This window comes from Fibrobacter sp. UWB1, from assembly GCF_002210325.1.
Taxonomy (GTDB): domain Bacteria; phylum Fibrobacterota; class Fibrobacteria; order Fibrobacterales; family Fibrobacteraceae; genus Fibrobacter.
In genome coordinates this window covers 1-57,245 of sequence record NZ_MWQL01000008.1, presented here as the reverse complement: position 1 = coordinate 57,245, position 57,245 = coordinate 1, and the positions used below count along the sequence as shown (strand labels likewise).

Genomic DNA, 57,245 nt, shown 5'->3' with positions numbered 1-57,245 from the left:
CGTCGTCGATGATGTTTGCTCCGAGTGCCATGGCTTGCTTATGGCCTACTTCCAGGAGCTGTTCGCCTGTCAATGGTTGTTCAAGACCATAGTAATTCTGGATCATGTGGGCCTTGGCGAGCGCCCCACCGTCTTTACCGATCAATTGGACAGAAAGCCCGGCTCTCAAACCATAGAGCGCGGCTGAAATACCTGCGGGGCCGTAGCCCAAAATCAGCATATCTGTCATAAATGACTCCATATCTCTGTAATTCTTATACAGCTAAAATACAAATTATTTATCTTATGGAATAGGTGGTTTGTGGTAAAAAAACTTAAAGGATTATGATGGAACGACTGACACCGCGAGATATGTTTGTTGAAGCTGGTTACGGACCGAACTTTGCAAACCAGCTTATACAAAATGCCTATAGCAAGTTATTCGAAGGGGACCCGATTGATGAACGAGTCTGCTTTGATGCCTCCGACGACATGAGCTATATCATCGATATCGGTCATGACGATATCCGCTCCGAAGGCATGAGCTATGGCATGTACATTACAGCGCTCACGGGCCATGAACATCAGTTTGACAAACTTTGGAATTTTACCAAGCGTTACCTGAGAAACGATGACGGCCCGCATGTGGGCTACTTTGCCTGGCAGGTTTCTACAACAGATTTTAGCAAGATGGATCCGGGGGCGGCCCCCGATGGTGAAGAATACTTTGCCATGGCGCTTTTGATTGCAGCCGAAAGGTTTAACCGTCCTGACCTCAAGGACGAAGCAGTGGGTTTGATTAACTGGATGCGCAACAAGCCGAATAACGGAATTGTGGGCCCGATTATTGATCCGGAACGCAACCTGGTGAAGTTCTCGCCGGTGCTGGGTAACGATTTTACCGACCCGAGCTACAACACCATTGCGTTCTACCGCGCCTTTGCCGAAGCCACTGGCGACGAGACTTGGTTTACGATTGCAAATAACAGCTTGGAATACATTCAAAAGGCCGCTCACCCGGTGACAGGACTTTGCAGTGAATATTCCGAATACGACGGAACGCCGAGGGCGACTCCTTGGTACCCTGAAAGCGACTGCTTTAGCGGTGATGCTTGGCGCGTGGCTATGAATTTGAGCCTTGACTATGCGCTGTTCCGTGGGCACGAATGCGAAAAGCAAATTTGCGAAAAAATTCTCAACTTCTTTAACGGCAAGCGCCCTTACTTGGCGGACTACGCCATTGATGGCGGCGATTTCCCGCGTCCGGGCCGTAATGCGACGCCGGGCGTGATTGCGATGAATGCTGCGGCCACCCAGGTATTGCCGGCGGACGATCCGCGCATCAAACCGTTCGTGAAAGATTTGGCGGCACTTTCGGTGCCTTACCGCTTTTGGCGCTATTACGATGGCATGCTTTATATGCTGGGACTCCTTGCAACCGCAGGAAAAATCCGAATTTAAATGCGGTCTTGGGGTATGGATAGGTTACAAATAAAGGAATGGAATATGAACAAATTAAATTATATGGTGCGTCCGGTGGTTCTTGCGGGCGTATTCGCTTCTGCCATGATTTTTAGCGCGTGCGAAGATGTTCGCGTTGAAAATTACCCTAGCGGGAAAATCCGTATCGAGACGACCTATGTCAAAGATAAGAAAGAAGGCCCCGAAAAGGAATACTACGAAAACGGTAACGTGAAGCGTGAAGCCAATTACGTGAATGATCGTCGCGAAGGGGTGGTGAAGGAATATTATGAAGACGGTATTCCTGAAGCGGAATACAATTATGTCGACGGCTATATCGAAGGCACGGTGATTCGCTACCACAAGAATGGCAAGGTGGCGTCTAAGGCTGAATACAAGCAGAACAAGCAGATTGCTTTCGGTGAATACTTCGACGAAAATGGCGAACCGGCAACAAGCGGTTCTTATAAGGACCCGCGCGATGGTTACTCTTACGAATGGATTCGCATTGGTTCGCAGCTTTGGACCGCAGAAAATATGAATTATGCGACAGCTTCGGGTTCCCTTTGCGCCCAATGCAATCACTGGGGCCGTCTGTACAATTTTGAAAATGCAAAGAAGGCCTGCCTTGAAGGCTTCCATATGCCGACTAAGGCCGAATGGAATGAGTTGCTTGCTTTTGCGGGCAAGGAAAAACAGGTTGGAACCGTGCTGAAGTCGGGCTACGGCTGGGATCCGATCAAGGGCACGAACAATTACGGCAATGGCAAGGATGAACTTGGATTCGGAGCCAAGGCCGGTGGCGCACACTTTGCCAAGAGTGATGTCCCGCTGAAGGAACGCAAGTTCGAAGCCGCTGGCCAGAAGGCTTTCTTCTGGACGGCTGAAGGTGAAGTGCTCGTATTCTTCCATGACAAGGATATTGCCAAGTTCGAAAAGTTCAATCCGGAATACGGCGCCAGTTTGCGTTGCATTAAGGACTAGTTTGATTTAAGAATAAAAAAGAGAAAGGCGCTCTGATGAGCGCCTGTTTTAATGGTTTGAAATGAGTCGCGATTAAGCAATGTTAAGCGATTGCTCGCGGATGCACTCGACTTCGTTCTTCAGTTCAATGGCGAGCGCGGCGATGTCGGCACTCTGGCACTTGGTGCCGAGGGTGTTGGCTTCGCGGCCCATTTCTTGCAGAATAAATCCGAGGTTCTTACCCTGGGCGCCGCCTTCCTTGAGAGCGTTCAGGAACAACTTATTGTGGCTGCGGAAGCGGGTGATTTCTTCGTGAATGTCGAGTTTGTCGGCCATGATGCAGGCTTCCTGCAGCAGGCGCACATCGTCGATTTCGCTATCCTTCAGGAGCACGTTGATGCGTTCCTTGAACTTGTCTTTCCAGACTTCGATGCGCTGGGGGTCGAGGACTTCAATCTTGTCGAGAACATTGTTCAGGTGATTCACTCGGCCTTCGAGATCGCGAGCGAGATTGGCACCTTCCTTAGCGCGCATTTCGTTCACTTGGTCAAGAGCCTTGTCGAGTTCTGCGGCCAAGTGCTTTTCGAGAGCGTCGGAATCGGCGTCGGCATCGGTAAACTGCAGCACTTCGGGGAGTGCCAGCACATGTTCCAGCTTGATTTCGCCCGTAATGCCGAACTTCTTTTGCATGGTGCGCGTGATGTCGACGAACTTGGCGATGGCAGCTTCGTTATAGGAAACCGGAATGTTTCCGCCGGTGCCTGCACCGAGCGTCACGCTAAAGATAACCGAACCGCGAACCAGTTTGTCCTTGATTTGGTTCTTGAAGCTGTTTTCGAGGTAGGCAAGGTTCTTGGGCAACTTGCAGGAGATGTCCAAGAAGCGGTTGTTTACGCTGCGGACTTCAATCACGCAGCTTGCGCCCTGGTACATGGACTCGCTTTTTCCAAACCCCGTCATCGATAAAATAGCCATATTCGATCCTTTTGCATTCATTAATAGATTGCTTCGTCACTGCGTTCCTCGCAATGACGTTGCAACTATTTCTTGGTCACCATTGCAATTACATGTTCTGCGCCGAAGTTTGCGAAACCGATCGCGGTCAGGAACTTACTGAGCTTGTGTTCGTTCTGGTAGCTGATGGTCTCAATCTTCAAACCTTCCTTGTCGCAAAGGGTGTGGAAATCCTTCACCGTCAAGAGGCGGATATTCGGCGTGTCATACCATTCGTACGGTAATTCCTTGGATTTCGGCATGCGTCCGTGCAGCATCAGACTTCCGCGGGTTGTCCAGTGACCGAAATTCGGGAAGGTCACGATGGCGCGCTTGGCTACACGCAGAAGTTCGTTCAAGAGAGCCACCGGGTCGCGGATTTCTTGAATGGTGCGGTTGATGATGGCGTAATCGAAGCTGCCGTCCTTGAAATCGCGAATGCCGCTTTCGTCAAGGTCGCGCTGGATCACGGGCACATCGTTTTCGAGGCAATCCATGATGCTCTTGAAGTTGCGCTCGATACCGAGAACTTCAACATGCTTTTTCTTGTTCAAGAAATCGAGAAGTTCGCCGTTACCGCAGCCGAGGTCGAGCACCTTGCTGTTTTCCTTGATCAGGCTTCCGATGTAGTCGAAATCTTCGGTGTCGTGGAAAACAGGCATGACCTGCGTTTCGGTTTTGGTCGGAATAATCTTACTGTCGAGGAAACGGCCAACAGCCTTGCCGAGGTCGCCGACTTCGATAAGGAAACCGTCGTGGCCGAATTGAGTGTCGAGCTCAAGGCTTGTAACCGTTTTACCTGCATTCAAGAGAGCGCTTGTAATACGGCGCGATTCGTGCGGCGGGAAAAGCCAGTCGGTACTCAGATTCACGTTCAGGAATTCCGCCTTCACGCCTTTGAATGCGGACTCTAATGAGCCGTATTCCGTTTCGAGATCAAAACTGTCGGTGGCGTGAGCGATGTGCAAGTAACTATTGGCATCAAAACGATCCACGAACTTCGCACCCTGATAACGCAGGTAGCTTTCGAGCGGAAGGTTCAAATCGAAAGGTGTGCTGTAGGTGACGGCGTGGTTACGGCTTTCTTGGTCTTGGGCGCGTTTGAATTTTTGTTCCATGCCCACGGCGCTGAGGTAGGTAATGTGGGCGAGCTTGCGGGCGTTCGAAAGGCCGACATCGGGGTGAGTCGATTCGTAGTAGTCGCCGCCGTTAAAATTCGGGTCTTGGGTAATCACGTCGCGGGCGACGATTTCAAAACCGAGCGCCTGGCTGCTGAATCGCGGAGAGCTTGCAATCACAATGCAACGGCGAACAAGGTCCGGGTAGTAAATGGCCCATTTCATGGCCTGGAAACCACCCATGGAACCGCCGATCACGCAGCAGAGCTGATCGATGCCGAGTCCCTTGGCGAGCTCTCGCTGGGCGTTCACCATGTCGCCGATGGTAATCATGGGGAAGGTGCTGCCGTAAGGCTTGCCGGTGCGCGGGTTGATGCTTGCCGGGCCTGTGGTGCCTTTACAACCACCTAAAATGTTGCTGCACACGACAAAGAACTTGTCTGTATCGACCGGTTTTCCGGGGCCAATCAGGGCATCCCACCAACCGGGCTTCTTGTCGTTTTCGGTATAGTAGCCGGCAACGTGTGCGTCAGCTGTAAGTGGAGAACACACCCAGACAACATTGCTCTTGTCGGCGTTTAGCGTTCCGTACGTTTCGTAACGGATGGTCAGCGCCGGAAGGGTCTTGCCACTTTCGAGCTTAAAACCCTCGTCCCCGTAATCCTTCGTAAAGGTCTGGGGCACCACTGGGCCGACGCTATATTTATGCAAAAATTCACTCATATGCATAAATATAGCTTATTCCAACATAATCGTAAACGGTCCGTCGTTGGTTAAACTCACTTGCATATCGGCGCCGAAGCGCCCTGTTTGCACGTTTGGAATCTCCTTTTTGCATTCCGCTATAATATAATCATATAGCTCGCTTGCTAAGGTGGGGTTTCCGGCTCCGTTGAAGGTGGGGCGGTTTCCTTTGTTGCAATTTGCGTATAAAGTAAATTGTGAAACGAGCAGGAGTTCGCCACCGACATCTTTGATTGAAAGATTTGTCTTGCCGTTTTCGTCGGCGAAGATGCGGAGCGCAAGCATTTTGCGGATGTAGCGGTCGGCGACCTCTTTGGAGTCACCTTCGCCCACTCCGATAAGGATCATGTAGCCCTTGCCGATTTTTCCGACGGTCTCGCCGTCGATATCGACTTGGGCGTTCAAAACGCGTTGAATCAGGAATTTCATAGGTCTGTAAAATAATAAAATTTTTCTATAGCGGCCTTTTCGATTGTTGAATCTGTCAAAAAGCTTACAAAAATATCTTTTCCTTGCGAAAAATAAGGGAAGGGCTCCAAAAGGGTACAAAAAAATCCATTCTTTTCTAGATTTGGCCGCGAAAAATGTAAACAAAAGGAAATGTTTATGGTGATTGAGCCGATGATCCGCAGCAATATGTGCGTGAATGCCCACCCCCAAGGCTGCGCCATGGATGTGAAGCGCCAGATTGAATACGTACAAAAGAAGCGCGCTGAACGCGGAACTCCGAAAGAAGCTCCGAAGACGGTTCTGGTATTGGGATGCTCGACCGGTTATGGACTTGCTAGTCGCATTTCTGCAGCCTTTGAATTCGGTGCTGCAACGATTGGCGTGTCTTTTGAAAAAGAAGGTTCCGACGAACGTCAAAAATCGGGAACTCCCGGCTGGTACAACAACATGGCCTTTGACAAGTTCGCTCATGAAGCGGGGCTTGAATCGGTGACTTTTAATGGCGATGCATTCTCGCATGAAATGCGAAGGAACGTGATTGATACGCTCAACAAGATGGGCCGCAAGGTAGACTTGTTGGTGTACAGCGTGGCATCGAGCGTGCGTGTGGATCCGGATAACGGAACCCTTTACCGCAGCGTTTTGAAGCCGATTGGCGAAACTTTCTCGGGTGCAACGATTGACTGCATGACGGGCAAAATTAGCACGATTAGCGCAGAACCCGCCAACGAAGAAGAAATGGCGAACACCGTGAAGGTGATGGGCGGCGAAGATTGGGCGCTTTGGGTGAATCAGCTCAAGGATGCCGGCGTGCTTGCCGAAGGTGTGAAGACGGTGGCATATTCCTACATCGGTCCGAAACTTTCTCATGCGATTTACCGCGACGGTACCATTGGCGGTGCCAAGAAGCACTTGGAAGCAACCGCGCGCGAATTGAACGCAGAACTTGAACGCGACTTGAAGGGCGAAGCTTATGTGTCTGTGAACAAGGGCTTGGTCACGCGCTCCAGTGCCGTGATTCCCATTATCCCGCTGTACCTTTCGGTGCTTTTCAAGGTGATGAAGGAACAGGGAACTCATGAAGGCTGCATTGAACAGATGGAACGCTTGATGAATGAGCGCCTTTATACGGGTAGTGCTGTTCCGACCGACGAAAATCACCTGATTCGCATTGACGATTGGGAACTCGACCCGAAGGTGCAAGAAGAAGTGAACAAACGCATGGCGACCATCACGCAAGAAAACTTGGCGCAGGTGAGTGACCTCGAAGGCTATCGTCACGATTTCTTGGCGACGAATGGTTTTGACATCGAAGGCGTGGATTACAGTGCCGACGTGAAGAGTGTCGAGACGATTTAATTAGAGTCTTATGTTGTGAAGCTAAAAAAGGCGCGGGTAAAACCGCGTCTTTTTTTTATATTTGGGGCATGTACATTATAGTCGGTCTCGGAAATCCTGGTACTCAGTACTCTAACACTCACCACAACGCGGGCTTTATGGCTGTCGAAAAATTGGCCGACCCGAACAAGGACTGGAAAAGCGAACACAAGGCGCTTACCATGAAGGTGAACATTGCGGGCGAGGAATGCCTGCTCGCTAAGCCGCAGACGTATATGAACCTCTCGGGCGAAGCGGTACAGGCCTTGATGACATGGTACAAGGTGAAGGTGGATCACCTGCTGGTCTTCAGCGACGACATTAATTTGGATGTAGGCCGTATCCGTTGCCGCAAGGACGGCAGTCACGGTGGCCAGAACGGACTCCGTAACATTATTGAGCACGTAGGCGACAAGTTCCCGCGCATCCGCTTCGGCGTGGGCAAGTGTCCGCCGAAATTTGACCTTAGCAACTGGGTCTTGGCGAAGTTCTCGCCTGAAGACCGTCCCATATTCGAAGAGGCCATCGCAAAAGTCCCTGCCCTTGTAGAATGCTACTTCAAGCTAGGCATCGAAAAGTGCATGGAACGCTATAACGGGAAGTAGGGCGACTTCTACGCTGCTCATCGCTAAAACGCTCTTTTTTACATATTTCTAGCGCTTTTGAACTAGGATTTGCGCGTGAAAATTACTATATTCTATGCGCAAAAGAGGTACTTTATGAAACTTTTGCCTGAAGCCTTGACGTTTGATGACGTCCTGCTCGTTCCCGCTGAATCCTCCGTTTTGCCGGCACAGACCGATGTGAGCACTCAGCTCGCCCCGAATATCAAGCTGAACATACCTATTATCAGTGCCGCTATGGATACCGTGACGACGGCTCCGCTCGCTATTTCCCTTGCTTTGCAGGGTGGTCTCGGCATTATCCACAAGAACATGTCCATTGAAGACCAGGCCGAAGAAGTTCGCAAGGTCAAGCGTTGGCAGTCCGGTATTGTTACGAATCCGGTGACGCTCGATGCCGATGAACCGGTGTCCGCCGCTTTTGAACTCCGCGCCCGCAACAAGGTGAGCGGTTTCCCGATTCTTTCGAAGGGTAAGCTTGTGGGTATGCTCACGAGCCGCGACCTGCGCACCGTGAGCGACATGAACGCAAAGATTCGCACCGTGATGACGAAGAATCCGGTGACGGCAAGCCCGAAGGTGAGCCTCGCCAAGGCGAAGGAAATTCTCGCCGAAAAGCGCATTGAAAAGCTCCCGCTGGTGGATGCTTCTGGCGCCTTGAAGGGCCTCATTACCATGACTGACATCTTGAAGCGCGAAAACAACCCGAACGCTAGCCTCGACAAGAACGGCCAGCTGTTGGTGGGTGCCGCTGTCAGCACTTCTGCAAATACTCTTGAACGCGTCGCTGCTCTCGTGGATGCCGGCGTTGACCTGTTGATTATCGATACGGCTCACGGCCACCACATCGGTGTGCGTAACATGGTGAAGACCGTTCGCAAAAAGTATCCGAAGCTCACGATTTGCGCCGGTAACGTTTGCACGCCGGAAGCTGTCGAAGAACTCGCCAAGTGCGGTGCGAACATCGTCAAGGTGGGTATCGGTCCGGGTTCTATTTGCACCACACGTATCGTGGCTGGTGTCGGTTACCCGCAGTTCTCCGCTGTCGTGGAATGCGGCAAGATGGCCCGCAAGGTCGGCGTGAAGATTATCGCCGACGGTGGCCTCAAGTTCTCTGGCGACATCGTGAAGGCCTTGGCCGCCGGCGGTCACGCTGTGATGGTGGGCTCCCTGTTTGCCGGTACCGAAGAAGCTCCGGGCGAAGTGATTCTCGCCGATGGCCGTAGCTACAAGAGCTACCGCGGCATGGGTTCCCTCGGTGCGATGAAGGCCGGTTCTGCCGACCGTTATTTCCAGGGTGGCGTTCAGGAACCGCGCAAGTTTGTTCCCGAAGGCATCGAAGGCCGCGTTCCGTACAAGGGACCGCTCCGTGACACCGTTTACCAGCTGATTGGCGGTATCCATTCTGCTATGGGTTATGCCGGTGCAGCAAACCTCGAAGAACTCTACAAGAAGGCAACGTTCGTCCGTATTACGGGCGCAGGCCTCCGCGAATCTCATCCGCACGATGTGACGATCACGAAGGAAGCCCCGAACTACCGTACGGGAGACTAGTTCCGCTTTCGATGAGCGTTTAGAAAATGCCTCCGGAGAAAATCCGGGGGCATTTTTTGTACATACATTGTCGAAAATAATATATAATTGTGATATGATGAAATTTTGTACTAAATCATTGCTTTTGATTTGTTCTACGCTTGGACTTTTATGTGCATGCTCCGAAAAATCAACTACGGAACCTAATTTTCAAAAGTGTAGCGACACTTCAAAAATCAAGGGATATCAGGCAGATTTTGGTGGCTATAAAGAAGGAAAGACCATCCCGTTTAAGCATTCGGACGGTTATCTGTTTTCGTTCGCGGTTACCGATAGGGACAACTTTATTGACGATGCGTGCCAAAAGCATTTGAATACAACTTTGGAATCGGCGTATCCCATCTATTCCATTTCGCTTTCAGCGGAAACGGCGACCTTCTACTACAATGAAGATGATAAATTGAATCAAACCATAACGGTTAAGTTCGGCCAGTATATCTTTTCGCTCAGGAATCCCGAGAGACTAGAAAAAGAGTTGGCATTGATCATTGCTGATGGCAAGGATTCTCTGGCCTATGTGCGTGATTCGTCGTATATCGAAAAGATGGAGATAAATGGAGTCGCGTATGCCGATGTCGCTGTTGCCAAGGGGCGCAAATACGAACAGCCGTATAAGAACGATTATCAGACAAATACGGTTGAATCAAGTGCCAAGTTGTATTACCAGACGAAAAAGGGCATTTTGAAAATAGAGATGGAAGACGGTAGCTACATTGCAATCAATGAGGAGGACGACTAATGAAAAAGGTTCTTTTCCTTGCTTTTGTGCTGCTCCTTTGGGCCTGTGGCGATGATGAAAGTTCTTCGATGTCCAAAGATGTGCAGATGTTGCTGGATTCCAAGAAGGGCTTCAGCGAAGATTCTGTCATCTATTTGGCAGATACGGTCAACTTTGTCGACAAGATAAATCAGCTTGTCGATTTCGGCACAAAAGACCAACCTGAGATGTACTATGCTGCCAAGGCGCTTACGTCTGGCATTGATGTGCAGCTCTATGTGGATCAGCAATTGAATGATGGTTCCATCGTTGTCCGTTGCAATCCGGCCCTGAATGAAAAAATCATTTTCGACGATCCCGTTTTCCCGGCGACAACAAAGAATGGCAATAAGCTGAGTTTCAAGGATTCCCTCAAAGTGGCTGATTCCACGTATTACGACATTATAGTGTTCAATGCAACAGACAGTTCGTATAACGTGTGCAACATCTCGGCGTTCTATTATGGCGTCCACGACGGCCTTGTCAGAGTCGTGAGTAAGAACGGTGTCACGTTGAATCGCGTTCCGGCGAAAGTCTATGAAGCGGCCGAAGACCGCAGAGCCAAAGAAAAGGCTATCGCTGATTCAATCGCCCAAGCTATTGCGGATTCTGTTGCTCAAGCTGTAGCTGATTCTATTGTCAAGGCGAATACTGTTGATAGCAGCGGTAGCGATGGAGACTCCATTGCTATCCCGCAGGAAGTTATTGATCTTGCAGAATCCGTTGCCGAATGTATCAAGAAGGCGTATTCGGCGGGTTCGCTTTCTGCAATTAAAGATTGCGAAATTTAAGATCGTTTTTTTAGCAGACGAAAAAGACCTGTTCCGAAGAACAGGTCTTTAAATTTTATTACGTCGCAATTACTTGTTCAAGCGCTCCGTTGCGGCGGCGACGCTGAGCAGGTCGGCTTCCATAAACGGCTTGCCGATCCACTGGAGACCCACGGGGAGTCCGCCGGCCATGCCGCACGGCACGCTTACGCCCGGGAGACCGGAAAGGTTCAGGCTCACGGTGTAGATGTCGCTGAGGTAAACGGCCATCGGGTCGGATTCGTTCATGCCGCACTTGAGCGGGAGACCCGGCATGGTGGGGCTTGCGATTACGTCGCAGCTTTCGAATGCCTTGTTGAAGTCGTCGGTAATCAGGCGACGGACCTTCTGGGCCTGCACGTAGTAGGCGTCGTAGAAGCCTGCAGAAAGAACGTAGCTTCCGAGGAGAATGCGACGCTGGACTTCCTTGCCGAAACCTTCGCTGCGGGACTTGGCGTACAGGTCAAAGAGCTTGCGGGCTTCTTTGCTGCGGTAGCCGTAGCGAACGCCGTCGTAGCGGCTAAGGTTCGAGCTTGCTTCGGCGGTTGCGATGATGTAGTAGCTGGACACGGCGTAGCTGATGTGCGGAAGGCTGATTTCCTTGAGGGTAGCGCCTTCGGCTTCGAGTTTCTTCAGCATGCCTTCGATAGCGGCCTTGCATTCGGCATCGAGACCTTCGCCGAAGTATTCCTTCGGGACGCCGATCACCTTGCCCTTGACGCCGGCGTCGAGCTTAGCGGTAAAGTCTTCGGTCGGGCGAGTGCTGGTGGTGTTGTCGTGCGGGTCGATACCGCAGATAGCGCCGAGGAGGGTGGCGGTATCCTTAACGGTTGCACCGAAGGGGCCAATCTGGTCCAGAGAGCTTGCGTAAGCCAAGAGGCCGTAACGGGAAACACGGCCGTAGGTGGGCTTTAAGCCCACAACGCCTGTGCAGGCGGCGGGCTGACGAATGGAACCACCGGTGTCGGAGCCGAGCGCACAGGCGACCGTGCCACTGGCCACGGCTACGGCCGAACCGCCACTGGAGCCACCCGGAACGCGGGACTCGTCGAGGGGGTTCACGACCTTGCCGAAATAAGAAGTTTCGTTGCTGGAACCCATGGCGAATTCGTCCATGTTCGTCTTGCCGACGATCACGGCGCCGGCGGCTTCGAGCTTTTCGATAGCGGTAGCGGTGTAGGGGGCAACAAAGTTTTCAAGAATCTTGGAGGCTGCCGTAGTGCGCGTACCTTCGATGCACATATTGTCCTTCACGGCGACGGGGATACCGTCGAGGGCGCCCAAAGTTTTGCCTTCTGCACGACGCTTGTCGGATTCAGCAGCCTTTTGAAGGGCGCGTTCGTTCAATACGCTAATGTATGCATTTAAATTCTTGGTAGATTCAATCTTTGCGAGGGATTCTTCAGCGAGGGCCACGGCAGTCTTGCTGCCGTTTGCGAGCTTGTCGCTCAATTCTTGGATGGTCTCCATTACTTTCCTCCGGACCATTTCATGATGTAGATGCCGAGGATCATGCCGATAACGCTTACCACGTTCAGCTTGATGCCAACACCAAAGGCAAACCTGACGAGATACAGGTCAAGGATCACCGGTTCGGGCCTGTCGGCAAAACCGATGTTGAGGTTAAAGGACGAAACAAAGAAGTTGTGGACGACGTTGTTGTATCCACCAGCATTCATCAGTTCGCCAAGCTGACCGAACAGCACACCGAGGCATTCGCCAAGGATACCGCCGATGATCAGGCCAAGTACGATAAAAACCAATAAACGGCCAAAAGTATTATTTCGATTCATGGCTGGTAATATAGAAAAATAGAAGACAGCGGGATGCGTATAATGTGTGATGTGTAATGTGTGATGTAGAATGAAAAATTTAATTTTACATTTCTGTATGCTTAATTACTCATCTCGCATTACTCATTCCACATCTACTTGATGCTCCAGTCGATGGGTTCAAGTCCTTTGCTTTTTAAATATTCGTTTGCCTTGCTGAAATGCTTGCAACCGAAGAACCCGCGGTAAGCCGAAAGAGGGCTCGGGTGCGGGGCGGTTAAAATCAGATGGCCGCGGTTCTTGGCGACGAGTTCCTGCTTTTTGATGGCGAAGCTACCCCAAAGTAAAAATACCAGGTTCTCGCGAGTTTCGGACAGGCGCTTGATGATCGTGTCGGTGAATTGCTGCCAGCCGATTCCGGCATGGCTTGCTGCCATGTGGGCGCGAACCGTGAGCGAAGCGTTCAGTAGAAGGATTCCCTGGTGAGCCCAGCTTTCGAGGTTCCCGTGCGGGGGCGGATTGATCCCCAGGTCGTCGTGCAGTTCCTGGAAAATGTTGATGAGCGAGGGCGGCGGTTGGATTCCCATAGGTACAGAGAAGCAAAGTCCGTGAGCTTGGCCTGGGTTGTGGTAGGGGTCTTGGCCGATGATGACCGCCTTGACCTTGTCGACCGGGCAAAAATCGAGTGCTGCAAAAATTTGGGATCCCGGCGGGTAAACCACGTGGTGTTCTGCCTTTTCTTGCATGAGTTTTTCTTTAATTTGTTTGAAATAGGGCTGCTCAAATTGGTCTGCGAGCAGGTTCAGCCAGGATTCTTCGAGTTTGACGGACATAATGAAGTAGACAGTAGGAAGTAGACGGTTAGAAGTGGTTTAAAAATTTGGAGCGAGTGTATACGAGTGTGCTCATGGCTCGGTTCTCCTTGCAAGTATAGCAACCTTCTCACCATAAGCGCGGGTGTAGAATAATATAGCGGATTCCTTGCCCTTGGGCTTTAAACGCTTGATTTCGGCATCGGGGTCGAGTTTTACGCCGCGGAGCTTGAGCGTGATTTTACCGATGTTGTGCTCTTTAAGCATGGCGCGGACGACACCCGTTGCAATTTCTGTGTGGGCGAGTACTTCGTAGCAGGCAAACCCGGGGACCGGTAGCGACGCGGCGCTTGCAACGTAGGCGATTCCTTCTGAAATCAGGTGCGCGCTTGGGTCGCAGGTGAGAACTGCCTGGTTAAAGAGATGGCTTCGAATGAGAACCGGCGCCGGCTCCGAAATGTACTGGCTGATGTCGCCGAGGGGCAAATCGCTTTTGCTTGTGGCGGTGCGGTAAGTACGGTCTTTGCCTTCGAGGGAATCATTTTTGTCAAGTTTTTCTTGAAGGTCGTCGTCCAGCGTTTCGTCGGCGCGGTTGCGGGGCCGGCTCCATTCAGCAAGGAGTTTGCCCGATTTGTCCACGATAACGGCGCGTACGGCGTCTGGATTCTTGGCGAGAGCGCCGAACAGCACTAGGCATTCGCGGCAGTCGCTGTGGCCGCCTATATATATAATCTCGGTGCCGTCGGGGATTTCGGCCGGCGGGTATCCGGGCGGGAGCTTGGCCATGCCGCCCTTGTAATGTTTGCTGATTTCAACGACTTCTTCGAGCGTGGGGGTCAGATTGCGCAAGTCACGCTGGTTTTCGCCTTCGATGGCGCGACGGGCTGGGTCGATGGTGAAGTAGTCGGCCCCGTTTTCGACCGAGCGTACGTCGCAGCACTGGGTGCCTACGGTCTTGCCGAGTGCCTGCATGTTGTAGCGGTACATGGAAAGGCGGTCTTCGTCGAGGTCGAAGCCGGTAACCTTAAGGGTTTCGGGCAAGAAGAGGCTATCGCCGCCCATGCCGCAGCAGAGGTCGTTAACGGAGCCTTCGCTTGGCCAAAGGTTTGCCTTCCAGCGGCCGATATCTTTCGCGGTACTTTGTTCCAGGGCAAGCTTGTCACATAGCAAGAATGCGTTTTTTTGTTTGGCGTCGCCGAAAAATTTTTCGCGGAACTTGGGAACAAGTGCCATGTAGTCCATAATGGCGGCTCGCTCTTCGTTGCTGAAACCATCTTTATTCAGGTAGGTGGAAACTTGCAACGCATCTAGCCGCTTGGAAAAGGCTTCTTCGATAAAGCCTTGGATCTTGGTAGAGGTGAGCAGGTCCCAGAAATTCATGTTTGCAAAGATACCTTTTTTGAATTTAATTATATTACAAGGCATGAATAATTCCCTTGATTTTATCGGCGATGTTCACGGGCACTGCGATGAACTCCGCGCCTTGCTGCAAAAGCTGGGCTATGTGGAGTCCGAAGGTGCGTTCCGGTATCCGGGCGGTGAACGGTCGGTAGTATTCTTGGGCGATTACGTAGACCGCGGCCCCAAGGTACGCGAAACGTTGAACTTGGTGCGTGCCATGCGCGATGCCGGGTCGGCGATTGCGTTAATGGGCAACCACGAATTCAATATGCTTTCGTTCTGGCAAAAGAATGGCGCTGGTGGTGGGCATTTTCTGCACCGCTTTAAAGACGGCTTTTTACGCGAACACAGCTTTAACAAGATTGCAATCCATTCGCGGACGGTGACCTCTTTTGTGGGGCGTAAGCAGGAATTCTTGGATGCGCTTGATTTCGTGAAAACGCTGCCGATTTATTTGGAAACAGAATCTTTCAGGGCGCAACATGCCTGTTTTGACGTCAATGCCGTTGCGGCGTTAAGGCGCGAAGGCATTACCTGCTTTGCCGACTGCAATTTTGATGAACTCATTGCCCGCGCCAATGACGAAGATTTTGAATATGAAGACAGCCTTTTTGTGCCCATGAGTACGCTTTTGAAGGGCCCCGAAATGCCCTTGCCCGTAGGCGAATACTTTACCGATGCCGAAGGGGTACGCCGGGTCAAGACTCGTATTGCCTGGTGGGTGAACCCGGCAAAGGCAAGCTTCGGCGAGCTGAGTTTCCAGCCCGGAGTTTCGATGGATGTGCAGGCGGAAGTCTTGCCGCAAGTACGTCAGCGGAATTTTTACGGCGAAAGCGAACGCCCCGTATTCTTCGGACATTATTGGTTGACGGGATTCCCGAAATTGATTCGTGACAATGTGTGCTGTCTCGATTTTAGTGTAGCCGGATACCGCGGAAATGGTCGATTGGTGGCCTATCGCTTTGACGGCGAACAGAAACTGGATGAAAGTAAGTTCGTATGGGTAGAAGCCTCGTCGTTATAAAGAAATTGGCATCCTTGAAGTTTACGGCCGTGCTGTTGGTGGCGTTTTTGCTGCTGACTTTTTGGGGCGTATTGGCGCAGGCCCATGCCGAGTCTGCCGGACTTCCGGCATCTTTCGCGGTGGATCGCTTTTTTGGTAGCTATTTCATTTGGATTTTAGGTGTCATTCCGCTGCCGGCATTTAAAGGCCTTGTGGTATTGTCTGCCGTGAATGTCCTCGCGTCGCTCTTGTTCCGCATGCCTCGCGGACTGAAGAATGTGGGACTGTGGATAATGCATGTCGCGCTGCTGGTTTTGCTTGTTGGCGGAATTGCCGAAAGTGAAATCAAGCGGGAATACAACGGGTATCGAGATGTGTCTATTTCCAACGCGACGGTTTCTTTTTTCGCCGTCGATGACAGCTTGAGAGTGACTCCGGTCGAGGTAAATGAAAAAAAATATGCTTACTCGGTTCATTATCATGGCAGGGTAGACGATGTAATGGGAACGTCGGTGGATTTGTACAAGGCAACCTACGACCCCTTGCGTTTTGTGCCTTATGCGTTTATGGCGTTGTTCCTTTTAGGGGCGCTTGTTCATTATGCGATAAAGGTCCGTTGTAAGCAGACGTCAAAAAAGCAAGAAGTGCTTAAGGCTTTGTCCTTTGTGGCCATTCTTGCGGCTTTCCCCATGGACGCTCATGCTTCAGAGCGCCCGGTCCCGATTTGGGAGGCTCTGCATTCGGATACTCCGATTTTGGTTGAAAACGCGGTGCGTCCCTTTGATTCTTTTGCGCGAGGCTTTCTTGACGACTTGAGCGGCCGTGTGACCTATAAGAAACATACGGCGGCAAATGTGGTTCGCCATATTCTTGTCACACCCGGAACGGCCAGAAATTATGATTTGTTCAAGGTACTCCGTAGCGATGTGTCCGTGATTCTTCGCTTGCCGCATCAAAAGCGTTACGTGAGCTATGCGGAGCTGGCCTCGTTGAAAGATATCCTCAAACTTTATGCGACGCGCAACGATGACTTGCCGGCGACTGCTGAAATGCGGCGTCTTTATTCAAATGTACTTCTGTATGAATCGGTTGCGGATCGTACAGCGTTTTCGATTATCGCTAAGCATTCCCTGACGCATTCCAATGTATACCCTCGCCGGTTAAAGGCTGAAGTTTTGTACCACTGGCTGAATCTTGCCTTATTTGCCTTTGTGGGCGCTTTGCTGGCATGTATTCTTTCTTCGCTGAATGTGGTATTCCGTTCTTTAAAGCTAGATGCTGTAGCCAATATAGTGTGTATCGTTACAGCAGTCGTTTTGACGGCGTTGTTTACGATGCGCGCTTATGTTGCTGCCCGTCCTCCAATGTCTAGTTTGTACGAAATTGTGATGCTGGTGGCGTTGATGCTGATGGTTTTTGAATCGGGAGCGTTTATTTTCTGTAAGCGTCGCACTTATACCTTGATGATTCCCGTGACGTTTATGGCTGCAGCTCTTTTGTTCTTTGCCAAGTTCGTGCTGGAGCCGGGCGATACATTCCAACCGATTCCGAATGTGTTGAACTCTTCGGTGTTCCTGACGGTTCATGTGTTTGCGATTGCGCTTGGCTTTGCATCGATGATTTTGTCGGGGGTGGTTGCCCATTTGGTGCTTTACCGAAAAGCAAAGCAGACCCCTATTTTTTCGCTGATGTATGGAACGCTCATTTTCGGCATGGTGTTTACGGTTCTTGGAACGCTTCTCGGTGGCGTGTGGGCCGATTTTGCGTGGGGCCGTTTCTGGGGTTTTGACCCGAAGGAATGCGGTGCGCTATTTGTGATTCTCTGGGCGCTACTTTCAATCCATTTGTGGGCGGGTAAGATTATTTCGCCGCGGGTGTTTGCATTGTTGAATGCGCTCAACGTGATTGTCACGTTCCTCTGTTGGTTCGGGGTGAATTTGCTTGGTGTGGGCTTGCATAGTTATGGATTCCAGAATGGGTCGGCGATTTGGCTCGCTGTGTTTGTGGTGGTTGATTCGATGGTAATTGCGTATCTCGGCTTACGAAAATCCTAATCGCTCATCATTCTGCCTACTGCCCACAGTCTACTGTCTACTTCCTACTTCCTACTTCCTACTGTCTACTTCTTTTTTCTATCTTTTACCCATGCTTCAATGGGATACTCTGCTTTCTGCGACGCGTTACGGGCACCCTGCCGATTTGGACCCGAACCGTTCTGACTTTCACCGCGATTACGACCGCATTGTTTTTTCGACGGCTTTTAGGCGTCTTGGCCGCAAGACCCAGGTGCACCCGTTCTCGGTGAATGACCATGTGCATAGCCGTTTGACTCACAGCATCGAAGTATCGAGCGTGGGCAGAAGCCTTGCCATTACGGTGTATCACCTGATTAAAAAGTATCTGCCCAAGTACATCAACGAATACCACTTCGGAACGATTGTTCAGTCGGCATGCTTGGCCCACGATATTGGCAACCCGCCTTTTGGCCACGCCGGTGAAGCCGCCATTCGCGAATGGTTCCGCAAAAACCGCAATTCTGCCCCAATGCGCGACCTGAATGATACCGAAATGGCTGATTTCGAAAACTTTGATGGCAATGCTCAAGGCCATCGCATTTTGAGCAAGTTGGAATATCACTTTTTGGATGGTGGTATGCGCTTGACTTATGCAACACTCGGTGCCATGATCAAGTATCCGCAGCTTGCCAAGTTCGGTTCGCCTACAAGTTTGTTCGCGACAGAGGCTGACCTTTACCGCGTTACCGCTTACACGCTTGGCATTCCCGAAGTGGAAACGGGCAAGTGGGTGCGCCATCCGCTGGTATACCTGATGGAAGCCGCCGACGATATTTGCTACAGCATTTTGGATGTGGAAGATGCCATTGAACTTGGCATTTTGAGCTACGGCGATGTACGCGGCATGTTCAGCTACTTGTGCGGACCAGATGTAGACATTGACCGCGAATACCGCGAAAATGGTCAGAACTTCCGCGATTTTCTGAGCAGCGTGCGCGGGCTTGCCATTCAGAATCTGATTGACGATGTGGCCGTGACTTTCGTGAATAACTACGAAGCGATCATGAGCGGCGAACGCGTCAAGCACTTGACGAATTTGTCCCGTTCCGACGTAATGGAAGGTATCCGCATTGCAAAGCGCTTGGGCGTGGAACGCATTTACCCGGACCGCCGCAAGACGGAGCTTGAAGTGGGTAGCTATACGACGCTTGCAACGGTGCTCGATGCCTTTATTAACGGCGTTTACGATTTTCGCTTGAACGGCAACAATTCCTACCGCGCCGACCGCATTGTACGACTCATCGGTCAAGCGAAAATTGGCCAGAGTGTGACCGTTGCCGAAGCGTACCACCAGGTGCTCGACTTCGTGAGCGGCATGACAGATAACTACGCAACGTATCTGGCGCGTCAGATTGGCGGCCTTGCCATGGGTTACTAGTTCCCTATGGTTTGGCTGTTCGACTACGACTTGACCTTATACGGAGCCGAAGAACGGTGCGTGCTGAATTCCCTGGACCACCGCATTTCACTGTTTGTGCAGAAAACGGTCGGCTGCGATTTTGAAATGGCCCATAAGGTGCGTACCGATTACCTGGAACGGTTCGGAACGACGCTTGCTGGGCTGATGGCGATGCACGGTACCGATCCCGACGAATTTTTCGACTTCATCCATGAGCCGGAATACTTGATTTACCCCAAGAAGGCTCCTGAAAAACTGGCCCTGTTGAAAAGCCTGGAGGGTCCGCATTTTGTATTTACCAATGGCCGCCACGACTGGAGTGAGGCGGGCATGTCGCACATGGGGATTGATTCGGCGATTGACGGCGTGTTTGACTTGAAGTTACTCGGCTGGGAAGGAAAACCCCACGAAAGTGCTTACGACAAAATGGAAAGGTGGCTTGCGCAAAAGCTCCCTACCATGGGGTTAGAAATGCCCGAGAACAAACGCGACATTGTGTTGCTGGATGATGGTCTTCGCAACCTGGAACCTGCGCACCGCCGCGGCTGGACTACGGTTTTCGTGAATCCGACCACCGATAGCGCTCCCTATGTGGATTACCATATTCCGCATCTAATGAATCTACGCGATATTGTTCCCACTTTAATAAAAATGTGAAATGTGTAATGTGAAATGATAAATCCCACATTTCTCATCTCACATTTCTCATTCCACACTATTATCTACGAACTCATTTTTGTATTTTATTTCCCGTATGAAAAAGATTTCTCTGTTTGCCTTGATTTGCCTTTTGGCGGTATCCTTTGCGCTGGCTATGCCTGAGCCGGCAAAGCGTAACGGTTTTACCAATATGAACGTTACGACGGAGTATTCTGAGCTTTTGAAAGAAAAGAATGCCCGCAACGATTCTTTGTTGCCGGCCCTCGATGGCGACAAGGCCTTTGCCGAAGTGTTGCGCTTGAATCCGAATTTCTGGAGCTTGGGTGGAGCCTTGGACAAAGAAGAATCGGTGGTGACCAAGCTCAATGCGAAAGTGATATTTATTGACGGTATTCGCGAAGATCCCTTCTGCGAAATCGACAAGAACGCGGGCAGCACCGCGGGCGAATGGAATGTGCGGATTGGCGTGGACTTCGTGTCTGGCGGTTCCAATACGGTGCACATTCACGTGCAGCAGTGCCTGGACTACGTGCGCGATCAGTTGGGTTACGCCATCAAGAAGGGCGACAAGGTTGTCTTTGTTCCGCCCAAGAAGGTACTCGATAAAATCAAGGAAAGTGAAATTCCCGATGCTATTGATATTGACATGCAGCAGACGCTCTTGAAGGCGCACGAAGACGTGAACCTGACGGGTAAATGCCCCAACAATATTGAAGCGTACATCATTTTGATGGATGTCTACAAGCAGGTCAAGAATCAGAAAATGGATTTTGTGGTCATTAACGACCAGCTGAATAAAAAGCGCAATGGTGCTGGCCGCGTACAGAGCTGCGCCTTTAGCCGCGAATGGAACAAACGTTACCACGAAAGTGCAAGCTTTGAATGTGACATCGATAACGACCGTTGCACCTACCGCCAAGAAAACGACGGCAATTCCGAATGGTCCATCAACTACGACCAGGACCGCTTCGAATATATCAATAAAAAGTTCCTGTTCTTCAACAGGAATCCGAAAAGCATTCACAAGGGCGGCACCATGCTCGACCTTCGCCTGCTGCGCCTTTCGACGAATTTGTGGCTGGAAGCCTACCTGAACATGAAGGGTGACCCGGTGACGCTAGGCCTGATTATTGTGCCTGGCAACGGCAAATCGATCGAAGATTACGACGATGGCGCCGCAGACGAAGAAGACGGCACCATGTTCGAATAGGGGCTTTTTCTGCGTTTTTTTTCGACATTTGGCTCCAATGAGGCTGATTTTTGAATAATCTAGTCAATTGGAGTTGCCGAAACGATTAATAATTATATATTTAGAACGTATAGAATTTATAAGGAGTTCCTATGAACAAGTTTATCAAGGCTTCTCTTGTTGCAGCTATGCTTGCAGCCCCGATTATGGCCGACGAAGAATTCGGCGGTATCGGTGTGACGATTTACCAGATTCGTGATGGCGTGAAGGTGGCCGAAGTGATTCCGGGTACCCCCGCTGCCGAAACCAAGCTCCAGGCGGGCGACGTGATTACCGCTGTTGACGGTGTGAGCCTCAAGGGTAACGATATCGAAGCTTCTAAGTCGATGCTCCGCGGTACGGTGAATAAACCGCTCGAAATTACCTACGTGAGCGAAGGCGAAACTTATACCGCAACCATCCGTCGTGCCCAGATTACCGTGAAGGATCTGGAAAGCGCCAAGGTGGAATCCTGGTACAACAAGGCTGAATTCAACGCTCAGGAACTTGAAACCTACGCGAGTGCAACCGAAAGCAACAACAAGCAGCTGGTTGCTGTGCTCCAACAGGGCTCGCTGGTTGCTTCTGACGCCAAGGTGCGCGCAACGAACCTGAACGGCATTTATGTGGAACGCGTAAATGAATTTGCTCCGGCTCCCAAGGTGAATGGCAACGTGAAGCCAGCTTCCGCCTTGCTCAAGGGCTTTAGCCGCAAGGCCATTAGCTTTGACCTCAAGTCAGCCGGTACTGCAATCGTCACGATTTTGAATTCTGACGGTGCCGAAGTGGCAACCCTCCGTGCCGACAACGCTCAGCCGGGCTTTAACACGCTTCGCTGGAATGGCGAAAACGTTCCGAGCGGCCGTTATCTTGTTCGTATTGACCACAACGGTTCTGTGTCCGGCAAGAACGCCGTGCTGAAGTAATCGCGATTCTTTCGACGAAACTCTTTGAAAATCCTCCGTTTTCTGACGGGGGATTTTTCTAAATTATCGCCAACGTGATTTTATCTAGAACCCATCGTATTCTGTGGGCTTTTTTGGCATTATGGATTTTTGCCATCGCCACTCCGGCCGCCTTCGGCCAGGAGATGACTCGCTTTGAACTCGAAGAGCGTGTTCAGGAAGAAGAGGATACGACAGAGGTCGACTGGATGAACGACACGACCGGTGTAGATACCATTGAATACCGCGCCGTGGACTTGGTTTACGATGTCGATAAATCGACCTTTAACCTGAATAACAGTGCCCAGCTCAAGTATCGTTCGGCAACTCTGGATGCCGATACGATTTTGTTTGATCAGGAAAACAGCATCCTGGCGGCGACGGGCGATCCGGTGCTGCGCGAAACCAAGAATCCATCGCTTTCGGGTATGCGGCTCAAGTACAACATGAAAAGTCGTATCGGTGAAATCTATTACGCAACGACATATCAAGATAACCAGCAACTGAACGGCATGGAAGTCCGAAGGCTCCCTGACCAACGAATTCAGATTGCGCGTGGCGACTTCAGTACTTGTAACGATTCCACTCACCAGCACTTCTATTTCTACGGACGGCGCATGGTGGTAAAGCCCAAGGAGACGATTACCGCGCGCCCCGTGGTACTGAACATTGCCGATGTGCCGGTGGCAGTGCTCCCGATGATTGTTGCCCCCTTGAAGAGTGGACGTAAGTCGGGCCTTTTGACTCCGAAGTTCGGCGGTGACCAGAAACAGGGTTACTACATGAGTAATCTCGGTTTCTATTACGCGGCAAACGATTATTGGGATGCAACGGTCAAGGGCGACATTATCGAAGGTGACGAGGCTAGGTTCGAACGCTCGACTCTGACGGGCGAAGTGCGATACAAGAAACGTTACGTGCTCGACGGAAACGTGTCTTATACGTCGTACCTCGAAGAATTCGATATGGCGAACAGCGGCTACGATATTCGCTTTACGCACAACCAGAACTTGACTCCCGACGGCAAGCAGACTTTGAGCGGTTCGGGCTCGTTCGTCAGTAGCCAGAGCATTCGTAAGGATAAAGCTCTCGATGCAGAAACGATCTTGAACCAGCAAGCAAATGCGCAGTTGACTTACTCGGGCCGCTTCGGAACGAACAAGAGCCTTACCGTGAAGGCCCGCCAGAACCACAACTTGGTGACGGACATGATGGAGCGCGAAATTCCGGATATCCAGTACCGCATGAGTGGCCAGCTCTTTACCTTTGAACTCGATGAAGACGAGGAAGCGTACGAAGACGGTTCGTTCATAAGCTATCTTGAAAAGTTCAACTACAACTTTAACAACCGCTTCAACTATTACACCAAGCGTGCGCGCGATACGGTCAATGCCGTAGACACGACCGCAGAATATGTGGGCTATACGGGTACGTATTCCATGGATTACTCGGGCACGCTGTTTGATGTCATCAACATCACGCCGCGCGCGACCTTTACGGGCTACTGGACTGGAACGGGTTGGATTAATCCCGAAGATTCCCTGAAGTACCGCAAGCGCTACATGAGCCTTGATCCCGAACATGATGAATATGGTCAGGTGGCCTACAACCACAATTACAGCATTACGGCCGATACGAAACTTTACGGTATCTGGGTTCCCGAGATTGGTCGCTTTACAGGCGCAAGGCATGTGCTATCGCCGAGTGTGTCGTATACGTATGCACCGGAAATTGATACAGTGAAAAAGTTCGCTCCGCATCCGCTATTGGGCCAGACTCCGTACCAGATTGAACAGAAGACTGTTGGTTTTGGACTCAACAACGACTTTGATATCAAGTACCTGAAGGTGGTGGGCCATGCGGCCGATACCACGAAGGGCGATACGGCAAAGGCGGTGGAAGACCAGTACGGCACACGTCGCTTGCTTACGACTCGCCACAGCGTTTCGTATAACTTTGCCGCCGATTCGCTGCAGTTCTCGGACATTACTTCTTCGTTCGGTTTCCAGATTTTGCCGGATTACCTGTTCACGATCAATACCCGCCATAGCGTGTACCACAAGTTTACCGAAGACCCGAACAAGGTGCAGATGCCGGAACTCATTTACTGGGGTTACGATTTTTCGAAGCGCTTTAGCTGGAGCGGTGAATTCAATGGCGGTTTGCCGTCGCAGCTGGGCAAGTATGAAATGCTCAAGTGGACCTTTGGCTTTGACTATAGCTACAGCTTTAGCAGCACTCGCGTGGCGCGCGATTTGTTTCAGGACCGCGTGACGCATTCAACCGGCATTAGTGCAAGTCTGCAACCCACCAAGAACTGGGAAATGACTTACAGCACCCGTTATAACTATAACGAAGGACGATTTGTGACGCATAGCTTTACATTTAACCGCGTGTTGCACTGCTGGCAGCTTGACTTTAGCTGGACTCCTACAGGGCCTGCCGCGGGCTGGAGCTTCTCGATTTACGTGAGAGATTTGCCGGATATCAAGCTCAATGCGGGTAGTACGGAGACGAATTAGCGATGAGGGCGCACCTGCGGTGCTTTGAGCAGTGAGGTCGGTCGCAGAAAGCTCCCTCTGAGTAAAAAAGGATGCTATGATGGGAAAAACGAAAGTGATTTTAGCGAGTGGGTCGCCGAGGCGCAAAGAAATTCTGCAGCTAATCGGTGTGAATTTTGAAGTAGTGGTTTCGAACGAAGAAGAAAAGCCGACGTCGACGAATCCGCTGGATTTTCCGAAAGAAAATGCCTCCATAAAGGCGCTTGCCGTTTCGCGCAAGATGCCTTCCGAAATCGTGCTTGGCTTTGACACGTTGGTGTTCCTGGACGGTAAGCCTTTGGGCAAACCCCATTCCGAGGCGGAAGCTTTGGAAATGCTTACAAAGCTGAATGGCAGATCGCACAAAGTAATAACCGGCGTGGCCATTGCCCATGGCGGACAAATTATTAAAGCGGAATGCGAGGAAACAGAGGTTGTTTTTAGAAACTGCTCCAAACAAGAGCTCGAAAAATATGTAAATTCTAGGGACCCGATGGATAAGGCTGGTGCTTATGGGATTCAGACCGGTGGCGCAAGGCTTATCAAGGAAATCCGGGGGTGCTACTACAACGTGGTGGGTTTGCCTGTAGCACGGATGCTCGAGATGTTGGTCGATATGAAGGTAGAGGTATAATGTCTATTCCAGCAGAAGAAATGCGACCCGAAGAGAAAGTGGGTCAGTATATTGCAAGAGTTCGTGAAAGCCGCAAGATGACGGTGGAGGAACTTGCTGATTCAATTAAGCTTGGAGTCTCTTATATTAAGGCGATTGAAGCTGGCGAGTGGAGAACGTTCCCGGTGGCCGCTTACGTGCGTGGTTATTTACGTTCTATTTCTCATGTTTTGAATTTGAATGCCGACCAGGTACTCAAGGCCTACAATGCCGAAAGCGGTGCTCCGGTCGAAACGGATTTTAATGATGTGTCGGCTGGCCGCAAGCTTGCTCCCCTCAAAGAGGGCGAAATCAAGAAAAAGAGTATGGCTGTTCCCGTGGTGCTTGTACTTCTCGTACTGGCATTCCTAGTCGCTTCCCATTTCTTGGATTTGGAATCCCTGGCCCAGCAGTCTAGCGAACAGCAGCCCGCTGAAAAGCTCCCGGTGGCAGTCGAAGATTCCATGACCCAGGAAATTCCGGATGGTGCCGAGGCTGTCCCGGCTGATTCCATGGCTGCTGATTCTGTCGCTAAGGATTCTGCAAAGCTGGCCGCTGCCAATACGACGGTGAGCCAGGCTGTGGTGGATTCTGCCATCAAGAAATCGGACCTGCCGGCATCTGCAACAATTTTCATTTCGTCTGACTCCAAGAAGGATACTGCAAAGGCTGCTGTTCCGACTTCTCCCAAGACCAGCAAGACGAACTTCGTGTTGATTGGTTCTGGCGAATCTCTTTCTTGGGTGGGCCTCAAGCGTCGCGAAGATGCGGATTCCTTCTTGAAGGAAGCAAATATTTCTAGGGCCGGTGTTCGCATGGTTTACAACACGAATGATACTTTGTGCGTAACCATCGGCGATCCGACGGCTATCGCCAAGATGCTTTTGAACGGTGTCGAAACTCCGCTTCCTGAAATGAAGTTTGGCCGCGTGACGCGTTTCCGCGTGTATGGTGGCGTGATTGTTAAAAAGTAGAGGACTATGATGCGTAGCACGTCTCTCACACGAAAGACCGGCGAAACAGATATCGCCTTGTCGCTCAACTTGGATGATTCCACTCCGGGTTCTATCAATTCCGGAAACGGCTTCTTGGATCACATGCTTAATTTGTTCCAAATCCATGGTGGAATCCATCTGGATTTGACTTGCAATGGTGATGTCCATGTCGATATGCACCATAGCATGGAAGACATTGCGATTGTGCTTGGTCAGGCCTTGGTGGAATGCCTTGGCGACAAGAAGGGAATCGAACGCTATGGATTCTACTTTGTCCCGATGGACGAGGCTTTGAGCCGCGTGTGCATTGACTTTAGCAACCGCATTGGTTTTGTGTGGAACGTGAAGCTCCCGGCTGCCATGGCTGGCGGTATCGAAGCTAGCATGTTCGAACACTTCTTCAAGAGTCTGTGCGAAAATGCCCGCATGAACCTGCATGTGGAACTGTTCTACGGCAACGACAACCATCATTGCCTGGAGTCGATCTTCAAGGCTTTTGCCCGCGCTGTGGCGATGGCGATTGCCCCGAGCAGGAATGTGAAAGGCATCCCCAGCAGCAAGGGCGTGTTGTAATTCGGAATTGGAAACTGGTGCGTAACTTTTATTTTTCCCGAATTCCGAACTCTGAAATCTGAATTTATAATCTAGGTACTCGGACTTTATCGCCGGCGTTTAAGTGCTCTAGCATGACGCCGGCGTTTACTGATTGTAGAGCCGAGAGAACATAGAAACGGGGGAGCCCCTGGACTCCGGCGCCGTAGGTACGCTTTAACAGCTTGAACAGGTCGTCGCCTTCGTTTGCGGTGACGGTCTTGTACAGGCTTGCGTTAGAGGGGTCGGACTGCAACTTGGAAAGTGCCGTGGCGAATTTGTCGGCAAACGCTTCGGCGGAATTGTCGGCCTTGGGGGTGTTTGCCTGTTTTGCCCCCGCGGACTTGCCTGCGTGGTTCGCCTTCGCGGAAGCCTCTTTTTTGCCGGTGACCGACCCCGGCAGTTTGAAGACGGGCGCCTCGAAAACGTTCATGTTGATGTTCGCTTCGGTTTCGGCGTTCTTCTTGATAGGCTCCAGGGCGAGAATAGAATCTAGTCCTGCAACGTAGGCGCTGTCGGGCCACTCGGTAAGGGGCATTTTTTGGTCGGTTACGATGATTTTTGCCACGGGAGGTTCGTTCCCGCAGGCCATAAAAAGCGAAGGGATAATTGTAAAAAATGCCACAGAAATTCTATTCATGTTCCCAAAAATACTATTTCCCTTGCCAAAATGGCGAAATTCTTCTAAATTTAGGCTCTCAAAATCTAACTACTTCATAGGAAGTTTAAAAATGAAAGAAGGTATCCACCCTAACTATCAACCGGTCGTGTTCGTCGATGCGAATACGGGTAAAGAATACATCACCCGCTCCACGAAGTCTTCCGCCGAAAAGAAGACTATCGATGGTGTTGAATATAGCGTAATTTCCTTGGAAATTACGGCTGATACCCATCCGTTCTGGACGGGCAAGCAGCATCGCGTGGATACGGCTGGCCGTATCGACCGCTTCAACAAGCGTTTCGCTGGCAACATCACTGGTGCAAAGCGTAAGACCCGCAAGGCTGCTCCTGCCAAGGCTGAAGACGCCGAATAATTACAGATAAATGAATGGCTCCCTGCGTAAGGGGGCCCTTTTATTAAAAAAAGGATTCAAATGAAAAAGCAACTCTTTATTGGTGCAGCCGCTCTCGTGGCTATGGCTATGACCGGTTGCCAGAAGACTGGCACTATCGAAGGTGTCGTCCTCGATCCGTTTACTGGCAAGGCTATTGAAATGCCGACCGTTTGGATGGATTCAACCATCTTCGGTACGCAGAACCCGAAGTACCCCTACAAGGGCGACCTTCAGCAGGGTAAGTTCAAGTTTGAAAAGGTTCCCGTTGGCGAATACCTGATCAAGGCCCGTCGTTCCAAGTACATTCTCGGCCAGCAGAAGATTGCTACCGACGAAAAGAACCCGAACCTCTCTGTGACTCTGTACGAATACAGCGACCAGATCAAGCCGGGTCTCTACAAGAGCGGTACGACCGAAGGTCCTGAAAAGATTGATAACCAGTGGGTTGTCTATTCTACAAGCTGCAGCGAATCCGTTGCCGGTTATCGTTTGACCATGCCGATTGCTACCGATGCCGCCAAGGTTCCGGGCAAGAAGGCTGACAAGAAGAAAAAGAAGAAGGCCGATAAGGGCGCAGCCAAGGTTTCTAGCCTCCCGGCTCCGTTGGCCGTGGACGCTGCACTCAACGTGTTCTACGTGAATGCAAGCTCCGTGACCTCTCCGCTGGTTGCGACCACCTACCCGGCTGTGGAAGGCAAGGTGGCTGACCATTCCGACTGCCAGGGCTTCGGCGCCGATGAAAAGACCGGTCTCTTTGTAGACAAGTCCAAGGGCACGACTCTGAACGTGGAATACAAGGCCGAAAACCTGTTCCAGGTGACTGGCACTCTTCCGTCTGGCAAGCAGATTCTTCAGCTCGCCCAGGATGGCAAGACCCTGCAGACCTACTACTTCCAGGTCAAGTAATTTTACGGCATAGGGCTTAGCCCTGTCTGTTGAATTTAGCGAAAGGCTCCGCTTTGACGGGGCCTTTTGCTGTATTGTGGGGCTGTTTTTTGCCGCGCAAGGCCTAGTGTAAAGAATTCGTTTGTTGATTTTTCGGGGTGTTTTGTATAGATTAGGGGCATGGGAATTCGAATGGGAAAATTTGGTCTAGTCTCTTTTGCGACGCTATTTGCACTTGTCGTGAATGGTTGCGATAACGGATCTAACAATGCTGCGGAATATGACTACGAAGTCATAGATAATGAACGCGATTCATCTGTGGTAACTGTCCGCGATACGATTTATGATACCATTCAAATGCCACCGCCTGAGGTCTTAGTTTATCCGCCCCAAGGCGGGGATACGCTTGCTTACCTGAGTTCTTCTACAGCGGATACTCCGGAATCGTCGGCGCTTGAAGTCAATCCGGGTGCTTCTTCAGGAATGGAATCATCACATTCCTCGGCTGTGGAACCGCCAAAATCGTCTTCGTCGAGAATTGTTCCCGATATGTCTTCGGATTCGAGGCCGCCGCGTTCTTCGTCTTCCAAGATGGAACCTCTGCCGGAATCTTCTTCTAGAATGGTGCCGCCCTCTTCTTCGAGCAAGGGGCCTGCGCTTGACTTTAGCTTCTATAACGGTGCGGACATTTCGACGGTGCAGGAATACGAGCGCTGGGGTGCCAAATTCTACGATGTCGACGGCTCCGAAAAAGACATCTTTACGCTCCTGAAAGACCACGGATTCAATGCGATTCGCTTGAAGACTTTTGTGAGTCCGAAGGCGCAGTACGGTTATGCGGCGTCGGGCTGCGATCATGATGCCGAAAGTTATGCCGACAAGGACCACATTATCGCTTACGCCCAAAAGATCAAGGCGGCGGGCATGGCGTTCTTGCTCGACATTCATTACAGCGACAACTGGGCCGATCCAGGCAAGCAGATTATTCCCTCTCGCTGGCGCAACGTGAAAAGTTCCGATGCCATGGCCGATTCGGTGTACAACTATACATACGACTTGTTGAATTCCTTAAAGCAGGTGAATGCGACTCCCGAGATGGTGCAAGTCGGAAACGAGACGACTCCCGGAATACTAATTCATGTGCCGAATAGCAAGACGGATTGCTGGGGCAATGGGGTAGACAAGGCATCTACTGCAATCAATGGTGATATGGGTACAAGTGCCGGCAAGGCCAATGCGGGCAAGTACTTTAAGGCGGGCATTCGCGCCGTCAAGGCGGTGTCGCAAAATATCAAGACGGTTCTTCATATCGAAAGCATTCGCAAGACGAGTACGGTCGACTGGTGGATGAATGAAATCTTCAAGAACCAGAAAGTTCCTGCTGACGTGATGGGATTTTCGGCGTATACCGCTTACGGTGATGACAAACCGGACAAGTGGAATAGTTTGTTCAGAAACTTGATTTCGACTTATCCGAATTTGGAATTCATTGTGGCCGAATACAACGGCGGCGAATCGGATAATACATATTCTTACGATGGCTCGCGCAAGAAGGCTGTAGATATGGTTCGCGGGCTAGACCGCTGGATTGGCGCCTTTTTCTGGGAACCTACTTTGAGTGGAGCCTGGGGACCAGCGCTTTTTGACTGGGATGGCCCGAACATGAAGGCCAATAAGAAGGCTTTTGACGAGTACAAGGTGGAGTTTTAAGCGACACCATTGAGCCTTTTTTCTAAATTCAAAGTATGAATATTGAAGACTGGCGCAACCGTATTGATGAACTGAACGATGAACTGATTGCCCTTTTGAACAAGAGGGCGAGTTTCGCAGTGGAAATTGGTAAAATCAAGAAGCAAAAGGGACTCCCCGTGCTTGATGCTGCGCGCGAAGAGGCTGTTTTGAACGGGGTCGCCGAAAAAGCGAAAAAGGCGAATGGCCCCTTGCCTCCAGAATCGTTCAAGAACATTTTTAGAACCATTATTGACGAAACTTGCAAGGTAGAAGAATAATGCGGATCACCTTCGTTGGCTTTGGACTTTTGGCAAGTTCGGTAGCCGCTGCCATTAAGCAGGCGAAGTTGCCTACGGTGGTGCGTGCGGTGAGTAGCCCCACCACACTTGCCCGTGCAAAGGAGCTGGGGCTTGCCGATGAATTTTTCGGCTACGACGAAATCAAGGACTGGGTTCCCGGTTCCGATGTGATTTTGCTGTGCGCTCCGATTCTGCATATCCTTAAGACCATCGATGCTCTTTCGCAGATGGACTTGGCGGCTCTTGCGGGCCAGAACCAGATTTTGGTGAGCGATATCGGATCGACCAAGGTGGAAATTTGCAAGGCGGGCGCCAAGCTCCCGGAACCATTCGTGTTTGTGGGTAGCCACCCGATGGCAGGCTCCGAAAAGCGAACGCTCGAATACAACGATCCCTCGATTTTTGAAAATGCCTACTGGTTCGTGTGCCCGCCTGAAGGTGTCGACGAATCGGTGTACAAGCCGCTCTTGAACTTGATTTCATTCGTGGGCGCAAATGCCGTGGTGTTCCCGCCGGAACATCATGACCGCACCATGGCCTGGGTTTCGCACATGCCGCAGATGCTTTCGTCGACGCTTGCGGCGAGCATGCCGGAGCGCCTGGTGAAGCCTAACTACCAGCATTACGCAGGCCGTGCCTTTAGAGACATGACGCGCATTGCCGCCTCTGGCTGGAACATGTGGCACGATATCGCCGTCACTAACCGCGACCAGACGGTGCTTGCGCTTAAAGAAGTCCGCGCCGGAATCGACAAGACGGTCGAGGCCATGGAAAATTTGAAGGTGGTGTGCGACGGCAAACCCGCCGCTGATGACCATTCTGCCGAATTGGAAACCGTCTTTAAGGCCGGTAACGATGGCCGTGCCAGTCTGTTTGCGCCGGGCCGCAATGCCGCAGCCGCCTTCTCCGAAATTACGGTTCCCCTGAAAGATGTGCCTGGTGCGCTGCTGCAGGTGATGCAGCCCCTAGCCGACAACAATTTGAACATTCGCGATATTGAACTGATGAAAGTCCGCGAAAATATTGCAGGCACGTTGCTGCTTGCGTTTAAGACCCCTGAAGAGGCCCGCCGTGCCATGCAGATTCTGTTGCAGCTTGGTTACGACGTAAAGGAACGCTAATGGAATTTGTTTTAAACCCCGACCGCGAACGCATGGAGCTTGCGCTGGTGATGGCGCTGCTTGTAAATGGTCGTACCGTTTTTGAAGATTTCTCTTTTGCCGCGGGTGTAGAACCTTTTGCCGAGGTCCTCAAGGAATTTGGCCTGAATTATACGCAGCAAGGCCACCAACTGGTGCTCGAAGGCAAGGGTTTTCAGTACGCGCTCCCGAGCATGCTCCCGATAGACTTGGGCGAATCTCGTTGCGTGATGCTTTGGACGCTAGCTTCCAAGGATGTAGAGCAGATTTATACGTTTGCCGCCGAAAATGACGAAACGGGCATTGCGCAGGTGGCACGTGCCAAGGAACTTTTGCAGAAGTATTTCAAGGTAAAGCCTGTCGACGATGAACCGGCAAAGTTTACGTTTACCTTTGCGCCCGAAGAAGTGGCGATTAAAAAGGATTCGCTGGGCAACGTAGCGACCATCATGCGTAACCGCTTGCTTTTGCGCACGCTCATTCGTGGCGAATACCTGTCGTTCGAGGAAAAAGGCTCGGTACACGACCAGTGGACTAAAATGCTCATGTACTTTGGCGTGAATGTCAAGTACGAAAGCCGCGGCATGGAACAGCTCACGGAACTGGAGCGCCGCATGATGATTGCGCGCGGCCAGAAGGTGGAACGTTCGCTGTTTACCGAAATTTCGGAAACCCAGGTGATTACGGGCCGCGACTACTACATTCCTGGCGACGCGACCGAAGCGATGGCCTTTGTGCTCTTGACGACGATTGCGGGCATTCCCAAAAATACCGAAGTCTGCCTCAAGAATGTGGATTTGAACAGTTCCCGCGCGGGTGCCCTCACTTGCCTTAAGCGCATGGGTGGAAACTTCGAAACCGTGAGCCGTCGCGAACGCTTTGGCGATGTCTATGGCGATATCATGGTGTATCCGCTCGCTTCGGGCAAGCGCTTGCAGGGCAGGCGTTTTTCGGAAGATACGATGGCGACCGGAATCGAAGAATTCCCGTTCTTGGCGGTGGCCGCCTGCTTTGCCGAAGGCGAAACCATTTTGCGCATCCCCAAGGAACTGCGTAAAGAAATGCGCTCCACCAACGAAGCCTTGGCCGAGAACTTGCGCAAGACGGGCGCCGAAGTGGGTGTCTATGACGACGGCCTTGTGATTCGCGGGCTAGAAACGATTGTGAACGGAAGCGATTTTGACGGCGGAGAGGTGCCGCAGAATGGCCTTGCGCTTTCGGTGCTTTCGATTGCTCTTGAAAACGATGAACCGGTGGCGAATTCCGAATTGGTCGAAAGCACTTACCCCGGTGTCTTGCAGAAGTTGAAACAGCTTTTGGAACAGGCCACAGCAAAGCCTGAAACGGAGGCGTCGTAGTGAACAAGGTCAAAAAATTCCAATTCCGCACGATCGGTATTGTGGGCTGGAAAGACAAGAATCCGGATTTGGCTCTCGCCCTCGATGTGATTTCGGGCTGGGCCGACGAACATCCGCAGGTGACGTTCTGCGTGTTGAACAATCTGAAGGATTTGGTGCGCAAGCCTATCAAGATTGTCAAGGAAAATGCGCTTTGCCAGTCTGACTTGTTGCTTGCCATTGGCGGCGACGGCACGGTGCTTTCGGCGGCGCACATGGCGCTCGGGCACGACACGCCCATTCTGGGCGTGAACGCGGGTCGAGTCGGTTTCTTGGCCGAGACTCGTGTCGAAGGCCTTTCGCAGACTTTGGATAGCTTGCTTGCCGGCGACTTTTCGACCCGCGAGCGCATGATGATTGACGCGGTCGTTTACCATGGTAAAAAGCAAGTGGCAAAGCAGACGGTGCTAAACGAGGTGCACGTTCGTGCGCACGCGCCCGAGCGCATGGTGAACGTGAGCGTGGAATACAATGGGACTGCCCTGACCGATTACTGGGCCGATTCCGTGCTCGTTTCGACTCCGACGGGTTCTACCGCCTACAACCTGGCGGCTGGCGGCCCGATTATTCACCCGGCAACGCCCGCGGTGGTGCTGACTCCGGTGGCGGCGAGCAGTCTTTCGGTGCGCCCGCTGGTGCTTTCGCTTTCGTCCAAGAAACTCCAGATGAAGTCGGCTGTCGATGGCCCGCTGGACTTGGTGTTCGATGGCCGTACCACGATAGTTTTAAAACCGAACGATGTGCTGACTCTTGCCGAAAGCAAGTCGGTGACGACGTTTATTCGTTTGCGCCATACGGGTTTTGTGGGCGCGCTTCGCGAAAAGCTTGGTTGGACAGGTAAACCGAGGCAGGTTTAAACTAATGAATAATGAAAAATGAGTAATGAGAAATGAAAATGAAGGTAAATAAAATCACATTTGCTTTTGCGTGTTTCCTCTGCATGAGTTTTTTGTTGTTTGCAGGTTGCGCGGGTAGCCAGGGTGGCGAAGACGCTTCGGGCGATGCGAGCATGAAGGACGCCCCGTGTCAGGAATGCGGCACCCGCGGCGATATCGAACTCAAAATCAGCAACGAAAAGACCTACCGCGAATGGAACAAGAAGGCTTACAGCCGCATGGATTCCTCGGCGGTGTGGGGCGTGTTCCCGGCGCTTTCGGTCAAGGCCGACCGTCCCGAAAAATGCAAGTTCTGCCACAGCTACAGTGCAGACGCCCTGGATTTTGACCTAGCCCGCGTCGAAGATTCCCTGATGGTCAAAGCGTTCCCCAAGATGCGCCGCGAACTTATGCTTCCGGGCATGCGCCTGCCCGATGCCGATTCCGTATACGTCGATAGCCTTTCCAAGCTGCTTTTGAATTCGGTCTTTGCCGACGGTAAAAAGTTGAGCGATATGAGTCCGTGGCTGGAACGCGACGGGGTAGAGCAGGATATTTCCCGCGAACTTTCGAAGGATTTCAAGAACTTGCTGAACGCTCTTGCAAGTCGCTACGAACTGCGTTACCTTTCGATTCCGGTGGTGCTGAATGTGCGCATGGATACCGACCTCGGCAAGAGTGGCGGTTACACTTGGCAGACGCTCTGGACGCTGTGGGATGCCCGCTACGGAGAGCTCGTGTTCCTCGTATATTCGGAATTTACCGCTGCCACTACGAGCCGTGTGGCGCCCGAAAAAGAATGGGCGGAACCTTTCGCATCTCGCCTCTGGAAAATGCTTTCGACTGACTTGAGCAAGCTAGAGAATCACTAATTCTAAAATCCGCGAAATTAAATTCGCAAAATCATAAAATAAGCCCGCTTAAAGCGGGCTTCATTTTTATTTCTTCTTCTTTTTCTTCTTGTCCTTGGGCGGCGTGTAGTTACTGCCAACTGTTCCGCCATTGTTTTGCTTGCGGGCCATGTCGCCGACCTTCTTGAACATTTCCTTCATGGTTTCGTACTGCTTGAGTACGGCGTTCACGCGGCCGATTTCAGTGCCGGAACCCTTGGCTACGCGAACCTTGCGGCTGCCGTCCAAAATCTGCGGCTTTTTGCGTTCCTTCGGGGTCATGGAGCTGAGCACGGCTTCCACGTAAACTAGTTCCTTTTCATCAATCTGGTCGATGGGGAGCTTGTTCAGGCCCGGAATCAGGCTCAGAATATCCTTGATGCGGCCCAGCTTCTTGATGGTGCGCAGCTGGTTCAAGAAATCGTTCAGGTCGAAGGTGTTGTTGAGAATTTTCTTCTTTAAGTCCTTCGCGTCTTTTTCGTCGATGACCTGCTGGGCCTTTTCCACGAGGCTCACCACGTCGCCCATGCCGAGGATTCGGCTGGCCATACGGTCGGGGTGGAACAGTTCGATTTCGGGGAGCTTTTCGCCGACACCGATAAAGCAGATGGGTACCCCCGTCATCTTCTTGATGCTAAGGGCTGCACCGCCGCGGGTGTCGCCGTCCATCTTCGAAAGGCAAACGCCCGTAAAGTTCAGACGGTTCCAGAAGGTCTCTGCCACGTTCACCGCTTCCTGACCGATCATGGCGTCGGCCACGAACAGGATTTCGTCGGGGTGAACGGCGTCGCGGGCCTTTTCGAGTTCCTGCATCAACTCTTCGTCGATCTGCAAGCGGCCTGCGGTATCGTAAATCACTAAGTCAAAGCCGTTGTCCTTGGCGTACTGGTAACCGTGCTTGATGATTTCCACCGGATTGCCCTGGCCTTCGTCGTAAACGGGAATGCCGATAGATTTGCCCAGCACCTGCAGCTGCTTGATAGCGGCGGGGCGGTACACGTCGGCGGCCACCAGGAGCGGCTTGCGCTTTTTCTTGCTGCGCATCCAGAGGGCAATTTTGCCGGCGAAGGTGGTCTTACCGGAGCCCTGTAGACCCACCATCATGATGCCCACCGGAGCGGGGCCCGAGAGGTTGATTTCCTTGGTTTCGCCACCCATCACGGCCACGAGTTCGTCGTGGATGATTTTCACAATCTGCTGGCCGGGAGTCACCGAGGAAAGCACTTCGGAGCCCATGGCCTTTTCCTTGACGGCCTTAACGAAGTCGCGGGTCACGTTGAAGTTCACGTCGGCTTCGAGGAATGCGCGGCGCACTTCGCGCAGCGATTCGGCGACGTTTTCTTCGGTGAGCTTGCCCTGCCCGCGCAGGTTCTTGAGAGTAGATTCTAGAGAGTCAGTCAGCTGTGAAAACATAGTGGGTCAAATATAGTAATTTCTTGCTTGGACTTTGAATTTGAGGTAAGCCGTTTGCTCACGATAAAATGAACTTGTTATAGAAAAAAGCTATCAATTGCCATGAAAAAATAGTATTGGACGTAAACCTCCGTAAAATCTAATATTGAGCCCGATTTAAAACGAATACAAACGGAGGCTTCAATGACAATTCATAATAATTTCGCTTTATTCTCGGCAGCAATTCTTGCTTCTACACTTTTCTTTGCCGCTTGCTCTGATGACTCAAGTAGCGCCCCCGAAGAAAAATCTTCTCACGAAGAAGAAACTTCCCACGAAGAGCACCATGGCCATCACATGGAAGAACCTAGCGCCGGTGACCTGACGCTTGGAGATGAAGATATCCAGGATGGATTCATTTTCTTGCAAGATACAACAATCAATGGGGTACTGACGGTTTCTACGACAACGCCAGGTGCAACGGTCCTAAAGAATGTCAAGGTGACCGGAAATTTGCTCATCAAGCGTTCTGGCCGTGTCGATTTTTCTGGAAGTGCCGATGTTGTTCATGTGGGGAGCAGCAATACGGATGTCTATGCTTTTGAAGATGAAGCTCAGGTGAACGGGCATCATTTTATGGGCAAGAACAATACCTTTACGACAAAGAGCTTTGCCGAATTCCAGAATGTCGACTGGACAGAAAAATCGGTTGACCTTGCAACGGGAATACATTTGGCCTATACAGTGACGGGTGATGAAAAGGGAACTCCGGTCGTATTGATTCACGGACTTACCGATGGTCGAGTTTCTTGGTCGCAGGTGGCACCGTCGCTTGCCAAAAAAGGCTATCGCGTTTATGTACCCGAATACCGCGGCAACGGAAAAACGGACAAGCCGATTGATGAATCTTCGTATTCCGTTGCTGAACTTGCAAGCGATATAGCAGCCTTTGTCGAAAAACTTGGCCTGAAAAAAGTTCACATTGTGGGACATTCGCTTGGAGCCTTTATTGCTCAGGAATTATCCATCACGAACGCAGAAATTGTTTCTTCAATCACCTTGATTGGCTCGGGCGCTTCGGTCGACAAGAAAAATGCCACGCTGGATTGGCTTGTGAACGGTACCGACGACGAATCGTTCGATGGCATTTATGCATACGATTCGACCCAGAAACTCCCCGAGAGCTTTATTCAGGCGTGGGGCTACAGCACGAATCCGGATAAGGATTTTCAGGCCGCCAATCTGGAACACTTGAAACAAGTTCCCTACTATGTGTGGAAATACTTGGTCAAGAATCTTTTGAAAATTGATAATACCAAGCGCCTTTCTTCGATTGCGACCGATGTTCAAATCATATGGGGTACTAAAGATGCCTTGTTCGACAGCGAATCTCAGAAGACTTTGCAAAAGGGACTTTCTAAGGCAAAAAGCGTCGTGTTCCACGAAGTCGAAGGTGCCGACCACAATACCCATTGGGGCTCTGCCGAAGACGTGAAAACGGTAACGGGTTATATCGACGAATTTATTAAGAGTTTGAAAAAGTAATCTTGTAAGTGATGGGTGCCAGAATTTATTTGTATGAATAAACGAATATTACTATATGTCCTTCTATTAGTCGGTTTATCGCTTGCCTTTGAGCGTCCTAAGCTGGACCTTTCGGGAATGATCATGGTTCACGCTTATGCCGACTGGAATACCGATGAATCAAACGTCGTGCATCGTTATGAATCTATGCTAGACTTGGATTTTGATGTCCGTTTTAACGATCGTTGGTCTGCATGGCTCGAAATTGAGGCTATGGGAATGGCGATGGATGGAATGGAAGAGATGGAAGGCATGGATATGGGCGATGATGCGACCATGGATCCTGTGCACCCGACTGTCGTTTTTAACGGAGCTTATGTTCAATATGCGCCTTCTGAACACTTGGCTTTTCGTATTGGTGATTTAAATTATTTCGAAGGTCTGTTCAAAAATTATTATGATTTTGGCGACCCTCGGGACGATGCTGCGGGCATAAGGCAAAAGTCTATTCGCGGCGTTGAATTCTTGTGGAATGGCTTGCAACTCGATGCCGGCTTTGGTAGCGGAAGCAATGACCAAAGTTGCTATTATCACTATATGTTCGGCGAATACATGGGAATGGATTGCAAAGAAGGCCTTACGTACGAAATTCATGCCGCTTACGATCTTGAAATTGCAGGCCAGGTATTTCGCCCTTATGCCGATTACAAAAGCTATCAGCGAAAGGATTTTAATGAACTTTATGCTGGGCTAGATATTTCGCTTTCGTCGGAACATTTTGCCTTGCATGGACTATACGGCTTTCATTCGGTCTTCTTGGCTAGCGATGATGCGGTATCGAATCATGTATTCTTGGCTGAACCGTCGTTTGAATTTTCGAGATTTTGCATCATAGGTTCTCTGTTCTATGCGGTTATCGATGACCCGGAACGTACATTCTTGGAAATGACGACTCGTCCGGAATACTTTTTTGTAGCGGTAGAACCGAGCGTAGCCTTGCTGGAATCCTTAAGTATCGGTATCCCTCTTGAATACCATACGAATACTTTAGACAAAGATGAAGATTTGCAATCGTGGCGCGTCGGTGGACGGTTCTACTTTAATGTTCCCGGTTACAAAATAAATATTATCTCGATGGTTCTTGCCGATATCCCTGACGATAAAGATTGGCCGTCCGAAGGCAATAAAAACGATCCTTCTTTGATATTCGGCGTCGAAGTTATGTTCGATTTCTAGGGGGGACTGTGAAGAAAATACTTTTATTATGTGCTTTATTAAGTTCTTTTGCTGCGGCTCGATTTGACTGTTGCGCCCGTAAGCATGCAACCCTCAAAAAAGAAGTGACGGCAGTGACCGTGACGGTGGGCGTCGTAAACGCAGAAGATGAATCAACGTTGAAAAAAGTGTCGGCTTCGCTTTCTAGCGAAGGAATCCAACTCCAGGTAAAAAAGTTGGGCGACCAGGGCAAGGCATCCGAAGCGCTTTCAAACGGGCTTGTCGATGCCCTGTATACAGGTAGCCTCCAGGTTCGCCCTGATACCGAAAAGAAAGAAGTCCTTTCAACCTTAAAAAAGAAACTTGAAAGTGTTGCTCGATAGAAACTTTTGCTTGGTTAGGGATTCTGAGATTCCTTCTTGATACACCTAATGGAGATGGCTTTATCTTTTACAAAACTCGAATCGATGTCCAGCCTATCGTATTGACCGCGAAGGAATACTGCTGTGACAAACAAATCATCTTGTTGCTCGTTCGTCCAGAAGAATGCAGTTTCATTTGTTTGGTAAAAGACAGATCGATTTATACCGGCCGGAAGGGCAGCAAATCCTGCAAAGTCGGCTCCCTTGCCGTATTCGTACCAAAGATCCGAATTCGCCTTGAGCGCTTTTCCCGAGGCAATGGAGGTGACCGATGCAAGGTTCTTTACAAGCGTCTTAAAATCGTCTACCGAAGGAACTTCCCAACTTTCGGGACAGACTCCTTGTGTCGTCTTATCCTTGCAATCGTACTCCAAACCACATTCCGATTCGGACTTGTTCTTCATTCCGGCCCAGGTGTAAAGTCTCCCGTAAGTGGCGCAGTCTCCTTCTTTGTAGATGCTTCCGCCACCGCACCAGCTTTGAATTCCGGGATTGATCTTGTAATTCAGATTTTGTGCCATCCAGGTTTGGTTTCCGATGACCACGGTCTTGTAAACTTGTCCGTCTCGGTCATCCGTGAATTCGCCATATGTAATGTCAGGGTTTAAGTACGTACTTGCCGGTTGGTTTGTCGGTTCCTTGATGACCGGGCCAAGATCAATCGTATAGGCGGGGGGCTCAATCACGGTTGCAGAAAGATTGGCAGGGTCGCTTTCGACTTCATCCTTTATGCAGCGAATGGCGGCGGCGTAGCTTGCTGAGTTGCTTGCGTATGTGAGTGAATAATGTCCGGGGGCCAAATCCGCAATGTCCTTAGAACGGGAGTAAGATTTCTCTTGATTCCAAACCCAAAAGATTGCACTTTTCGCAAGGGAGGATCCTTCTAAAATGTATCCCGAGGGCACGGCATTGAACCTGAAATAATTGTCTAGAGGCATAGAGGTGTCCCATATTCCGGATTTGTCCAAAAGGTGCTTAGGGGCATATTCGTAGGGGTCGAAACCCGAGGTGTCGCCTTCGATATTTGCCGTTTTTCCAAGAATTCTCCACTCATTATAAGAGGGAATGTGCCAACCGTCGGGGCAGATTCCTTGGCCACGGCAGCTGATACTGAAATAGTCTGGACATTCTTCGGGCGCTGTATTGAAAAGGTTTGCAGAATCCGTTGCAGCCGGATAGGTGTAGAGCCTTCCGAATTTGGCGCAGTCTCCGTGCTTGTTTCCCTGAACGCCTATGCCGCCACACCAATTGTTGGGTTGGATTACATCGGTCTCGGGATAATAGTTGGTGTAATTGTAATTCAGGTTCTGGGCCATCCATGTCTGAGTGCCAATGGTGACTGTCTTGTAATATTGCCCGTCGCGGGAATCTTTAAGGAGCCCGAAGCGGGAACCGGATGGGTCTATCGGTTCAGAAGAACTGGATTGAATCGAGGAACTGGATTTCACCGAAGAACTTGACTTTGCCTGGCTGCTGGAGCTCGACTGATCGCTGGAGCTTGATTTGGCGCTAGAACTGGAGGCGACAGCGGAGCTCGGTGATGTTTGGTTGCTAGAACTTGATTCGGTAGAAGAGCTGGATTGTTTTTTGCTGCTGGAACTCGACTTGACTGAAGAACTTGAAACGTCAGAATCAGTCTTGTCCGAAACCCATTTCCAGGAATCATTCTCGTTGAGGCAAGTATGGTAAGAATCGTCTTCTTCGATATAGACAACGGTGTTTTCTTGCGACTTGTTGCAAGAATATTGGTTCAGTTCTTCAACGGTAAAAACAGAAATGGGTGAGTTGGCGTTGGCGGGAGAAGAGCTTTCACTGCTAGAATCTCCGCACGAAGTTAAAAGAAGGGGTGCACAAGCGAGAGAAAGTTTGGTAATGGTTTTCATGAGTATTTCCTTTTGCTTGTGGGTTTAGTCCTTTACGCAGCGGACTGCAGAGGGGTAGTCCTTGTCGTAGTATTCATTTGTGTAATAGTAGTATTGAGGATAGTTTTTGCAGATAACCTGAGGGGCTTGCGTGGAGCCGTTGACGGAGTTTGATAGCCAGAAAAGATGTTTGGTTGTTGAATTAGTGTCGGGCATGGTTCCCCAGAAATCGTACTTGTTGAGCAAAAGGCTGTATGCACTGTCATTTTCCGTTTTGACGGTGTTGAAAAGGGCTTCCCAGTCGTTAAAGAGGGGCAACCGCCAACCGCTAGGACAAATGCCTTGATAGTGTCGCGCTGGGCACACGTTGTTGTTGCCGCATCCTGTATTGATGGAATCCATGGCGGCGGCCCATGTGTACAGACATAGCTCTTCTGTACATTCTGTTTTGCCCTTAAGCGAGGGAACCGCAGTGGAATCAGAGAATCGTAAACCTTCAATCATCCAGGTCAAGGTGTCAATGGTTAAGATCCGGTATTCTTTGTTGTCTCGCGGGTCGGTCAAGATTCCGAAACTGTATTTGAGTGTATCCTTTGCGGGTTGCTCTTCAGAAGAGGAAGATTTTTCGGACGAAGAGGATTCTTCAGAAGAGGAGGAGGCTATGGACGAAGACGATTTTGCGTCTGAAGAGGTTGTAACGGACTCTTCGGAACTAGAAGATGTTACGTTGCTGCTGGAGGATGAACCCTGATTGAATGGGCTGGATTGCTCAGAAGAAGTCGGCTGGGATGAGGAAGATTCCTTTTTGCTGGAACTGCTATTGTCTTCAGGGGCGTACAAACTGACCCAGGTTTCGCCATCGCATTTGAACTTTGTCAAGGTTTCGCCGACAGTTACGACTGAGCCTTTGGTGTCTTCGCTGCATTCCAGGCTTTGCAGTTCTGCCAAGTCCATGGCTAGCTGGGGCAAATGCGCCGATGAAGCGTCTGATGATGAGTCGCTGCATGCAAAAAGGGTAAGCGAAATAGCAGCTGTCGCTAAACCTAGCCGTTTCATATTCAATCCTCCTTAGATCGATTGTATAAATATAAGCAAAAATTTCTATATTTGTCGCCCAATATGGTCGACGCGATACTCAATAAGTTCTACAGACCGTCTAAATTCAAGAAAAACGGTGATGTAAAGGATGTGCTCGTAGTGGCACTTCCCATGCTCATGTCGATGTCTTTCGACACAATCATGACATTTATCGACCGCCTGTTCCTTTCGAAGCTAGGCCCAGCCGAAATGAATGCGGCGCTTGGGGCGGGTGCGGTGCAGCTTGCACTTACCATGTTCTTTACCGGTGCCATCAGTTACACGACCGCTATGGTGGCGCAGCGTTTGGGTGGCAAAAAGCGCTGGGATTGCGCCCGCGTGTTTATGCAGGCGGTTTACCTGTCGCTTATTTCGGTCCCGCTTTTGTACCTCACGATTCCGCTGGGGCATTTGGTTTTTGGAATGGAACACTTGCCGGCAGACCAGCTGCAGTATCAAAAGACCTACTTTAACATTCTGATGTTCGGCGGCATCATTAACTTGGTGCGCAATGCGGCTCCGTGTTTTTTTAGCGGTATCGGTGAAACCAAGATCGTGATGAAGGCTGCTTTCGTGGGCATGCTCGTGAATGTCGTCTGCAACTTCTTCTTGATTTACGGCTTTGGCCCGATTCCTGCTTTGGGCGTGGCGGGTGCTGCTTATGGCACCTTGATTGGGAACCTGGTTTCGACGGTGATTTTGTTCGCAAAATTCTTCGGCAAGAATTGTCACAACCGTTTCCGCACCCGTTATGCGTTTGCATTCAGTTGGCCCCTGACCAAGGAACTCTTGCAGAAGGGCATTCCCTCTGGTGTCGAAATGTGCCTGAACATGGCGGCGTTCCAGCTCCTGATTCTCATGTTCCATGCGCTCGGGCCCGAGGCGGCCACGGCGTCTTCGGTCATGTTCAACTGGGACATGGTGGCCTACGTTCCGCTAATGGGCCTTGAAGTGGCGTCTACGAGCCTCGTGGGGCGTTACGTGGGTGCGCGCGACGGTGCCGCGGCATCGCGTTCGACTTATTCCGGCCTCAAACTCGGCTGGGGATATTCCTTGCTGATGGGCGTTATCTTTATCTTCTTGCCGGGCATACTGACGGATATCTTTAAACCCGATGCCGCTGAAGCTTCTGCCGAGGCGCTTGCCATTTTCGCTGCAGCGCGGCCTATGAGCATATTCATGTTGCGGATTGCGACCTTCTACATTTTTGTGGAAGTCCTGCTTGTGATTTATGCGGGTGCGCTTCGCGGTGCGGGCGATACCGTGTGGGTCATGTTCGCGTGTGCCATTATGAACTGGTGCGTGGCGGGTGCCTTGTACGTGGCGGCCTACATTTTTCACCTGCCGCCTCAATACGCCTGGATTACGGTCGTTGCCGTGTATAGTACGGCACCGCTTATTTTCTGGCTCCGCTGGAAGAGCGGTAAATGGCGTAAGCACGTGATGGATAAAGACCGCCTGGCGGCCTAGCTTTTATTCGTCCAGAGAAATCTCGACGATTTCCATAATTTCTTGACAGTATTCCAGTTGCTTCGAAAGAATCTTGACCGCGTTTATTTTTGTGTTGGTCCGCGGGTTAGGTGAGAAGACGGGATTATCGCCTGCAAGTTCCTTGGTAAAGAATCGGGCCAGGTTCCAGAAGAACAATGCAAATTGGCGCTTGCCCTGTTCGCGTCCTTCGAAAAGGCACTTGGCGTAATGCCGGTAAATCAGGTAGGTGAGCAGTCGGCAACTTTCGTTTTCGGTAAAGAACCCTTGGTCTGCAATCGGTTCGCTTGAGTCTATTCGGGCTTTGATGCGCTCGAGAGCGGCGTCCCAATCCGGGCCGTAGCTTTCGAGCTTTGCCAAAAGTTCAAACATGGCTTTTGCGCTTTCAAACGGTGCAAACGGATTCTCGCCCGTGTAGCCGAAAACTTTATACAGTCTCTCGGCGAAAGGCAAGCCTTGGTCGGCAAGCGTTTCGAACATCCATTCGCGCTCCCCAAGAACCTGGTCGCGGACATCGCGGTCGTCGTCATCCAATTCGTCTTCGGGCTCGTCGCTTTCTTCGCGGGTAAAGGTCAGCGGGCCTTCGCCTTCAAGCAGCAAGCGCGCGGCTTCTTCGCAGCAGAGCCCGAGCCCCCGCTCCATTATATCGCCATAGACTTCGACAAATCGCGGATGCTCGGTGCAAATATCACAAAGTGCGTCTTCGCCCAGATTCTGGTAGACTTCGCAAAGGTTGTCTTTGTCTAAAAACGGACAACGGTCGTGGGGGAGTAATTTAAAATGCCCGTCTTCAATATTTGCGCGGAGCCGCTCGCCAAAGGCTCCCGCCACCTTGCGGTAAACCTCTTGTGTCGCCTCGTCAATATCGATTTCCCAGCCGACACAACAAGTGTCGCTGCACCGCGAGGCAATGCATTTGAACTGGTCATAAAAATCAGGCTTCCGGAGAATCATCAATTAGACTTTTCGTCGGACAACAAACCGAGAAATTCTCCTTTCACAAGCCAGCTGACACCGAAAAAGGTGAGTGCGATTGCTTCAACAATGAACGTCTTGGCGAAGAATTCGACGGGAATGACCATCAAGGCCAACGAGGCCAGCATGCCGATGCCGCAAATCTTGAAGATGATGTTTTTGATGTGCTTGTTGCGAGTGTCATCTTTACCTTGAGTAAACTGGCACAGGCTCATGTACGACAAAAGCAAAAAGAACGCGATTGCAGATGCGCAGTGAATGATGTTAGAAATCTTTACGGGCAACTGGAAAAATCCGACAATGTCGCTTGCTGCAGGACAATTGCAAGGGAACAGGACGATCATCAAGCCGAATAGACCTGCTAGGGCCGAAATGACGTGATCTTTGGTGCTATAGCCTTTGTAACACATCAGCACGACTGCTGCGGTCGTCAAGATTCCTACCAGCGGAGGCGTCACATAGTAGGTCTCCGAGATGGACAGAAGGTCCCAGAAACCTTCAGGAAACCCCTCGGTGCGAGCAACGAGAATGGCGCCGAGTAATGAAACCCAAGGCAGGATCATTCCCATCAGGCCAGCCAGATTACGGATTCTCTTCATCCAAATTTTATCCATGTCCTGGGGCTTGCTTTCGCTCATTGTGTTTCTCCTTTTTTATTTATCTTTAAACACCCCGAATATACTTTATTTTATGTGAAACTGCAAGCGTACAAAATAATGAGGGCGGCCTTTCGACCGCCCTTTTGCTTTTTTAGAGTGATAAAATGATTTTGTTCATTTCTAGTTATTCCACGTATTTTTTTATCAGTCGAATCATCAGGTCGGCGAGTTTTTCCACGTTGGTGTCACCAACAGAGGCTTCGAGATGGGAATAGCCGATGCCGCTGTCGTCGGTGAGGAACACGTAGGTGCCGCCCGTGATAATCTCGAAGAAACGCAACATGGATTCTGTATCCTTGTCAACGCCGCTTGCCGCTACGGGAATAAGCTTGATGCCATGCTTGGCGTAGAGGGTTATCGATTTCTGGAGGCTTTCGATGACGTCGTCCTGGTGGTGGGCGGGGGCGTCAAGAATCAAGAAGGCGATGCGTGCACGGGCCGATTCGTTCCAAGAGAATTTTTGCAGCGAGTTTTCAAGCGCGGTATGCACTGCTTCGGGGTAGTCGCCACCACCATTAGCATACTGTTCATCGATGAATGCTTGGGTGTTGGCGACGTTTGTGGAAAAATCCTTACCCAGGATGATATATTCGTCCTCCTCATCGCGGTAGAATTCCACTGCCGTACGTAATGCGACCTTGGTTTCAGAATGAGCGTGGTCTATGATGTATTTGAGGTCCGATTGGAGGAATCGGATTTCGTCGCCCATGGAACCGGTGGCGTCAACGATAAAGGCTATGTCTGCCTTGGCGTCGGCTTGCTTGGCGTCGCTTGTAACCACGTTCACTTTGAGCGAATCGTTGCCGATAGAGGTAAGCTTTACGGGGGCCTCTGATACTTCATCATTGATTTTCAACGAAAAATCTTCATCTTTAAAGACTTCTTCGGTGCCACCGTTAAACAGGTTTACCCAGCAGTAGGCATATCCCTTGTTATCGGTCTTCGTGGCGAAAACCTCATTGTCCCCTTTCAATAGCTTTACCGAAACGTTGGCTATGCCGGTGCCGTTTTCGTCTACCACTTGTACCGCTACGAGATTGCGCGGGTCAAAATCCCAGTAGTCTGCCTTGGAGGCAAATTCGCCAGACATTATTTCTGTCCAGGAACTCCAATTGTCCAAATCGTTCCATTCGGAGGCCGTGAGCAGACCATAAGTCTTGCCGTTAAATCCGCCATCTCCTCCGCCGGGGGCGTAGTCTACAGGAATGTACTCGTCGAGAACTGTCATGTCCGCGACTCCTCCGGGCTCCATGACAGAAGTCGGTTCTGCGGTATAGACGGCGTCGACCATGCGAATGCCGCCTTCGTAAGATTCGCTTATGCCGTAATCGCTATAGGAAGGGTTGCCTTTTGTTTCGAAGGTAGCTCCGTCTTCGGTATCGACGGAGGACTTTTTATGCGTGGTTGTGTCAGACGGGGGCTCGTCTGCAATTTGGCCGTCGTCTTTGCCCGCGTCAATTGGATTTGCACTGGCGCTGTCGTCGCTGCAGGCCGCAAAAAACATGCTGAGCGCAAAACCTGCAGTCAATAAAAATCTGGATTTCATAGGGCCCCTCTTGTCGAAAAAAGATAACTGGGTCTCATAATGAGACCCTTATAAAACAAAAATAGTTCTTTTTTCAGATAAAAAGAATACCTAAAAAACAACATGCAAAAACGCATGCTAAATGTCACAGGTTATTGCGAAATGGGTTAAATCCCCGAAACAATCGCCTTTAGAACGATTCGCCGTTCACAGTCCTGATGGTGCCGTATTTCTTTTCGCTGTTGAAGGTGGGACCGCTGACTTTACCGTTTTTCATCTTTTCTTGCCTAGCTGCCCAGAAGTTATGATCCCATTGCAGGTAGAACTTGATGAACTTCTCTTCGGGGGCGTTTTTATTTACAGTGAATGTTGCGTCACGGTAAAGGTCTTCGATGCGCATGCCCCTGAACTGGATGTGCTCAGGGTGCGGCTAGAACCTGCGTACCATAAGGATTTCGAAGGCAGATACGTATTTTTGCTCCAGATGTTCGCCAAACGCAATGGCGGAGTATCCGCATTTAAGAACGATGTTCCAAGCCCATTTTTCCCCAATGTAGCCCAAGGCGGTCTTTATGTCCGATTCGGGCAATAGCAGGTTGCCGTCGTTAGCGTGTTCGCGGCCGTACGCGATGCCTACAACGCCCCAGAGGTTCCAGAAATATCCGTTGCCGAAAACGAAGGTGTAGGTGTACCCGATGTCACCCCAGATGGAGGTGATGTCTCGCTTGTCGTTTTCGTAGCCGAGAACCCCGTCGTTGTCTTCGGCAATGTTTCGTTGCAGGCGCCCGCCGATAATCAAGCTCCCGGCAGATTTTTTTTGACGTCTGTCCAAAAAGTAGGCACTCCTGGGGGCGAAATTTCCTTTCGCAGTCGCCATCCAGAGCATCGAAAAATACATGTCCGCAAACCAGAGGTCTATGAATTCCTGCTCCTTTTCGCCGTCGCGTTCGACTTCCGTGGTAAAGCCGCTGTAAAAGCGGAGCTTTGCCGCAAGCCACCAGTTTCCCGGGAAAAAGTCAAGTCCCGTCTCGAAAGCCTGGGTGTCCGATTTTTCTTTTGAAGTGGTAAAAGGAAGGCTGTACTTGAAATCGGCGGACACGTCCCACGAAATTCCGAATGTGGTAAACAGGCTGTCATAACCGAAGCCAATGCCCACATCGACCGGGCGGTTCGAATTGAGCATCGAGTTGTTGTAGGCGGAATTCCAGATAGCCACGAAATTGTAATCGCACAAGAAACGCAGCGAGAACCGTTCGCGGAACTTGGAAACCGAAGGCTCATCGCTGTCTTGTGCTTCGGCAAAGGCAAACCCTGCGAACACCAGGGCTAACAGGAATATTTTCAGGACGCTCTTCATCGGGGGTTTTGAAAAGATAATAACATAAAGAGCCCCTATAAGATTTTACGGGTACTTCGCTCCGGGAATATCCTTCAGGATTTCTTTCACGGAAAGAATATAAAAAAGCCCAGCAGAACCCTCAAAACCATTTTTACGTATTTCATACATTTAATATAGGTTAAAAAGGGCGGAAAGTCAAAAAATTTTTTTGCCACGAATGAGTGCTAAAAGGCTAACGTTAAACTGAAATTTCTATTTCAAACAGTTGGTTCGCAAGCCCGACCGTTGGTTCGAAATCGGCAATCTTCTTGAACCCGTATTTTTCGTATAGGCCGTGGTGCTCGCTTTTGAGATAAACTTTTTTGTAGCCGAGCCTTTGGGCGTAATCAAGCGCTGCGTCAATTAAGCTTTTGGATAGCCGCTCTCCCCGGAATTTTTCGCTAACGTAAACGAGGTTAATAAAGGGGCTGCAATTGAATTTCGGAGGAATGTTCCCGTTCTCCTCGAGAACGCAAAAGCCGACAGCATCTTCACCGTGTACAGCAATGAAAATTTTTTCCCAGTCTAGGAAATCGTTCTTTGACATTCGCTCGGCTAAACGACGCCCCGGCAGCCATGGGCAATCTTTCGCGAAAGCGTGCGTCTTTTCCCACCATGGTTCATCTTTGTTGATCGCGATTATCATTGCTTGCCTCGGCTTTTAAAGAATCCCTATAGGACTTAACTAAACAAGATAAATCTCTTTTAGGACAATATACCACTTTTTCAAAGGGATAGTTTTACCTCAGCTCATAAAGATCCCCTATAAGATCTAGATTTTCTTAGAGAAAATACAGATATGCAAGCTTGTAAGATACTTAATGGCGTAGATTCTGAATCTGCTAGAATAGAATTACATCACTATCCATTCACTTTATTTGATATAGCTAGAATTATTGTAGACAAAGCTATAGCTAATAAGTCTGATGTATCTAGTTTTAAAATTATTGAAGAAATTGTAGAAGTTCACTATAAAGGTTTAGTAGGACTAGTACCATTATCAGAAACTGTGCATGAATTGGTACATGCCGGAAAACTTACTGTATCCTTAGCTTCAGTAACTGGTAACTGGCAAGAATTTGTAAGGCAGTATGCCGAATACTTACAGCCTGAAGATATAGATAAGCTGAAATTCCTTATTCATACTTCTTCAACTCAAAGCCTTGAAAATGAAAATAGACGAAAGCTTAAAGTGATTAAGCGAGTAATCTCTTACGAACCTCCAAAAGAAAAGGTAGAAAATGACGGACAAACAACTAACCCCGAACTTTAAGCTTTCTGAGTTTATTAAAACAGATCCTACACCATATCAGGAATCACTCATTCAGCTTTTAGCTGAAAACTTGCAATTAGTTCGTGATAAGCTTCAGCCTTATGCAGTAGAAGGCAAGAAGGTATCTATTAATATTACATCTGGTGTGAGAACCTCTGCAGATTATGATAGACTAAAAGCTAAAGGATACAATCCTAGTAAGACATCAGACCATTTCTGTGGATTACAGTTAGATTGTAAGCCAACATTAGGCGCAGCAGATGTAATTATTACAAATTGCAAACTTTCTTTAAAGGAAATCTTTGCAAAGATTATGTATTGGGATAAAACCCTTCAAGTAAGCTTTGGTCAAGTAATTTATGAATATAATCCTGCTACAAAGGCTGAATGGATTCATCTTGGAAATGACTGGAAAAAGATTTTCATGCCAGATATTACAGTATCTAGAAAGAAATATATGCAATCTCTAGATAATGGTAAGACATACCAAGAAGTTAAATAAAAAAAATAGGGTGTCCAACCCTATTTTTATTTTTACACTTTATGCATTACAGTTTGCAAGCATAAAGTGTGTTATACGTCGAGTGATAAGTTATACCTGCTTCTTGGAGTCCCATCCATCTGAACTCCTTTACAGTAACAACTCCTTCTCTGTCTGTACGACAATGCGTACTGTCAGCAGTACAAATCATCGTATAGCCAAATTTGGGATTATTTCTAACCCCGATGAAGATGTTAGAGGTATCCTTGGCTGCACTTACGGCTGTATCAAATATCTTATAGATATCCGATACAGTAGCATTGGTGCCACCCAACTCCTTGCAGAGATCATCAAACTTTAAACCGTAATTTATATAATACGGGTCTTTAGGATCTCCACCAAGGTGCTTGCTAAACACTGTAAATGTTTCACCATCTACTACAAATGTAGAGATGGTGTCGCGGATTGTAGCAATCGATGAAGACGATGCTTCAGAGCTACTGGAGATTTCTTCAATAGAAGATGAAGATTCTTCAGAGCTAGAAGAAGATACGACTTCGGAACTACTAGACGACACAACAAACACCGTATCAACTACTTTCATCGTATCTACAATAGACACAGTGTCCGTAATTTTAATGGTGTCGGTTACTAACACCCTTACCGTATCCTTGACGGTTACGGTATCGATGATCGACATAGTGTCTACAATAGACAGAGTATCGACCATTGTGATAATATCCTTAACTGTAATTGTGTCCGTTTTGTCAACGTACACAGTATCAGTTAAAGACACCCTTAAGGTGTCAGTGTTGGATACCCAAATAGTATCCAATTCCGACACAAAAATAGTGTCGGTATTAGATATCACCAAGGTATCCACTTTTGCTACCGGTTCGTCATAGACCGGAGCTGCAGCTGTAGACTGGTCTTCGCCACAGGCAATAAGAACCAGTGCTGTTATGAGAAGAGCGAAAAGGTTTTTCATAATGTTACTCCTTCTTAGATGTAACGGAATTGTGTTTTACCTCTGCCCAAAAAGAGCACCTATAAGACCTACTTTTTGAATATACCTTATTTTATGCGGGCTCGCAAGCGTTTTGACTCTGAAAAAATCAGAAAAATTGGATAGATTCTTGACTTTTGGGCCATTTTTTCGGAGCCCTGGTGCTGCCGAAGTGGCTGTAGATTTCCAGGAACTCCCTATCCGTGACGCTCAGCAGGCAAACCGTGGAGCGGGGGTCGATTAAATTGGCGATTCGTCGCCAGACGGCTTTGTGCCCCTATTGCGCCGTGGATTCCGTAATCCCCGATGCTTCAGGGTGGCCACTGGATGCGGATTTCTTGAAGAAGATGAAACTCTGGTGGTTTGAAACGAGCGGCGTGCCCCTTGACCGGGAATACACATTTACTTATATTACAATCGTAATTCGATAATCCTCGCGACAGTCGACATAGACCATTTGGTCCGTACGTGCATTCGCGGCGGGGCCCATCAACCTTCTTGACGGTCCTGTTGGATAGCTGGTAGGAAAATACCCTACTCGGGTTCATTCGAAAGAGTGACAGGTAACGCCGGGGAAAGCCCCCGCCAACAGAATCGCAAGATTATCCCATTCCACGCAAGGCGTGGAAACTCCATTACAAAGCAAAAAAGCAAGGGCGTATAGTGCGTCTTTTTACGGTGTATTCGCACCGTTGTGCAACCATTTTAAAGAGGATATCTATGTCGAAAAAATCTATCAATATCTTGGACAAGGATTACATTCACTGGGTCAAGGAACTTTCTTCCCGTTATCGCAAGAGCCAGATCAAGGCGGCGGTGAAGGTAAATAGCGAAATGTTGCGCTACTACTGGGAATTGGGGCGCGATATTGTAACCAAGCAGGCTGAAAGCAAATGGGGCAGCGGCTTCATGAAGAATCTGAGCCGAGACTTAAAGGCTCAGATTCCCAGTGCCACTTGTTTTTCTCCCACGAACATTCTGTACATGAAGAACTTTTATCTTATGTATCGCCCCTATTTGGAAAATGCACCCAAGATCGGGGAACAAAAGGAAGATTTTCCAATTACTCAACAAGTTGTTGAGCAAATTGCCCATGACATCTTTTCCATCCCATGGGGGCATCATGTTGTCTTAATGGACAAGTTCAAGGAAAATCCACAAAAGGCCCTGTTTTTTGCCCGCCAGACGGTAGAAAATGGCTGGAGCCGTTCGTCCCTTTTGAATGTGCTTTCAAGTGACCTTTACGAGCGCCAGGGAAAGGCGTTGACGAATTTTGGACGGACTCTCCCCGCCGAAACAAGCGATTTGGCCCAGGAACTGACGAAGGATCCTTACAATTTCGCGTTTACGGGTATTACGGGCCGCTACAACGAAAAATTGTTGAAAGATAGTCTGCTGAACAACATTACCCGTTTTCTTGTGGAATTGGGCACGGGATTTGCCTATGTCGGCAAAGAATATGGCATTATGGTGGGCGAAAGGGAGAAATTCATGGATTTGCTTTTTTACAACCTGAATCTCTCTTGCTATGTCGTTGTCGAGGTGAAAATCGGACGCTTTGAATTTGCCGATATTGGGCAACTGGGCGGATACATGGTGGCATGCAATCACATCCTTAAAAAGGAAGGGCGCGACAACCCGACAATCGGTCTGCTGATTTGCAAGGAAAAGGACAAGGTGCAGGCACAGTACGCACTGGAATCAAGTACGCAACCTATCAGCATTTCGGAATATGAATTGGAAAAATTCTACCCTGAAAAGGTTGAAGGTACAATGCCCTCTATTGAGGAAATTGAGAAAAGATTGTGCGAAGAGTCGTTATAAGTTTTTACGGGTACTTTGCTCCGGGGACGTTCTTCAAAATTTCTTTCCAGAAGTCGCGGAATTCCTTTTCGGTGACGGTGCCGCCTGCGCTGAGGAGGCGGTAGTGCTCGCCTTGCCAGACGTAATCGACGGGGGAAGAGTCAAAGCCGTTGCGTTGGTAAAAATCGCGGCGGCGGTTCCTGCGTTCGAGTTCTTCGGCGTCCTTGGAGTCTTCTTCGACTTCGATATCAACAACCATGCGCGTATCGGGGTGCTGCTTGCGGATGGCTTGTAGAATTTGCGAACCGTATCCGCGGCTGCGCAGTTCAGAAACAACGGCGAAATAGACGATGTTCGTGATGCTCCCGTGCGTGATGGAGTTCGAAAACCCGCAGAACATGGGGGTCGCGGCAATTTCTTTCCCGACTTCAGCGTGATTCTCGCCTTCCTCCTTGTCGAAAAATGCCCAGAATTCCCGCTTGATTTTATCGTCGAGTAAATGCTTTATCGGGATGCGCTCGTTGGCCGGAAACGCCGATTCGTACAGCGCCTTGACCTGCGGAAACCAGGGTGATTTCTTTGTGACGTCGAAAAACTGGAGCATAAGAATTATTTGTTGCGACAGCCCTTTGTTGGGTCGACATTTGAATCTTCTATAAGATTGTTAATTTTTTTTGCTATACGCTGCGCGTTGGGATGAAATCCGTCAAGGTCAGGAAGGTTCAATTCTATTGCTGTCGCTTTTTTATTGTCAGCAAGTTCAATAGATAAGGATGGATGCAAGCATAGGTCCGTGACCCAACTGTATTCAATCTCTGGCTCGTAATAGGTGATTTCATCAATAATATCCTGGACCAGGTCTGGCGGCAAATCATTGCGATAACATGAATTGGTTTCTGATGTGTTGTTCCCGCTAAAACAACTCTCTTCTGTTTTTAGTGTGATGGAATCTTTATATACGGATATATTCGCTATGAGGCATTTGCCGCTACTACCCCAATCTTGAATAAAAATGTGAAGATTGATATCGCTATTTTTATCAGCCTCAGGATTGTTCGTGTAGAAATCATTTATGGAAAGTTCTTGGCGTTCCGTTTCAAATGCGAATCCATAAGCTCGATTGAACAAAAATTCAAGTCCTGATAGAATTAAGAAGAATGCGATAAATGAAATGGTGAGATAACATGCCTTTCGTTTTTTTGTCTTTTGGCATGTGATGAAGTAAAATGTGGATAAAGGAAGGAATGCTATAGTCAGTCCACAAAAGTAGCATGCATAAATATAGAATGGTCGTACTTCGTATGAATCTTCTGTGGCATAAAGTGTTCCGACAGTAAGAATCACTGCAATAAAAATGGCCGACAGAATTGAAACGACTCGTCCTGCAATAAGAAATGCCTTGCGGTGCTTGGTGGAAATGTTGACAAAAATGCCAAATACAAATGGAATAATGGCAAAAATGATAATAAGTACAATCTTTGCAATAATCGCGAATAACGGTTCTGTTGGTTCCATAGCTTTAAAAATACCTTTTTTGCGGTGAGAAAGGTATATTTACCTACATGAAATCGTTTGAAAATAAAGTGGTCGTGGTGACGGGCGGGGCGCACGGGATTGGCGCTACCGTCGTGAGTGAATTCGAGAAAGAGGGTGCGAAAGTCGCGTACATCGACATCCGCGAGAATCCTTGCTTTGTGGGGGACCTTTCCAAGAAGGAAGTCCTCGAAAAATTTGCGCAGTTCGTCATCGAAAAGTATGGGCACGTGGATGTGCTGGTGAACAACGCGCTCCCGCTGATGAAGGGCATTGACGAGTGCAGTTACGAGGAATTCAGCTACGCGCTGGCGGTCGGCGTGACGGCCCCGTTCTACCTCGCGAAACTTTTCGCGCCGCATTTTGGGCCGGGTGCAAGTATTATAAACATTTCCTCGAGTCGCGACCGCATGAGCCAACCGCAAACGGAAAGCTATACGGCGGCGAAGGGCGGAATTGCTGCCCTTACCCATGCACTTGCCGTGAGTTTTGCGGGCCGCGTCCGCGTGAATTCCATTTCGCCGGGCTGGATCGATACGGATTTCAAAACCTACGAAGGTCCTGATGCTACGCAGCAGCCCGCAGGCCGCGTCGGGAACCCCTTGGACATCGCGAACATGGTGCTTTACCTCGCAAGCGAAAAAGCCGGCTTCATCACCGGCGAAAACATCTGCATCGACGGCGGCATGACCCGCCAGATGATTTACCACAACGACTGCGGTTGGAAATTTGAAGGGTAAAATGCGGAAAATGCGGAAGAATTTGCATTATTCGTACGAAAAATGCAGAAATTGTTGCAAAATTGATATGAATAATGTAGTTTTTGGAGCGTGGAACGAGAAATACTGAAAAATTTCATAGAATGGATGTCTGAGCCAGGGCGTAAGCCGCTGGTGGTGACCGGGGTGCGTCAGTGCGGAAAAACCTACGCAATCAAGGATTTTGGGAACCGATTTTTTGAAAATCTGGCGTATTTCAATTTCGAGGGAAATACTGCCCTGCAGTCCATCTTCGAGTACGATTTCGGTGTCACTCGCATTGTTATGGAACTGGAGCGCTATTCTAAGCAGAAAATTACGGATGGGAAAACGCTTGTCTTTTTCGACGAAATCCAGGCGTGCCCCAAGGCCATAACGAGCCTCAAGTATTTCTGCGAAGATCGTTCCGGGCTTCATGTGATTGCCGCTGGATCTCTCCTGGGAGTGGTTATCCGCAAGTCGGAAATTTCTTTCCCCGTGGGGAAGGTGGAACGCCTGCAGATGTTCCCCATGAGTTTTGAGGAATTCTTGATGGCGATTGATGACGGCCGGTCCTTGCTCGAAGGTCTTTCGAACTATGACCTGCGTCGTGCGCTACCGGAAATGTACACCATTCCGTTACAGAATTATCTAAAACTTTATTATGTTGTCGGCGGTATGCCCGCTGCGGTAGCGTCGTTTGTACAGGAAAATGATTTTGAAAAAGTGGACCGAATCCTGAAAAACATTCTTTTGGATTATGGGGACGATTTTTCAAAGCATGCTCCTCCATCGGATATTCCGAAACTAGGGCTTATCTGGGATTCCGTTCCCAAGCAACTGGCAAAGGACAACAACAAGTTCATGTTCTCGCATGTGAAGGCGGGCAAGCGTGCTGCTGATTTGGAAGATGCGCTGCAATGGCTTTTTAATGCGGGACTTTTGCACAAACTGGAATGTGTGACGAACGCGGAACTGCCGCTATCGAACAATGCTAACGGCACGGTTTTCAAGGTCTATATGAGCGATGTCGGGTTACTGCGCGTGAAGTCTGGAATTGACGCCAGCACGATTCTTGAAGAAACACCGCTGTACGCAACTTTCAAGGGTGCGTTTACGGAAAACTATGTAATGAATGAACTTGTGAAGCAGGGGCTGCACCCTTATTTCTGGCGGTCCGAGAACAAGGCTGAACTCGATTTTCTGATTGAAATTAAAAACGAGTTGATGCCGATCGAAGTCAAGGCGGAAGAGCACACGAAAGCGAAGAGCTATGGAGTCTTTTGCAAGAGGTTCTCGCCTAAGAAAGGATTCGTACTTTCGCAAAAGAATATCGCCGTGACGAATGACGGACAAACGGAAACATTGCATTTACCGCTTTACCTGTGCGGAAAGATGTTCCGTTGACTGTGATGTGCGGGCGGCGAACACTGGTTTCACTCCGCCGAGCAGATGGCATTTTTGGACAGGTGGGTTAGAACGGAGGCTTTATGAAGATGTTTCTTGAACTGTCGTCTATGAATTGTAAAATTTTCTTCCGCCCCTTGCCATTTTTCTAAAACTTAGGTACATTAATGCCCGAACGCATCTCGTCTAAGGAAAGGCGAGGTGCGTTTTTTTATCCTGAAATTTGGATTGAAGGGAACGCCTCTAACAATAAACCGGCCGCAAATGCGACCACAAAA

General features: G+C 49.8%; 56 protein-coding genes (1 of these 56 running past the window's edge). 35 read left to right on the top strand and 21 right to left on the bottom strand.

Going from position 1 to position 57,245, the window contains the following annotated elements; genetic code table 11:
* A protein-coding gene (locus B7988_RS07890) for an NAD(P)/FAD-dependent oxidoreductase (protein WP_088657490.1) crosses the window boundary here: on the bottom strand, positions 1-229 show its 5' portion. The gene continues 638 nt to the left of window position 1, outside the view; the window shows 229 of its 867 coding nt (coding positions 1-229); its start codon is at positions 227-229; its stop codon lies beyond the left edge, outside the window.
* A 122-nt stretch (positions 230-351) separates the two neighbouring features.
* On the opposite strand from B7988_RS07890, the gene B7988_RS07885 reads away from it, so the two are divergent.
* Together B7988_RS07885 and B7988_RS07880 are read left to right on the top strand one after the other, a co-directional pair.
* Complete coding sequence (locus B7988_RS07885; RefSeq protein WP_249268912.1) at positions 352-1,440, top strand: glycosyl hydrolase family 8; 1,089 nt, start codon at positions 352-354, stop codon at positions 1,438-1,440.
* Positions 1,441-1,485: 45 nt separating this feature from the next.
* Positions 1,486-2,424, top strand: coding sequence for an FISUMP domain-containing protein (locus B7988_RS07880; protein ID WP_249268911.1), 939 nt, complete (start codon positions 1,486-1,488; stop codon positions 2,422-2,424).
* A gap of 72 nt (positions 2,425-2,496) precedes the next feature.
* On the opposite strand, the gene B7988_RS07875 is transcribed toward B7988_RS07880, so the two are convergent.
* The 3 genes from B7988_RS07875 to dtd all read right to left on the bottom strand — a co-directional run bounded on the left by B7988_RS07875 (position 2,497) and on the right by dtd (position 5,687).
* Positions 2,497-3,378 (bottom strand): YicC/YloC family endoribonuclease, encoded by an 882-nt coding sequence (locus B7988_RS07875; RefSeq protein ID WP_073320251.1) that lies wholly within the window; start codon positions 3,376-3,378, stop codon positions 2,497-2,499.
* Positions 3,379-3,443: 65 nt separating this feature from the next.
* Entirely contained in the window at positions 3,444-5,225 is a 1,782-nt protein-coding gene (locus tag B7988_RS07870; protein ID WP_249268910.1) for a homoserine O-acetyltransferase, read from the bottom strand.
* Positions 5,226-5,252: 27 nt separating this feature from the next.
* Entirely contained in the window at positions 5,253-5,687 is a 435-nt protein-coding gene (dtd, locus tag B7988_RS07865) for a D-aminoacyl-tRNA deacylase (protein ID WP_073320254.1), read from the bottom strand.
* 177 nt (positions 5,688-5,864) lie between these two features.
* Here dtd and fabV point away from each other — a divergent pair, with 177 nt between their 5' ends.
* From fabV to B7988_RS07840, 5 genes are all read left to right on the top strand, one after another.
* Positions 5,865-7,067 (top strand): enoyl-ACP reductase FabV, encoded by a 1,203-nt coding sequence (gene fabV / locus B7988_RS07860; RefSeq protein WP_088657540.1) that lies wholly within the window; start codon positions 5,865-5,867, stop codon positions 7,065-7,067.
* Between the two features lie 68 nt (positions 7,068-7,135).
* Entirely contained in the window at positions 7,136-7,690 is a 555-nt protein-coding gene (gene pth, locus B7988_RS07855) for an aminoacyl-tRNA hydrolase (RefSeq protein ID WP_072800788.1), read from the top strand.
* 114 nt (positions 7,691-7,804) lie between these two features.
* Positions 7,805-9,262 carry an IMP dehydrogenase gene (gene guaB, locus B7988_RS07850; protein ID WP_073057830.1) on the top strand — a complete coding sequence of 486 codons (1,458 nt, stop codon included), beginning with the start codon at positions 7,805-7,807 and terminating at the stop codon, positions 9,260-9,262.
* 94 nt (positions 9,263-9,356) lie between these two features.
* Entirely contained in the window at positions 9,357-10,040 is a 684-nt protein-coding gene (locus tag B7988_RS07845) for a hypothetical protein (protein WP_088657488.1), read from the top strand.
* Entirely contained in the window at positions 10,040-10,849 is an 810-nt protein-coding gene (locus B7988_RS07840) for a hypothetical protein (protein WP_088657487.1), read from the top strand. The genes B7988_RS07845 and B7988_RS07840 overlap by 1 nt, the downstream gene beginning before the upstream one ends.
* A gap of 69 nt (positions 10,850-10,918) precedes the next feature.
* On the opposite strand, the gene gatA is transcribed toward B7988_RS07840, so the two are convergent.
* The 4 genes from gatA to B7988_RS07820 all read right to left on the bottom strand — a co-directional run bounded on the left by gatA (position 10,919) and on the right by B7988_RS07820 (position 14,876).
* On the bottom strand, positions 10,919-12,337 hold the full coding sequence (gene gatA, locus B7988_RS07835) for an Asp-tRNA(Asn)/Glu-tRNA(Gln) amidotransferase subunit GatA (protein ID WP_249268909.1): 1,419 nt from the start codon (positions 12,335-12,337) through the stop codon (positions 10,919-10,921).
* Positions 12,337-12,660, bottom strand: coding sequence for a DUF4321 domain-containing protein (locus B7988_RS07830; protein WP_088627630.1), 324 nt, complete (start codon positions 12,658-12,660; stop codon positions 12,337-12,339). Before B7988_RS07830 ends, gatA begins: the two co-directional genes overlap by 1 nt.
* Positions 12,661-12,794: 134 nt before the next feature.
* The gene (ung, locus tag B7988_RS07825; protein ID WP_073320272.1) at positions 12,795-13,472 is read right to left on the bottom strand and encodes a uracil-DNA glycosylase; all 678 of its coding nucleotides are present in this window, start codon (positions 13,470-13,472) and stop codon (positions 12,795-12,797) included.
* Positions 13,473-13,544: 72 nt separating this feature from the next.
* On the bottom strand, positions 13,545-14,876 hold the full coding sequence (locus B7988_RS07820) for a hypothetical protein (protein WP_249268908.1): 1,332 nt from the start codon (positions 14,874-14,876) through the stop codon (positions 13,545-13,547).
* Between B7988_RS07820 and B7988_RS07815 the strand changes: the two genes are divergently transcribed.
* The 10 genes from B7988_RS07815 (at position 14,875) to hisB (ending at position 26,921) form a co-directional block, all read left to right on the top strand.
* Complete coding sequence (locus B7988_RS07815) at positions 14,875-15,876, top strand: metallophosphoesterase (protein WP_088657485.1); 1,002 nt, start codon at positions 14,875-14,877, stop codon at positions 15,874-15,876. The genes B7988_RS07820 and B7988_RS07815 overlap by 2 nt on opposite strands.
* Positions 15,852-17,909 (top strand): cytochrome c biogenesis protein CcsA, encoded by a 2,058-nt coding sequence (gene ccsA, locus B7988_RS07810; protein ID WP_088657484.1) that lies wholly within the window; start codon positions 15,852-15,854, stop codon positions 17,907-17,909. Before B7988_RS07815 ends, ccsA begins: the two co-directional genes overlap by 25 nt.
* Positions 17,910-18,000: 91 nt before the next feature.
* Positions 18,001-19,308, top strand: coding sequence for a deoxyguanosinetriphosphate triphosphohydrolase (locus B7988_RS07805; protein ID WP_073320280.1), 1,308 nt, complete (start codon positions 18,001-18,003; stop codon positions 19,306-19,308).
* A 6-nt stretch (positions 19,309-19,314) separates the two neighbouring features.
* Entirely contained in the window at positions 19,315-19,986 is a 672-nt protein-coding gene (locus B7988_RS07800) for a pyrimidine 5'-nucleotidase (protein WP_088657483.1), read from the top strand.
* A 97-nt stretch (positions 19,987-20,083) separates the two neighbouring features.
* A complete protein-coding gene (locus B7988_RS07795) occupies positions 20,084-21,199 on the top strand; it encodes a hypothetical protein (protein ID WP_249268907.1) in 1,116 nt (371 codons plus the stop codon).
* A 131-nt stretch (positions 21,200-21,330) separates the two neighbouring features.
* Positions 21,331-22,143 carry a PDZ domain-containing protein gene (locus tag B7988_RS07790; RefSeq protein ID WP_088657482.1) on the top strand — a complete coding sequence of 271 codons (813 nt, stop codon included), beginning with the start codon at positions 21,331-21,333 and terminating at the stop codon, positions 22,141-22,143.
* A gap of 113 nt (positions 22,144-22,256) precedes the next feature.
* Positions 22,257-24,683, top strand: a complete 2,427-nt coding sequence (locus tag B7988_RS07785) for a putative LPS assembly protein LptD (protein WP_249268906.1) — start codon at positions 22,257-22,259, stop codon at positions 24,681-24,683.
* Positions 24,684-24,759: 76 nt separating this feature from the next.
* Positions 24,760-25,335: a Maf family protein gene (locus tag B7988_RS07780; protein WP_088657481.1), complete on the top strand. Its 576-nt coding sequence runs from the start codon at positions 24,760-24,762 to the stop codon at positions 25,333-25,335.
* The gene (locus B7988_RS07775) at positions 25,335-26,327 is read left to right on the top strand and encodes a helix-turn-helix domain-containing protein (RefSeq protein ID WP_073320293.1); all 993 of its coding nucleotides are present in this window, start codon (positions 25,335-25,337) and stop codon (positions 26,325-26,327) included. Before B7988_RS07780 ends, B7988_RS07775 begins: the two co-directional genes overlap by 1 nt.
* Before the next feature lie 9 nt (positions 26,328-26,336).
* Complete coding sequence (gene hisB / locus B7988_RS07770) at positions 26,337-26,921, top strand: imidazoleglycerol-phosphate dehydratase HisB (RefSeq protein WP_073320660.1); 585 nt, start codon at positions 26,337-26,339, stop codon at positions 26,919-26,921.
* 64 nt (positions 26,922-26,985) lie between these two features.
* Here hisB and B7988_RS07765 read toward each other — a convergent pair whose 3' ends face one another.
* Positions 26,986-27,579, bottom strand: a complete 594-nt coding sequence (locus B7988_RS07765; RefSeq protein ID WP_088657480.1) for a hypothetical protein — start codon at positions 27,577-27,579, stop codon at positions 26,986-26,988.
* A 91-nt stretch (positions 27,580-27,670) separates the two neighbouring features.
* Here B7988_RS07765 and B7988_RS07760 point away from each other — a divergent pair, with 91 nt between their 5' ends.
* The 8 genes from B7988_RS07760 to B7988_RS07725 all read left to right on the top strand — a co-directional run bounded on the left by B7988_RS07760 (position 27,671) and on the right by B7988_RS07725 (position 35,192).
* The gene (locus tag B7988_RS07760; protein ID WP_072977299.1) at positions 27,671-27,973 is read left to right on the top strand and encodes a type B 50S ribosomal protein L31; all 303 of its coding nucleotides are present in this window, start codon (positions 27,671-27,673) and stop codon (positions 27,971-27,973) included.
* A 60-nt stretch (positions 27,974-28,033) separates the two neighbouring features.
* Positions 28,034-28,900 (top strand): hypothetical protein, encoded by an 867-nt coding sequence (locus B7988_RS07755; protein ID WP_073320299.1) that lies wholly within the window; start codon positions 28,034-28,036, stop codon positions 28,898-28,900.
* A 171-nt stretch (positions 28,901-29,071) separates the two neighbouring features.
* Positions 29,072-30,589, top strand: coding sequence for a glycosyl hydrolase 53 family protein (locus tag B7988_RS07750; RefSeq protein ID WP_088657479.1), 1,518 nt, complete (start codon positions 29,072-29,074; stop codon positions 30,587-30,589).
* A gap of 35 nt (positions 30,590-30,624) precedes the next feature.
* Entirely contained in the window at positions 30,625-30,888 is a 264-nt protein-coding gene (locus tag B7988_RS07745; protein ID WP_073320304.1) for a chorismate mutase, read from the top strand.
* Positions 30,888-32,030, top strand: coding sequence for a prephenate dehydrogenase/arogenate dehydrogenase family protein (locus tag B7988_RS07740; RefSeq protein WP_088657478.1), 1,143 nt, complete (start codon positions 30,888-30,890; stop codon positions 32,028-32,030). The genes B7988_RS07745 and B7988_RS07740 overlap by 1 nt, the downstream gene beginning before the upstream one ends.
* Complete coding sequence (locus B7988_RS07735) at positions 32,030-33,406, top strand: 3-phosphoshikimate 1-carboxyvinyltransferase (protein ID WP_088657477.1); 1,377 nt, start codon at positions 32,030-32,032, stop codon at positions 33,404-33,406. Before B7988_RS07740 ends, B7988_RS07735 begins: the two co-directional genes overlap by 1 nt.
* Positions 33,406-34,302, top strand: coding sequence for an NAD(+)/NADH kinase (locus B7988_RS07730; protein WP_088657476.1), 897 nt, complete (start codon positions 33,406-33,408; stop codon positions 34,300-34,302). Before B7988_RS07735 ends, B7988_RS07730 begins: the two co-directional genes overlap by 1 nt.
* 38 nt (positions 34,303-34,340) lie before the next feature.
* The gene (locus B7988_RS07725; RefSeq protein WP_212668302.1) at positions 34,341-35,192 is read left to right on the top strand and encodes a hypothetical protein; all 852 of its coding nucleotides are present in this window, start codon (positions 34,341-34,343) and stop codon (positions 35,190-35,192) included.
* Positions 35,193-35,258: 66 nt separating this feature from the next.
* Here the strand turns inward: B7988_RS07725 and ffh are convergent, their stop codons facing one another.
* A complete protein-coding gene (ffh, locus tag B7988_RS07720; protein WP_088657475.1) occupies positions 35,259-36,623 on the bottom strand; it encodes a signal recognition particle protein in 1,365 nt (454 codons plus the stop codon).
* Between the two features lie 183 nt (positions 36,624-36,806).
* Between ffh and B7988_RS07715 the strand changes: the two genes are divergently transcribed.
* From B7988_RS07715 to B7988_RS07705, 3 genes are all read left to right on the top strand, one after another.
* A complete protein-coding gene (locus B7988_RS07715) occupies positions 36,807-38,147 on the top strand; it encodes an alpha/beta hydrolase (RefSeq protein WP_088657474.1) in 1,341 nt (446 codons plus the stop codon).
* A gap of 117 nt (positions 38,148-38,264) precedes the next feature.
* Positions 38,265-39,362, top strand: a complete 1,098-nt coding sequence (locus B7988_RS07710) for a hypothetical protein (RefSeq protein WP_249268904.1) — start codon at positions 38,265-38,267, stop codon at positions 39,360-39,362.
* Between the two features lie 8 nt (positions 39,363-39,370).
* Positions 39,371-39,724, top strand: a complete 354-nt coding sequence (locus tag B7988_RS07705; RefSeq protein ID WP_088657472.1) for a MetQ/NlpA family ABC transporter substrate-binding protein — start codon at positions 39,371-39,373, stop codon at positions 39,722-39,724.
* A 14-nt stretch (positions 39,725-39,738) separates the two neighbouring features.
* On the opposite strand, the gene B7988_RS07700 is transcribed toward B7988_RS07705, so the two are convergent.
* Together B7988_RS07700 and B7988_RS07695 are read right to left on the bottom strand one after the other, a co-directional pair.
* The gene (locus B7988_RS07700) at positions 39,739-41,646 is read right to left on the bottom strand and encodes an FISUMP domain-containing protein (RefSeq protein WP_088657471.1); all 1,908 of its coding nucleotides are present in this window, start codon (positions 41,644-41,646) and stop codon (positions 39,739-39,741) included.
* Positions 41,647-41,670: 24 nt separating this feature from the next.
* A complete protein-coding gene (locus B7988_RS07695) occupies positions 41,671-42,681 on the bottom strand; it encodes an FISUMP domain-containing protein (protein WP_141225599.1) in 1,011 nt (336 codons plus the stop codon).
* 63 nt (positions 42,682-42,744) lie between these two features.
* On the opposite strand from B7988_RS07695, the gene B7988_RS07690 reads away from it, so the two are divergent.
* On the top strand, positions 42,745-44,172 hold the full coding sequence (locus B7988_RS07690; protein WP_088657469.1) for an MATE family efflux transporter: 1,428 nt from the start codon (positions 42,745-42,747) through the stop codon (positions 44,170-44,172).
* Between the two features lie 3 nt (positions 44,173-44,175).
* On the opposite strand, the gene fliB is transcribed toward B7988_RS07690, so the two are convergent.
* From fliB to B7988_RS07660, 6 genes are all read right to left on the bottom strand, one after another.
* Entirely contained in the window at positions 44,176-45,144 is a 969-nt protein-coding gene (gene fliB, locus B7988_RS07685; RefSeq protein WP_088657468.1) for a flagellin lysine-N-methylase, read from the bottom strand.
* On the bottom strand, positions 45,144-45,803 hold the full coding sequence (locus tag B7988_RS07680) for a hypothetical protein (protein WP_088657467.1): 660 nt from the start codon (positions 45,801-45,803) through the stop codon (positions 45,144-45,146). Before B7988_RS07680 ends, fliB begins: the two co-directional genes overlap by 1 nt.
* A 145-nt stretch (positions 45,804-45,948) precedes the next feature.
* A complete protein-coding gene (locus tag B7988_RS07675; protein ID WP_088657466.1) occupies positions 45,949-47,370 on the bottom strand; it encodes a vWA domain-containing protein in 1,422 nt (473 codons plus the stop codon).
* 169 nt (positions 47,371-47,539) lie between these two features.
* Entirely contained in the window at positions 47,540-47,749 is a 210-nt protein-coding gene (locus tag B7988_RS07670) for a hypothetical protein (protein WP_088657465.1), read from the bottom strand.
* 30 nt (positions 47,750-47,779) lie between these two features.
* A complete protein-coding gene (locus tag B7988_RS07665; RefSeq protein WP_088657464.1) occupies positions 47,780-48,706 on the bottom strand; it encodes a DUF4421 family protein in 927 nt (308 codons plus the stop codon).
* A 220-nt stretch (positions 48,707-48,926) separates the two neighbouring features.
* Positions 48,927-49,373 carry a GNAT family N-acetyltransferase gene (locus B7988_RS07660; RefSeq protein ID WP_088657463.1) on the bottom strand — a complete coding sequence of 149 codons (447 nt, stop codon included), beginning with the start codon at positions 49,371-49,373 and terminating at the stop codon, positions 48,927-48,929.
* A 153-nt stretch (positions 49,374-49,526) separates the two neighbouring features.
* Between B7988_RS07660 and B7988_RS07655 the strand changes: the two genes are divergently transcribed.
* Both B7988_RS07655 and B7988_RS07650 read left to right on the top strand, forming a co-directional pair.
* Complete coding sequence (locus tag B7988_RS07655; RefSeq protein ID WP_088657462.1) at positions 49,527-50,000, top strand: hypothetical protein; 474 nt, start codon at positions 49,527-49,529, stop codon at positions 49,998-50,000.
* Positions 49,969-50,502 (top strand): hypothetical protein, encoded by a 534-nt coding sequence (locus B7988_RS07650; protein WP_088657461.1) that lies wholly within the window; start codon positions 49,969-49,971, stop codon positions 50,500-50,502. The genes B7988_RS07655 and B7988_RS07650 overlap by 32 nt, the downstream gene beginning before the upstream one ends.
* A gap of 46 nt (positions 50,503-50,548) precedes the next feature.
* On the opposite strand, the gene B7988_RS07645 is transcribed toward B7988_RS07650, so the two are convergent.
* Positions 50,549-51,469: a hypothetical protein gene (locus tag B7988_RS07645; protein ID WP_088657460.1), complete on the bottom strand. Its 921-nt coding sequence runs from the start codon at positions 51,467-51,469 to the stop codon at positions 50,549-50,551.
* A gap of 263 nt (positions 51,470-51,732) precedes the next feature.
* Between B7988_RS07645 and B7988_RS15165 the strand changes: the two genes are divergently transcribed.
* Positions 51,733-51,918, top strand: a complete 186-nt coding sequence (locus tag B7988_RS15165) for a hypothetical protein (RefSeq protein WP_212668304.1) — start codon at positions 51,733-51,735, stop codon at positions 51,916-51,918.
* Positions 51,919-52,207: 289 nt separating this feature from the next.
* The gene (locus tag B7988_RS07635) at positions 52,208-53,311 is read left to right on the top strand and encodes a PDDEXK nuclease domain-containing protein (RefSeq protein WP_088657459.1); all 1,104 of its coding nucleotides are present in this window, start codon (positions 52,208-52,210) and stop codon (positions 53,309-53,311) included.
* A gap of 4 nt (positions 53,312-53,315) precedes the next feature.
* Here the strand turns inward: B7988_RS07635 and B7988_RS07630 are convergent, their stop codons facing one another.
* Complete coding sequence (locus tag B7988_RS07630; RefSeq protein ID WP_088657458.1) at positions 53,316-53,894, bottom strand: GNAT family N-acetyltransferase; 579 nt, start codon at positions 53,892-53,894, stop codon at positions 53,316-53,318.
* A 5-nt stretch (positions 53,895-53,899) separates the two neighbouring features.
* Complete coding sequence (locus tag B7988_RS07625) at positions 53,900-54,805, bottom strand: hypothetical protein (RefSeq protein WP_088657457.1); 906 nt, start codon at positions 54,803-54,805, stop codon at positions 53,900-53,902.
* Between the two features lie 47 nt (positions 54,806-54,852).
* Between B7988_RS07625 and B7988_RS07620 the strand changes: the two genes are divergently transcribed.
* Positions 54,853-55,563, top strand: a complete 711-nt coding sequence (locus tag B7988_RS07620) for an SDR family oxidoreductase (RefSeq protein ID WP_088657456.1) — start codon at positions 54,853-54,855, stop codon at positions 55,561-55,563.
* A 126-nt stretch (positions 55,564-55,689) separates the two neighbouring features.
* Positions 55,690-56,967 (top strand): ATP-binding protein, encoded by a 1,278-nt coding sequence (locus B7988_RS07615; RefSeq protein WP_088657455.1) that lies wholly within the window; start codon positions 55,690-55,692, stop codon positions 56,965-56,967.
* The last annotated feature ends 278 nt before the right edge of the window (positions 56,968-57,245 follow it).

Excerpts from the sequence above, each read along its gene's own strand:
- B7988_RS07885 (WP_249268912.1), top strand. The coding sequence starts at position 352 with ATGTTTGTTGAAGCTGGTTACGGACCGAACTTTGCAAACCAGCTTATA.
- B7988_RS07880 (WP_249268911.1), top strand. The coding sequence starts at position 1,486 with ATGAACAAATTAAATTATATGGTGCGTCCGGTGGTTCTTGCGGGCGTA.
- B7988_RS07875 (WP_073320251.1), bottom strand. The coding sequence starts at position 3,378 with ATGGCTATTTTATCGATGACGGGGTTTGGAAAAAGCGAGTCCATGTAC.
- dtd (WP_073320254.1), bottom strand. The coding sequence starts at position 5,687 with ATGAAATTCCTGATTCAACGCGTTTTGAACGCCCAAGTCGATATCGAC.
- fabV (WP_088657540.1), top strand. The coding sequence starts at position 5,865 with ATGGTGATTGAGCCGATGATCCGCAGCAATATGTGCGTGAATGCCCAC.
- pth (WP_072800788.1), top strand. The coding sequence starts at position 7,136 with ATGTACATTATAGTCGGTCTCGGAAATCCTGGTACTCAGTACTCTAAC.
- guaB (WP_073057830.1), top strand. The coding sequence starts at position 7,805 with ATGAAACTTTTGCCTGAAGCCTTGACGTTTGATGACGTCCTGCTCGTT.
- B7988_RS07845 (WP_088657488.1), top strand. The coding sequence starts at position 9,357 with ATGATGAAATTTTGTACTAAATCATTGCTTTTGATTTGTTCTACGCTT.
- B7988_RS07840 (WP_088657487.1), top strand. The coding sequence starts at position 10,040 with ATGAAAAAGGTTCTTTTCCTTGCTTTTGTGCTGCTCCTTTGGGCCTGT.
- gatA (WP_249268909.1), bottom strand. The coding sequence starts at position 12,337 with ATGGAGACCATCCAAGAATTGAGCGACAAGCTCGCAAACGGCAGCAAG.
- B7988_RS07830 (WP_088627630.1), bottom strand. The coding sequence starts at position 12,660 with ATGAATCGAAATAATACTTTTGGCCGTTTATTGGTTTTTATCGTACTT.
- ung (WP_073320272.1), bottom strand. The coding sequence starts at position 13,472 with ATGTCCGTCAAACTCGAAGAATCCTGGCTGAACCTGCTCGCAGACCAA.
- B7988_RS07815 (WP_088657485.1), top strand. The coding sequence starts at position 14,875 with ATGAATAATTCCCTTGATTTTATCGGCGATGTTCACGGGCACTGCGAT.
- B7988_RS07820 (WP_249268908.1), bottom strand. The coding sequence starts at position 14,876 with ATGCCTTGTAATATAATTAAATTCAAAAAAGGTATCTTTGCAAACATG.
- ccsA (WP_088657484.1), top strand. The coding sequence starts at position 15,852 with ATGGGTAGAAGCCTCGTCGTTATAAAGAAATTGGCATCCTTGAAGTTT.
- B7988_RS07805 (WP_073320280.1), top strand. The coding sequence starts at position 18,001 with ATGCTTCAATGGGATACTCTGCTTTCTGCGACGCGTTACGGGCACCCT.
- B7988_RS07800 (WP_088657483.1), top strand. The coding sequence starts at position 19,315 with ATGGTTTGGCTGTTCGACTACGACTTGACCTTATACGGAGCCGAAGAA.
- B7988_RS07795 (WP_249268907.1), top strand. The coding sequence starts at position 20,084 with ATGAAAAAGATTTCTCTGTTTGCCTTGATTTGCCTTTTGGCGGTATCC.
- B7988_RS07790 (WP_088657482.1), top strand. The coding sequence starts at position 21,331 with ATGAACAAGTTTATCAAGGCTTCTCTTGTTGCAGCTATGCTTGCAGCC.
- B7988_RS07780 (WP_088657481.1), top strand. The coding sequence starts at position 24,760 with ATGATGGGAAAAACGAAAGTGATTTTAGCGAGTGGGTCGCCGAGGCGC.
- B7988_RS07775 (WP_073320293.1), top strand. The coding sequence starts at position 25,335 with ATGTCTATTCCAGCAGAAGAAATGCGACCCGAAGAGAAAGTGGGTCAG.
- hisB (WP_073320660.1), top strand. The coding sequence starts at position 26,337 with ATGCGTAGCACGTCTCTCACACGAAAGACCGGCGAAACAGATATCGCC.
- B7988_RS07765 (WP_088657480.1), bottom strand. The coding sequence starts at position 27,579 with ATGAATAGAATTTCTGTGGCATTTTTTACAATTATCCCTTCGCTTTTT.
- B7988_RS07760 (WP_072977299.1), top strand. The coding sequence starts at position 27,671 with ATGAAAGAAGGTATCCACCCTAACTATCAACCGGTCGTGTTCGTCGAT.
- B7988_RS07755 (WP_073320299.1), top strand. The coding sequence starts at position 28,034 with ATGAAAAAGCAACTCTTTATTGGTGCAGCCGCTCTCGTGGCTATGGCT.
- B7988_RS07750 (WP_088657479.1), top strand. The coding sequence starts at position 29,072 with ATGGGAAAATTTGGTCTAGTCTCTTTTGCGACGCTATTTGCACTTGTC.
- B7988_RS07745 (WP_073320304.1), top strand. The coding sequence starts at position 30,625 with ATGAATATTGAAGACTGGCGCAACCGTATTGATGAACTGAACGATGAA.
- B7988_RS07740 (WP_088657478.1), top strand. The coding sequence starts at position 30,888 with ATGCGGATCACCTTCGTTGGCTTTGGACTTTTGGCAAGTTCGGTAGCC.
- B7988_RS07735 (WP_088657477.1), top strand. The coding sequence starts at position 32,030 with ATGGAATTTGTTTTAAACCCCGACCGCGAACGCATGGAGCTTGCGCTG.
- B7988_RS07725 (WP_212668302.1), top strand. The coding sequence starts at position 34,341 with ATGAAGGTAAATAAAATCACATTTGCTTTTGCGTGTTTCCTCTGCATG.
- ffh (WP_088657475.1), bottom strand. The coding sequence starts at position 36,623 with ATGTTTTCACAGCTGACTGACTCTCTAGAATCTACTCTCAAGAACCTG.
- B7988_RS07715 (WP_088657474.1), top strand. The coding sequence starts at position 36,807 with ATGACAATTCATAATAATTTCGCTTTATTCTCGGCAGCAATTCTTGCT.
- B7988_RS07710 (WP_249268904.1), top strand. The coding sequence starts at position 38,265 with ATGATCATGGTTCACGCTTATGCCGACTGGAATACCGATGAATCAAAC.
- B7988_RS07700 (WP_088657471.1), bottom strand. The coding sequence starts at position 41,646 with ATGAAAACCATTACCAAACTTTCTCTCGCTTGTGCACCCCTTCTTTTA.
- B7988_RS07695 (WP_141225599.1), bottom strand. The coding sequence starts at position 42,681 with ATGAAACGGCTAGGTTTAGCGACAGCTGCTATTTCGCTTACCCTTTTT.
- B7988_RS07690 (WP_088657469.1), top strand. The coding sequence starts at position 42,745 with ATGGTCGACGCGATACTCAATAAGTTCTACAGACCGTCTAAATTCAAG.
- fliB (WP_088657468.1), bottom strand. The coding sequence starts at position 45,144 with ATGATTCTCCGGAAGCCTGATTTTTATGACCAGTTCAAATGCATTGCC.
- B7988_RS07680 (WP_088657467.1), bottom strand. The coding sequence starts at position 45,803 with ATGAGCGAAAGCAAGCCCCAGGACATGGATAAAATTTGGATGAAGAGA.
- B7988_RS07675 (WP_088657466.1), bottom strand. The coding sequence starts at position 47,370 with ATGAAATCCAGATTTTTATTGACTGCAGGTTTTGCGCTCAGCATGTTT.
- B7988_RS07670 (WP_088657465.1), bottom strand. The coding sequence starts at position 47,749 with ATGCGCATCGAAGACCTTTACCGTGACGCAACATTCACTGTAAATAAA.
- B7988_RS07665 (WP_088657464.1), bottom strand. The coding sequence starts at position 48,706 with ATGAAGAGCGTCCTGAAAATATTCCTGTTAGCCCTGGTGTTCGCAGGG.
- B7988_RS07660 (WP_088657463.1), bottom strand. The coding sequence starts at position 49,373 with ATGATAATCGCGATCAACAAAGATGAACCATGGTGGGAAAAGACGCAC.
- B7988_RS07655 (WP_088657462.1), top strand. The coding sequence starts at position 49,527 with ATGCAAGCTTGTAAGATACTTAATGGCGTAGATTCTGAATCTGCTAGA.
- B7988_RS07650 (WP_088657461.1), top strand. The coding sequence starts at position 49,969 with ATGACGGACAAACAACTAACCCCGAACTTTAAGCTTTCTGAGTTTATT.
- B7988_RS07645 (WP_088657460.1), bottom strand. The coding sequence starts at position 51,469 with ATGAAAAACCTTTTCGCTCTTCTCATAACAGCACTGGTTCTTATTGCC.
- B7988_RS07635 (WP_088657459.1), top strand. The coding sequence starts at position 52,208 with ATGTCGAAAAAATCTATCAATATCTTGGACAAGGATTACATTCACTGG.
- B7988_RS07630 (WP_088657458.1), bottom strand. The coding sequence starts at position 53,894 with ATGCTCCAGTTTTTCGACGTCACAAAGAAATCACCCTGGTTTCCGCAG.
- B7988_RS07625 (WP_088657457.1), bottom strand. The coding sequence starts at position 54,805 with ATGGAACCAACAGAACCGTTATTCGCGATTATTGCAAAGATTGTACTT.
- B7988_RS07620 (WP_088657456.1), top strand. The coding sequence starts at position 54,853 with ATGAAATCGTTTGAAAATAAAGTGGTCGTGGTGACGGGCGGGGCGCAC.
- B7988_RS07615 (WP_088657455.1), top strand. The coding sequence starts at position 55,690 with ATGTCTGAGCCAGGGCGTAAGCCGCTGGTGGTGACCGGGGTGCGTCAG.